Annotated in this window: 55 protein-coding genes and 1 pseudogene (2 of these 56 cut by a window edge); 5 read left to right on the forward strand and 51 right to left on the reverse strand. The window is 46.9% G+C overall.

Annotation, left to right across the window (positions count from 1 at the left end; translation table 11 throughout):
- The 6 genes and pseudogenes from AAAT93_RS13680 to AAAT93_RS13180 all read right to left on the reverse strand — a co-directional run.
- A pseudogene (locus tag AAAT93_RS13680) lies at positions 1-90 on the reverse strand (amino acid ABC transporter substrate-binding protein) (its annotated part extends 651 nt beyond the left edge of the window); the annotation flags it as partial.
- Between the two features lie 98 nt (positions 91-188).
- A complete protein-coding gene (locus tag AAAT93_RS13160) occupies positions 189-3638 on the reverse strand; it encodes an immune inhibitor A domain-containing protein (protein ID WP_227573184.1) in 3450 nt (1149 codons plus the stop codon).
- A gap of 135 nt (positions 3639-3773) precedes the next feature.
- Entirely contained in the window at positions 3774-5543 is a 1770-nt protein-coding gene (locus AAAT93_RS13165) for an InlB B-repeat-containing protein (protein ID WP_227573185.1), read from the reverse strand.
- 123 nt (positions 5544-5666) lie between these two features.
- On the reverse strand, positions 5667-6533 hold the full coding sequence (locus AAAT93_RS13170) for a response regulator transcription factor (RefSeq protein WP_227573186.1): 867 nt from the start codon (positions 6531-6533) through the stop codon (positions 5667-5669).
- Positions 6484-7194 carry a hypothetical protein gene (locus AAAT93_RS13175; RefSeq protein WP_227573187.1) on the reverse strand — a complete coding sequence of 237 codons (711 nt, stop codon included), beginning with the start codon at positions 7192-7194 and terminating at the stop codon, positions 6484-6486. The genes AAAT93_RS13170 and AAAT93_RS13175 overlap by 50 nt, the downstream gene beginning before the upstream one ends.
- 29 nt (positions 7195-7223) lie before the next feature.
- Positions 7224-8024: a YesL family protein gene (locus AAAT93_RS13180; protein ID WP_227573188.1), complete on the reverse strand. Its 801-nt coding sequence runs from the start codon at positions 8022-8024 to the stop codon at positions 7224-7226.
- Between the two features lie 274 nt (positions 8025-8298).
- Here AAAT93_RS13180 and AAAT93_RS13185 point away from each other — a divergent pair, with 274 nt between their 5' ends.
- Positions 8299-9558: a diaminopimelate decarboxylase gene (locus tag AAAT93_RS13185; RefSeq protein ID WP_195541616.1), complete on the forward strand. Its 1260-nt coding sequence runs from the start codon at positions 8299-8301 to the stop codon at positions 9556-9558.
- A gap of 102 nt (positions 9559-9660) precedes the next feature.
- Here the strand turns inward: AAAT93_RS13185 and AAAT93_RS13190 are convergent, their stop codons facing one another.
- From AAAT93_RS13190 to AAAT93_RS13335, 30 genes are all read right to left on the reverse strand, one after another.
- Positions 9661-10527, reverse strand: coding sequence for an MBL fold metallo-hydrolase (locus tag AAAT93_RS13190; protein WP_196021391.1), 867 nt, complete (start codon positions 10525-10527; stop codon positions 9661-9663).
- 3 nt (positions 10528-10530) lie between these two features.
- Complete coding sequence (locus tag AAAT93_RS13195; RefSeq protein WP_118545639.1) at positions 10531-11493, reverse strand: ABC transporter permease; 963 nt, start codon at positions 11491-11493, stop codon at positions 10531-10533.
- A complete protein-coding gene (locus tag AAAT93_RS13200) occupies positions 11477-12985 on the reverse strand; it encodes a sugar ABC transporter ATP-binding protein (protein WP_195541585.1) in 1509 nt (502 codons plus the stop codon). Before AAAT93_RS13200 ends, AAAT93_RS13195 begins: the two co-directional genes overlap by 17 nt.
- A 54-nt stretch (positions 12986-13039) precedes the next feature.
- Complete coding sequence (locus tag AAAT93_RS13205) at positions 13040-13999, reverse strand: sugar ABC transporter substrate-binding protein (RefSeq protein WP_227573189.1); 960 nt, start codon at positions 13997-13999, stop codon at positions 13040-13042.
- A gap of 169 nt (positions 14000-14168) precedes the next feature.
- Positions 14169-15068, reverse strand: coding sequence for an ABC transporter permease (locus AAAT93_RS13210; RefSeq protein ID WP_227573262.1), 900 nt, complete (start codon positions 15066-15068; stop codon positions 14169-14171).
- 5 nt (positions 15069-15073) lie between these two features.
- Positions 15074-16474 carry a hypothetical protein gene (locus AAAT93_RS13215; RefSeq protein WP_227573190.1) on the reverse strand — a complete coding sequence of 467 codons (1401 nt, stop codon included), beginning with the start codon at positions 16472-16474 and terminating at the stop codon, positions 15074-15076.
- Between the two features lie 36 nt (positions 16475-16510).
- Positions 16511-17407: a sensor histidine kinase gene (locus AAAT93_RS13220; protein WP_227573191.1), complete on the reverse strand. Its 897-nt coding sequence runs from the start codon at positions 17405-17407 to the stop codon at positions 16511-16513.
- A gap of 28 nt (positions 17408-17435) precedes the next feature.
- Positions 17436-19028, reverse strand: a complete 1593-nt coding sequence (locus AAAT93_RS13225; protein ID WP_021984741.1) for a response regulator transcription factor — start codon at positions 19026-19028, stop codon at positions 17436-17438.
- Positions 19029-19118: 90 nt separating this feature from the next.
- A complete protein-coding gene (locus AAAT93_RS13230; protein ID WP_227573192.1) occupies positions 19119-21665 on the reverse strand; it encodes a hypothetical protein in 2547 nt (848 codons plus the stop codon).
- A 2-nt stretch (positions 21666-21667) separates the two neighbouring features.
- Positions 21668-22021: a hypothetical protein gene (locus tag AAAT93_RS13235; RefSeq protein ID WP_227573193.1), complete on the reverse strand. Its 354-nt coding sequence runs from the start codon at positions 22019-22021 to the stop codon at positions 21668-21670.
- A gap of 115 nt (positions 22022-22136) precedes the next feature.
- Positions 22137-23219 carry a 6-phosphofructokinase gene (locus tag AAAT93_RS13240; RefSeq protein WP_227573194.1) on the reverse strand — a complete coding sequence of 361 codons (1083 nt, stop codon included), beginning with the start codon at positions 23217-23219 and terminating at the stop codon, positions 22137-22139.
- Between the two features lie 30 nt (positions 23220-23249).
- Positions 23250-23849 carry a recombination mediator RecR gene (gene recR / locus AAAT93_RS13245; protein ID WP_021984745.1) on the reverse strand — a complete coding sequence of 200 codons (600 nt, stop codon included), beginning with the start codon at positions 23847-23849 and terminating at the stop codon, positions 23250-23252.
- Positions 23849-24199, reverse strand: a complete 351-nt coding sequence (locus tag AAAT93_RS13250) for a YbaB/EbfC family nucleoid-associated protein (protein ID WP_021984746.1) — start codon at positions 24197-24199, stop codon at positions 23849-23851. The genes recR and AAAT93_RS13250 overlap by 1 nt, the downstream gene beginning before the upstream one ends.
- Positions 24200-24293: 94 nt before the next feature.
- Positions 24294-25943 (reverse strand): DNA polymerase III subunit gamma/tau, encoded by a 1650-nt coding sequence (gene dnaX / locus AAAT93_RS13255; protein WP_227573195.1) that lies wholly within the window; start codon positions 25941-25943, stop codon positions 24294-24296.
- Between the two features lie 15 nt (positions 25944-25958).
- Entirely contained in the window at positions 25959-26963 is a 1005-nt protein-coding gene (locus tag AAAT93_RS13260; RefSeq protein ID WP_021984748.1) for an SCP2 sterol-binding domain-containing protein, read from the reverse strand.
- A gap of 161 nt (positions 26964-27124) precedes the next feature.
- The gene (locus tag AAAT93_RS13265; protein WP_021984749.1) at positions 27125-27622 is read right to left on the reverse strand and encodes a helix-turn-helix domain-containing protein; all 498 of its coding nucleotides are present in this window, start codon (positions 27620-27622) and stop codon (positions 27125-27127) included.
- Between the two features lie 54 nt (positions 27623-27676).
- Positions 27677-28996 (reverse strand): DUF6382 domain-containing protein, encoded by a 1320-nt coding sequence (locus tag AAAT93_RS13270; protein ID WP_118374481.1) that lies wholly within the window; start codon positions 28994-28996, stop codon positions 27677-27679.
- On the reverse strand, positions 28974-29312 hold the full coding sequence (locus tag AAAT93_RS13275; RefSeq protein WP_118671290.1) for a hypothetical protein: 339 nt from the start codon (positions 29310-29312) through the stop codon (positions 28974-28976). The genes AAAT93_RS13270 and AAAT93_RS13275 overlap by 23 nt, the downstream gene beginning before the upstream one ends.
- 27 nt (positions 29313-29339) lie before the next feature.
- Positions 29340-30059 carry a TadE family protein gene (locus tag AAAT93_RS13280; RefSeq protein ID WP_227573196.1) on the reverse strand — a complete coding sequence of 240 codons (720 nt, stop codon included), beginning with the start codon at positions 30057-30059 and terminating at the stop codon, positions 29340-29342.
- Between the two features lie 152 nt (positions 30060-30211).
- Entirely contained in the window at positions 30212-31678 is a 1467-nt protein-coding gene (locus tag AAAT93_RS13285; protein WP_118671291.1) for a DUF5702 domain-containing protein, read from the reverse strand.
- 22 nt (positions 31679-31700) lie between these two features.
- The gene (locus tag AAAT93_RS13290) at positions 31701-31874 is read right to left on the reverse strand and encodes a Flp1 family type IVb pilin (protein ID WP_117780466.1); all 174 of its coding nucleotides are present in this window, start codon (positions 31872-31874) and stop codon (positions 31701-31703) included.
- A gap of 23 nt (positions 31875-31897) precedes the next feature.
- Positions 31898-33253: a type II secretion system F family protein gene (locus AAAT93_RS13295; RefSeq protein ID WP_118671292.1), complete on the reverse strand. Its 1356-nt coding sequence runs from the start codon at positions 33251-33253 to the stop codon at positions 31898-31900.
- A gap of 3 nt (positions 33254-33256) precedes the next feature.
- Positions 33257-34000, reverse strand: a complete 744-nt coding sequence (locus AAAT93_RS13300; RefSeq protein ID WP_227573197.1) for a type II secretion system F family protein — start codon at positions 33998-34000, stop codon at positions 33257-33259.
- Positions 33966-35219, reverse strand: coding sequence for a CpaF family protein (locus AAAT93_RS13305; RefSeq protein WP_227573198.1), 1254 nt, complete (start codon positions 35217-35219; stop codon positions 33966-33968). The genes AAAT93_RS13300 and AAAT93_RS13305 overlap by 35 nt, the downstream gene beginning before the upstream one ends.
- Before the next feature lie 4 nt (positions 35220-35223).
- The gene (locus AAAT93_RS13310; RefSeq protein WP_021984758.1) at positions 35224-36096 is read right to left on the reverse strand and encodes a hypothetical protein; all 873 of its coding nucleotides are present in this window, start codon (positions 36094-36096) and stop codon (positions 35224-35226) included.
- Entirely contained in the window at positions 36086-36598 is a 513-nt protein-coding gene (locus AAAT93_RS13315) for an A24 family peptidase (protein ID WP_117780461.1), read from the reverse strand. The genes AAAT93_RS13310 and AAAT93_RS13315 overlap by 11 nt, the downstream gene beginning before the upstream one ends.
- A gap of 298 nt (positions 36599-36896) precedes the next feature.
- A complete protein-coding gene (locus tag AAAT93_RS13320; RefSeq protein ID WP_227573199.1) occupies positions 36897-38072 on the reverse strand; it encodes a TIGR01212 family radical SAM protein in 1176 nt (391 codons plus the stop codon).
- Between the two features lie 5 nt (positions 38073-38077).
- Entirely contained in the window at positions 38078-38569 is a 492-nt protein-coding gene (locus AAAT93_RS13325) for a tRNA (cytidine(34)-2'-O)-methyltransferase (RefSeq protein ID WP_021984761.1), read from the reverse strand.
- Entirely contained in the window at positions 38563-39741 is a 1179-nt protein-coding gene (locus AAAT93_RS13330) for a pyridoxal phosphate-dependent aminotransferase (RefSeq protein ID WP_227573200.1), read from the reverse strand. Before AAAT93_RS13330 ends, AAAT93_RS13325 begins: the two co-directional genes overlap by 7 nt.
- The gene (locus AAAT93_RS13335) at positions 39738-40220 is read right to left on the reverse strand and encodes an Lrp/AsnC family transcriptional regulator (protein WP_117780459.1); all 483 of its coding nucleotides are present in this window, start codon (positions 40218-40220) and stop codon (positions 39738-39740) included. The genes AAAT93_RS13330 and AAAT93_RS13335 overlap by 4 nt, the downstream gene beginning before the upstream one ends.
- 213 nt (positions 40221-40433) lie before the next feature.
- On the opposite strand from AAAT93_RS13335, the gene AAAT93_RS13340 reads away from it, so the two are divergent.
- Complete coding sequence (locus tag AAAT93_RS13340; protein WP_021984765.1) at positions 40434-41057, forward strand: hypothetical protein; 624 nt, start codon at positions 40434-40436, stop codon at positions 41055-41057.
- 3 nt (positions 41058-41060) lie between these two features.
- On the opposite strand, the gene AAAT93_RS13345 is transcribed toward AAAT93_RS13340, so the two are convergent.
- The 9 genes from AAAT93_RS13345 to tmk all read right to left on the reverse strand — a co-directional run bounded on the left by AAAT93_RS13345 (position 41061) and on the right by tmk (position 50366).
- On the reverse strand, positions 41061-42368 hold the full coding sequence (locus tag AAAT93_RS13345) for an ATP-binding protein (RefSeq protein WP_118545667.1): 1308 nt from the start codon (positions 42366-42368) through the stop codon (positions 41061-41063).
- A 4-nt stretch (positions 42369-42372) separates the two neighbouring features.
- On the reverse strand, positions 42373-43611 hold the full coding sequence (locus AAAT93_RS13350; protein ID WP_117780456.1) for an AI-2E family transporter: 1239 nt from the start codon (positions 43609-43611) through the stop codon (positions 42373-42375).
- Between the two features lie 42 nt (positions 43612-43653).
- The gene (locus AAAT93_RS13355) at positions 43654-45639 is read right to left on the reverse strand and encodes a cellulase family glycosylhydrolase (protein ID WP_227573201.1); all 1986 of its coding nucleotides are present in this window, start codon (positions 45637-45639) and stop codon (positions 43654-43656) included.
- Between the two features lie 61 nt (positions 45640-45700).
- Entirely contained in the window at positions 45701-46537 is an 837-nt protein-coding gene (gene rsmI, locus AAAT93_RS13360) for a 16S rRNA (cytidine(1402)-2'-O)-methyltransferase (RefSeq protein WP_227573202.1), read from the reverse strand.
- Entirely contained in the window at positions 46538-47296 is a 759-nt protein-coding gene (locus AAAT93_RS13365; RefSeq protein WP_118374473.1) for a tRNA1(Val) (adenine(37)-N6)-methyltransferase, read from the reverse strand.
- Positions 47286-48230 carry a PSP1 domain-containing protein gene (locus tag AAAT93_RS13370; protein WP_021984771.1) on the reverse strand — a complete coding sequence of 315 codons (945 nt, stop codon included), beginning with the start codon at positions 48228-48230 and terminating at the stop codon, positions 47286-47288. The genes AAAT93_RS13365 and AAAT93_RS13370 overlap by 11 nt, the downstream gene beginning before the upstream one ends.
- The gene (holB, locus tag AAAT93_RS13375) at positions 48227-49228 is read right to left on the reverse strand and encodes a DNA polymerase III subunit delta' (RefSeq protein ID WP_118374472.1); all 1002 of its coding nucleotides are present in this window, start codon (positions 49226-49228) and stop codon (positions 48227-48229) included. The genes AAAT93_RS13370 and holB overlap by 4 nt, the downstream gene beginning before the upstream one ends.
- Positions 49229-49256: 28 nt before the next feature.
- Positions 49257-49703 (reverse strand): YaaR family protein, encoded by a 447-nt coding sequence (locus tag AAAT93_RS13380; protein WP_021984773.1) that lies wholly within the window; start codon positions 49701-49703, stop codon positions 49257-49259.
- A 33-nt stretch (positions 49704-49736) separates the two neighbouring features.
- Positions 49737-50366 carry a dTMP kinase gene (gene tmk / locus AAAT93_RS13385; RefSeq protein WP_021984774.1) on the reverse strand — a complete coding sequence of 210 codons (630 nt, stop codon included), beginning with the start codon at positions 50364-50366 and terminating at the stop codon, positions 49737-49739.
- Between the two features lie 143 nt (positions 50367-50509).
- Between tmk and AAAT93_RS13390 the strand changes: the two genes are divergently transcribed.
- Genes AAAT93_RS13390 through tkt form a run of 3 tightly spaced genes read left to right on the forward strand, consistent with a single transcriptional unit; the run spans position 50510 to position 53659 of the window.
- Entirely contained in the window at positions 50510-50728 is a 219-nt protein-coding gene (locus tag AAAT93_RS13390; protein WP_021984775.1) for a DUF1858 domain-containing protein, read from the forward strand.
- Between the two features lie 60 nt (positions 50729-50788).
- On the forward strand, positions 50789-51631 hold the full coding sequence (locus AAAT93_RS13395) for a Bax inhibitor-1 family protein (protein ID WP_227573203.1): 843 nt from the start codon (positions 50789-50791) through the stop codon (positions 51629-51631).
- Between the two features lie 36 nt (positions 51632-51667).
- A complete protein-coding gene (gene tkt / locus AAAT93_RS13400) occupies positions 51668-53659 on the forward strand; it encodes a transketolase (RefSeq protein WP_227573204.1) in 1992 nt (663 codons plus the stop codon).
- 108 nt (positions 53660-53767) lie between these two features.
- On the opposite strand, the gene AAAT93_RS13405 is transcribed toward tkt, so the two are convergent.
- The 6 genes from AAAT93_RS13405 to pyk form a co-directional block, all read right to left on the reverse strand.
- Complete coding sequence (locus AAAT93_RS13405) at positions 53768-54598, reverse strand: adaptor protein MecA (RefSeq protein WP_118374468.1); 831 nt, start codon at positions 54596-54598, stop codon at positions 53768-53770.
- Between the two features lie 432 nt (positions 54599-55030).
- A complete protein-coding gene (locus AAAT93_RS13410) occupies positions 55031-55201 on the reverse strand; it encodes a DUF362 domain-containing protein (RefSeq protein ID WP_021984779.1) in 171 nt (56 codons plus the stop codon).
- A 119-nt stretch (positions 55202-55320) separates the two neighbouring features.
- Positions 55321-56133, reverse strand: coding sequence for a glycosyltransferase family 2 protein (locus tag AAAT93_RS13415; protein WP_118374467.1), 813 nt, complete (start codon positions 56131-56133; stop codon positions 55321-55323).
- Positions 56117-56497: a DUF2304 domain-containing protein gene (locus AAAT93_RS13420; RefSeq protein ID WP_118374466.1), complete on the reverse strand. Its 381-nt coding sequence runs from the start codon at positions 56495-56497 to the stop codon at positions 56117-56119. The genes AAAT93_RS13415 and AAAT93_RS13420 overlap by 17 nt, the downstream gene beginning before the upstream one ends.
- A 7-nt stretch (positions 56498-56504) precedes the next feature.
- A complete protein-coding gene (locus AAAT93_RS13425; protein ID WP_117780447.1) occupies positions 56505-57206 on the reverse strand; it encodes a glycosyltransferase family 2 protein in 702 nt (233 codons plus the stop codon).
- Positions 57207-57216: 10 nt separating this feature from the next.
- A protein-coding gene (gene pyk, locus AAAT93_RS13430) for a pyruvate kinase (protein WP_021984783.1) crosses the window boundary here: on the reverse strand, positions 57217-57671 show its end. It continues 964 nt past the right edge of the window; the window shows 455 of its 1419 coding nt (coding positions 965-1419); the start codon falls outside the window, past its right edge — the gene reads right to left on this strand; its stop codon occupies positions 57217-57219.

The following is a 57671-nucleotide window of genomic DNA, read 5'->3' on the forward strand; positions in this document are numbered from 1 at the left end:
CTTGTAGCCATATGGCGGGAACTCCGCATCGAAGCCGACAATAAACGTATTGTCGTCCTCTCCGTCCGCCGCCCGTGCCGGTGTCTGCATCGATACAATCGGTCCAAGCAGCAGCGCCATCATCAAAATTGCGGTCACTAGCCGTTTCCATTTTGCGTTCATAATGTCTTCCTCTCCTGTTTTTCTATTTAATATGCAGAGATATAGGATCTTGCTGTACTGCCCGGAGCTGCCTGTCCCTTCGGTACAAGCCGGATCTCTATCCCTTCCAATCGTTTTGCATAGCCGGCGGTTCCTGCCGGTGCGCCGTTTTTCGCCCAGCCAAGCCAGCCGAAGCTCTGCGCATGCACACGATAGTATACATCATAATGCCGTTGCATATCTCCTGTCAATGCAATACAGATGGCTTCGAGTCTTTTTGCCTGCCCGGATGTGCCGCTCATCGTTCCATTTCTGCGCCATGCAGATGGATTGTTTGTCGGTTCCTGCCATCCGTAGCTCTGCACATGGGTTGTGTAGCAGATGCCGCCGGAATACGGTGCATTCGTCAGTTTGATCTCAATTCCTTCGAGTCGTTTTGCCTGTCCGGATGTGCCGCTCATCGCCCCGTTATATTTCCAGCCCTGCCAGCCATAGCTCTGCACATGGGTACGATATGTAACATTCGGGCTGTCCGCACCCGCGATCTGCGGATTCATGCTCTGTCCCGGCGCCGCGTAAAATGCATTCGCAAACTGCGATGCGATTCCCTGCATATTCCGGTTGAATCCCGCACCCTTCTTCACGACCACGATCTGAATGCCCTCCAGACGCTTCGCATAACCTGCGGTTCCTGCCGGTGCGCCATTTGCCGCCCAGCCAAGCCAGCCGTAGCTCTGCGCATGCACGCGGTAATAGACATCATATTTATCCTTGTCGGATCCGGTCAGTTGGATCTTGATTGCTTCCAGACGTTTTGCTTCCCCCTGCGTGCCGTTCATGTCACCGTTCGCAGACCAAGGCAGCCAGCCATAGCTCTGGCAATGCGTCGTGTACTGGATTCCTATACCGGAATTACCGGATACTTTGATTTCGATTCCCTCCAGTCTTTTCGCTTTTCCGGAAGTCCCGGACATCATGCCGTTCTGCCGCCAGGTGTTCTCCCATCCGAAGGTCTGGATGTGCGTGCGGTAAGACACCGTCACATCCGGCGTTACAACCGGCGTTGGGGTTGGCGTCGGCGTTGGTGCCTCCGTCGTGGTCGTAGCTGCCTCCGTCGTGGTCGTTGTCTCGCCACCTGTTCCCGGTTCTGGATTTGTTCCCGGATCTGGGTTTGTTCCCGGTTCTGGATTTGTTCCCGGATCCGGGGTTGGTTCCGGCGCCGGTGTGACTGTCACGCTCTTTTTCTTGATGACAAACGTCTTGTCTGCCCCACGCAGATACGAAACATACAACGTTCCATCCGCCGCACAGATCGTCTGCGATGTAGAATACGAATCGAGTGAGACTCCTTCCTGCGCAAATTGGTCATTTGCCACATCATACCGGTACAGATTGGTTGTCCCTGTATAGGCACCCGATGTGAGCACGAACAGTGTTCCCTGCCTGCACACCGGAACTACATCCGAGATTGTGCCATCTTTCATTTTTGAGCAATGCCATGCTTTTCCATCATACCGGTTGACAAGTATGCCTTCGCTGCATGTGGCAACATACAGGTTTTTCCCATCCGTTGCCATGCCATACGTGCTTCCTTTTGTCGCTGCATCACTCACTTCTTTGTGGTTTCCATTTGCATCCAGGCAAAATGTGTGAACCGCCATCGTCCCTGTATTCCGTATGGACGCATACATCGAAGAGCCTATCGAAATGAGCTTTGGTTGACCTGCAAAATGATTTGTCCCGGCGGTCGTGTAATAGCTTCCGAGATTGGTTGTCACGGACAAACTTCCGGCTTTGAAACATCTCGCATATGCGGTCGTATTGTTCTGCGTGTATACAAGATACACGCCATCTGCGCCAGCCTGCATATCAAAATCCGCAGCTCCAGCAATCGTCTGTTTCTCTGTCACGCGACTGCAGGATGCATCCAACTTTTCAATCTCTATCCCTGCTGCATCCGCATATGCAAAATAAAACGATCCATTGTAGGAACAGAGCTTTATTTCATTTCCATAGTTCTCGGAGATTTTCTGCTGATATAGTTTTTTCCACGTGTCCTGCTCACAGGAATATAGCGTAAGCGCTGCATCATCTTTCGTATACGTAAGCACGTACGGTTTCTGTCCGCAAAGCGTCATCGCTATCTGGTTCCATGCATTTTTGCTATTTCCGGCTACAGAGGCAAATCCACAATCCGTCCATTTCGCAGAGTCCGAAACCTTCGGGAAATCCACCTTTAAAGTAATCTGACTGCCCTTGGCACTGCCGACCTCACTGATCACGATTCCAGAATTCGTTCCATCTGAGAAAGTCAGTGCGCCATCGGAGAGACCTGCGGAAAGGTCGGATTTGCCGATGGTTGTCCGTCCTTCTTCTTTGGAAAGATATGCTTTATAGACGCTCTCTGCCATCTGGGAATATCCTGTCTGCCCCGGTTGCGGACGGAACACATACACACCGGTCTGTCCATACAGATTGCTTAAGCCTTCGACTGCCGGGTTGATCCGGTAGACAATCACGCCGGATCCTCCAATAAACCGGTCATAGCTGTCGAGACCCGTATCCTTCTTCCGGAATTCCACAACAAAAAGCTCCTGCTCATTGAGCGGTGATTTCAGAATATATGCCGGATGACCGTCCTGCTTATCCTGCGTGTCCAGTGTCAGCGTCTGCGATGTAGTAACCGTATCCAGCATAAGCCAGCCGCCCACTTTCATCCGCATATACGCAAGCGGATAAGACATTCCATAATCTGCGCCGCCCATGATATCCCAGTTCCCGACCGGATAGGTTCCATCACTTGTATAAAGATCCGGGAAGCCAAGTCCATGCAGGAATTCATGTGCGAGTACACCGGATTCCTGAGCCATCGTCGTATTGCCTGCACCTAAAAACTGTGGTGTATTGATCATGTTATAATGTCCGACTTCCTTCCCACCATATCGTAAGTTCTTATCTGTCGGATAAAATGCGTGATGCGCGACGAGTGAATTGCCGGATGTCTGGGATTCTTTCTCCGACTTCATAATGACAGTGAGATTGTCGATGTATCCATCTCCGTCATAGTCTAACACCTGCCCGGAAAGTGCCGGAATGTTCGCCAGGATTTCACTCACAATCGTCGTATCCATATTTCCACCTGCCTGCACAGAAGCTTCCGTAACCGAAAGTGCACAGGCAGAAAGTGTTGTGCCATCATCCTGTGGGAAATAATTTTTCACACGAAGTTTTCCATAGGAAACAGCAGACAGATAATTCGTGAAAGAACGGTTCTTTGCGCCATCATACAAACCTAGGATTTTCGCACGATTTGTCTGGAAATATGAAGCGCCTTCCGCATCTCCCTTAAAATATGCAAACACAACAACGTTCGCATAATCCTTTGCATCCGCTGCCCGCGCCATCGTCTGCGCGTTGTTCATCCCCCAGTTCGTAAGAAATAAAATCCCCGCCAGCAGGATTGCCAAGATGCGTCTCCCGTATCGTTTGTATGGCATATGTGTACCTCCCATTTTTTGTCATAGTTTCATTATATTGGAAAGTGTAAAAAATAACAATTAAAAAAGAAAAACCGCGTACAGATTTTTCTTCTCTGCACGCGGCACACACATTTTCCATTCAGAATGGAGGATTTATCTTCTTTTTCTTCGAATTACGACATACCCGGTCAGGCTTCCTGCCAGAACAAGCATCATCCCTGCAACCGGCATCGCATCTCCGGTCTTTGGCGAAGCTGTGTCATTTGTCTTTGCCGGTTTCGTATCCTTGGCTGCCGGCTTCGTAACATCTGTATCCGGCGCTGCCGGTGTCGTCGATGGTGTCGTTGTTGATGGTGTCGTCGATGGCTTGTCCACGCCTGCAGCCTTCGACTTCTTCACAATAATATAGGTTGAGAACTGATTTGTCTCGAAGGAAATCGTTCCCTGCTCGACCGTTGTCGAAAGCTCGGTCAGCTTGCCATTATGGTTACGCACAACCGTATAATCATAGTTTGCATCGTAATTATCCAGTGCGAGATTCAATGTGACCGGTTTCTCAAACTCTGTAATATTGTTTTCCCAGTTCGAACCATTTCCCTTACTGACAATCTGATCCAGCTTCAGATCGACTGCCTGTGCAGACTGCGCACCGGATACCAGCGCCTGTGCAGCCGTCGTGTCATAGCTCTCTGCATCCGATACCGTCAGTCTCAGATTGCCGCTTGCGGCTGCATTAGCACCATTGATAATGCTTGCAGCCTCAATCTGTTTGCTGTTTGAATTCACTGTATCCGATACCTTCGTGAAAAGCCCCTTCATATGAACCGGACTATTACCCATAACAAATGTAAACGTCGATGTCTGCGCATCATCCGGCTGCAAGGTCACGCCACCGTTCAACTGCAATCCTGCGACCTGATAGCCATAATCCGGAACAAGTTTAATTGTTACCTTCTTTCCCGCCGGAACCGCAATATTTCCGCCCTTAGCATCTCCCGGATTGCCTCCGAACAGAGTTGAAAAATCACTCACACCCTCAATCGCGGTTATCTGTGCCTTTCCATGTTCCAGATATGCGTCCGCACCGAAGGAATCGCTGTCATACGCCCAGGTTACTGTCAATGTCTCAGAATTCTTATCAATCTGGATGTGCGATTCACTTTCTCCTTTTTTTACTGCAAATGACCGTTCCCCGGAAGAGCCATTTGATGTGGTTCCCGGTGTAGTTATCGTATATGTTCCTGATGAACACATAACAGTAACTCGCGCATTCGAAACAGAATCCGCGAAACGATATGTTGACTGAGATTCCGGTGCCAAAGATACTTTCTGTTCTTTCATCAGGTTATCCATGGTTTGCGACCGAGAGTTTCCGGTATCATCAAGGTCCACATATATTTCGAAATTTTTATCCTGCGATTTCATATAATGATAGTAATCTGTATCATCTGCCCCTTTGAATGCATCGCCTTCTAAGATCAGGCAGATTGGCTGGTTACCAGCCGGTGGATTCGGATTACCCGGATTGTTACCACCACCCGGATTTGTGAAACAAGCTTCGAACTTCAATTCCGGCTGATTCGCGGAAGTTTCTACCGTATACACGTTATTGTTCAACGTTACTTGATTGCCATTCTCCACTAACTGTACAGTATATCCATCTCTCGGGAAAAGAGTAACTGTTACTGTAGTATTCTCTGGTACCGTTACATTATCCGCTGCCCCCGTCAAGCTTCCGTTTGATGTCGTAATCGTCATCGTTCCGCCATCATACGTGAACACACCATCCTGTACGCTGTTCCATGGCGTATGATTATCTCCTCTTACAATGCACTCTGCCGCATAGCTTCGCATCACCGGCAGATAGCTCACGATCAAAAGCAATGCCATCAGAAGCGGTAATAGTCTTTTCTTCCTGTTCATAGCTTTGTTCCTCCTCTTTCTTTTTGTTTTCATTTCAGCGAAAATGCCCATAAACTAAAATAACCATAGCAGATTTTCGCCTGCTATGGTAGTTGACATATGTCTCAAATGCACAAAAATACGCTATTTTTCAGGGTTCCACCCATAATAGAACTGAATCAGCCCCATACGTGCCTTCGTCGCGGTCTTCTCATTCATATTCGAGATGTGACGATAGATTGCTGCCCGGGAGATACCAAGTGTATGTGCAATATCCTGTACATTTTCACCCGAGGAAAGCAATGCCCGGAGCACTTCCCGCTCCCGTTCCGTCAAGCTGTATTGTTCGCCGAAGGCTGTGAATTTATCCGTCGTGGACAGATCGGTCTGCTTATCCTCCGGTTTTGCTGCCCCGCCTGTCTGCTTATTCTCCGCTTCCGCTGTCCCGCCTGTCTGTGGCATCAATGCGGATGCTGCAGCTTCCATGCTTCTAAGCTCCATCCCTATCAGAATGTTCTGGTACGAAAACGCCAACACGCTGATCAGAAAAAAGAGAATGACCGCAACAATCATCACTTCATACCGCACAGAAGCGAATCCACCTGCCAATGTCATGATCATCAGCGCGCAAACATTATTCACAGCCCGGCCCAATCCGGCCCAGAGCTTCGGTTTCGCACTATGATAGGAGATATCCATAAATCCAACTGTAAAATATACCGAGAAAAAGCCTGCAGACAGATAAAATACAAGCAGCCCCAGCAGGAACGGTCCGCCAAACCCAATCACGATCACGCAGATTGTAGACAAAAGCGTCACGCAATACATAATCATATGCATCCATCTCCGACCGCGTATATCATACAGAAAGCCAGCCGCAATTCCACTTAACGCAAGCAGCAGGCGCGGCCATTGTCCGATATCCACGCCGCCCGATGCATGCACCGCAGTAACCGCATTGTCAAGCGTTGTAAATACAATCGTCTGGAGAAAGACAATTCCGATCAGCATAATCCCAACGTAAACAGAATATTGTATGTCCTTCTGTCCGGCAAGCCTCCTGCGATTGTCCGGCGATGGGATATCCACCCTCCTGCTCCTGACACGGAAGACTTCCCTTCCTGTCCGGAGTGCAAAGCACAAACAACAGATACCCGGTCCCTGCACACAGTGCAACCGCCTGGGTGTGATTTTCATGAATCATATTATTATTCAGAAACTGGAGGAAGATTCCCCCTGCATACGCAAACCCAACACATCTCGCAAGCATTGCACGATCATAAACCGAGTATGCCATCCGGTAATGTACACCAGCCCCAACCACGCCCAGCAGGAAAAACAGTACTCCGCCCGCGATCATCATCTGCACATATCCCGCATGCAGGATAATACAGCCCATACACCCGGCTCCAATGCCGAACGCAAACAGTCCGGTTCCCCCGGTCACCCACGGACTCTTATCCGCGAAGAAACCGGAAATCCAGTTGTATAGCAGAAACCCGATTGCGCTTACGCCAAGCATCTGATTCTGCGCACGCACTACGCCTGATGCATCTGTCACGTACATCATACAATTATCAAACAGGTATTCCGTTCCCAGAAATGCGAAGAAAAATACCACAAGCATGATGATATTCACATATATAGTTTCTTTTTTCGCATTTGCCTTCATCGTTTCTATCCTTCCGGCTTCCCGGTGTTTTATTCCTCTGCACTTTCATCGTCGGCGTCAGTTTCTGTATCATTTGCAGGTGCATCATCCACCGTTTGTTCCGCATCGTTGTCCGTGTCCCCGGATTCCTCGTCCAAATCCTTATCAACCTCATGCAGCAATACGCTCTCATCATGTGCATGCAGATCTTCTTCCGGCAGGTATGGCTTGAAGCATCTGAGCATAATGTACGCCCACAGATATCCAACCGCACCGAATCCGATCAGCACATATACAATAATAGAAATAACAATGTCATAATAGAAGCACCATGCAATCACCAGATACGTAAGCAGCATCAGAAGTGTCATCGGGAAATTCTTGATACTTAGCAAAAATGCATTCCGAAGCTGCACCTTCCACGAATTATCGAACTTCGCCTGCAAAGCAAATGTATAGATAAACGTCATAACTGTCAGGGTAAGAAGCACGACACTCACGAACAAAAACGGCTTCGCGAGTGCATTTCCAGTTGCCTTCCACTGTGTCATCCAGAACCAGATATCTACCGACAGGATGAAAAATGCGACTAAAAAGAGCATCCACATACCGGTTGCCTGCTTGAAGTTCTGCTTGAAGCTCCGTGTATAGAACTTCCAGATATAACCATCATCACCGGAGATTCCTTTCATCGCTGTATAGTAAAGCGAAGTAAATGCTGTGCCGATCGTAATAATCGGGACGCACGAAAGCACAAAAAGAATGGATAAAAGCATCGCATCACCCACTCTGCTCAGCATCCTTATAAATATATTGTCGTAGTTCATTCCTGATTCGCCGTTATCTGCCATGTATCCAACACTCCTGTTTTCTTTTTATTTTATCCCGCCAACGAACTGCATCCTGTCCGCAGTCGTTTCCGGTATGTTCCTGCGTCGTATCCGCAATCATCTGCACCAAAACCGCACATAATAATTTATGATACCATCTTCGATATTTATTTTCAATTAGATATCAAGTTTTTTACGCCATTTTACTTGACAAAACGCAGTTTTACTTCTAGATTATAGAGAGCGTGAATAAAAAGGCTGATAAACAGAAACACCTACTACATATAGGAGGAATATCATGAAGACACCATTTGTAACGAAAGCACAGATCGAAGAGATCGTAAAGACATACCCGACTCCGTTCCATATCTACGACGAGAAGGGCATCCGTGAAAATGCAAGAAAATTAAAGCAGGCATTTGCATGGAACAAAGGTTATAAAGAATATTTCGCAGTCAAGGCAACTCCGAACCCAACCATCCTGAAGATCCTGAAGGAAGAGGGCTGCGGTACCGACTGTTCTTCTTATACAGAGCTTCTGATGTCAGAGAAAATGGGCATCACAGGTTCCGACATCATGTTCTCATCGAACGACACACCAGCTGAGGAATTCGTTCTCGCAAAGAAGCTCGGTGCAAACATCAACTTAGACGATTACACACATGTACAGTTCCTAAAGGATACATGCGGTGTTCCGGAGACAGTATTCTGCCGTTACAATCCGGGCGGAACCTTCTCGATCTCCACAACCATCATGGACAATCCCGGCGATGCCAAATACGGCATGACAAAAGAGCAGTTGTTCAAAGCTTATACAGAGCTGCGTGACGCAGGTGCAAAGAAGTTCGGCCTGCATTCCTTCCTTGCAAGTAACACGGTCACAAATGACTACTACCCGACCCTTGCAAAGATCCTGTTCGAGGTAGCTGTTGAGCTGAAGGAAAAGACCGGCATCAAGCTTTCCTACATCAACCTGTCCGGCGGTGTTGGTATCCCTTATACACCGGATAAGGAAGGCAATGATATCCTGAAGATTGGCGAAGGTGTACACAAGGTATTCGATGAGGTGCTTGTCCCTGCCGGACTTGGCGATATCAGCCTGTTCACAGAGCTTGGCCGTTTCATGCTTGCCCCTTATGGACACCTTGTTACAAAGGCAATCCACGAGAAGCATATCTACAAGGAGTACATCGGCGTGGATGCCTGTGCGGTAAACCTGATGCGTCCGGCTATGTATGGTGCTTACCATCACATCACGGTCCTTGGCAAGGAAAATGCACCTTGCGACCACACCTATGATGTGACCGGTTCCCTGTGTGAGAACAACGATAAGTTCGCGATCGACCGCAAGCTTCCGAAGATCGACATGGGCGATTATCTTGTAATCCATGACACAGGTGCTCACGGCTTCGCAATGGGTTATAACTACAACGGCAAACTCAAATCCGCAGAGCTTCTGCTGTGTGAGGACGGCAGCATAAAGCAGATCCGCCGTGCCGAGACACCGGAAGATTACTTCGCTACGCTGGATGGTTTCTGGGATGTAGAGGTGTAAGAGCATATAAATAAGAACGTGTAAGACGGAAACACCCCACCGGTCATAGATCGCACCGGTGGGGTATTTTATATTTAAAAAGGAAAGGGTTTTAAATTGTGATTACTTTACATTTTCTATTCCGTCCCCCTGATAGGCGACACGGAATCTGCCATACGACACATACGTCTTAGCCTTATGTTCCGGATCCAGAGGATCTGTCACGGATATGTAGGTTGCTGTCCCATCTAATATACTATCAAATGCATGGATCGCATCTTCTAAAATATCCGGATAGAGGGAATTGCCGAATCCTCTGAAATCATGATGGGAATTATACATCAAATCATATTTGTCCTTCATGGAACGCAGACGTTCAAGTCCTGCCTTCGCTTCCCGGATCCGTTCTTTTTCCCGTCCCGGCTCCGGAACCGCCAGATAATAGTTGCAGTTGCAGGCATCTCCAAGCAACAGTGTCTTCGTCTTGTCATCCAGAAATACCATCTCGCCAAATGTATGTCCCGGACAGTGATATGCCGTCACCGTCCTGTCTCCAAGTTCAAACACCTGCCCATCCGTAAGCGGAAGCTTCTCCGGTGTCTTCGGCCATGGCCGCACATCCTCATCCAGATTATAGTCGTAATGTTTATCCGCCCGGTCTGCAATGATCTTCGCATAGCTCTTACGGAAATCCACAGTCGGAAGTGTATTTCCGCTATCCCAGTCCATATCCGCCGGGTGAATATAGATCGAGTCGAAGAATCCGGCTCCGCCAATATGGTCGCCATGGTTATGGGTCGCCACAACATCATACGGTTTATCTGTGATTTTGTTCTCTATAACCCATCTGAGATCCCCGATTCCGGTTCCACAGTCTATCACCAGCGCCCGTGTGCTTCCAACAATCACAAACACACTCACACAGTCAAATTCATCAATCTCGTAAATTCCATCTGCAAACTCATAATACGGTAATTTTCTCGTCACCATGTCTCACGCCTTCTTTCTCTTCTGTCCGCCCTGGTAGCAGTCGATTGCAACTGCGAGAAGCAGGATCAGTCCTTTAATAACACTCTGGAAGTTGGAATTAACGCCCATCAGCACAAGTCCGTTATCGAGGATACCAAGGATGATAACACCGACAACCGTACCGCTGATTTTTCCTTCACCTCCGGCGATGCTGACACCACCTAAGCAGGCTGCCGTCATACAGTCAAATGCATAGGAGCTTCCTGCGCCCGGCTGCGATGCGTTTGTTCTGGCAACCATGATGATTGCTGCAATGCTCGCTGCAAATCCTGCAAAAGAATACACGAGTACCGTCAGTTTATTGACATTGATACCTGCAAGTCTGGCTGCTTCTTTGTTTCCGCCAAGTGCATAAATATTTCTGCCAAGGTATGTCTTGTTCATGACAATCCAGCCAAATACGATGAAGATCACAAACAGAATAACCGGAATCGGAACCGGTCCGACATATCCCTGTCCGACTGTCAAAAATGCTTTCGGCATACCGGTGATCGGATAGCCACCTGTGATCAGATATGCCACGCCCTGCAGCACAAGCATCATGGCAAGCGTTACAATGATTGGCGCGATATGCAGCTTGATGGCAACAACGCCGTTGATGGCACCAAATGCAACGCCAAGTGCAATGCCGATAATCACGGCAACCGGAATCGGCAGCCCGACATTTACCATACAATAGCCCATAACCATGCCGACGACCGCCATGATTCCTCCGACCGACAAATCCATACCTCCACCGATCATAACCATCGTAACGCCGATTACAACGATACCGAAAATAGATACCTGACGTAAAATATTGATCAGGTTTGCTACAGATAAAAAGTTCGGTGCAATAATCGAGAAGATAATAACGACTGCCACCAAAAATACATATATACCAAATTTCTTATAAAAAGTTATAAATTTATTACTTGTTTTTTCCATGTTCCTCGCCTCCTGATGCTAAATCCAGAATATAGTTCTGGTCGAATTCTGATTTCGCAAGCTCTCCGGTCTTCCTGCCCTCGTAGATGGTGATAATCCGGTCAGACATACCCAAAAGCTCCGGCATATCCGAGCTTACCATAATGATTGCCTTCCCTTCACCGGCTAGCTGATTCATCAGTTTGTAGATCTCCTGCTTGGCACCGACATCGATTCCCCGCGTCGGTTCATCAAAGATGATGATTTCACTGTTTGCCGCAAGTGTCTTTGCGATTACAACCTTCTGCTGATTACCGCCCGAGAGATTCTCCACCCTTTGCTCCAGAGATGGCGTCTTGATCTGGAATTTCTCCTCGTAATCCTCGGCAATCTGGTTTTCCAGCTTCTCATCAACGAATGGTCCTTTGGAGATGCCACGCAGGTTATTTACAACGACATTCCATTTGATGCTCATCCGGAGAAATGCGCCATGCGCCTTCCGGTCCTCCGGGATATATCCGATTCCGTGCCGGATTGCCTGTTGACATGTACGGATATTCGTTTCCTTGCCATTTACAAAAATCTTTCCGCTTTCAATCGGATCAGCACCATAGATTACCCGCATCAGCTCGGTACGGCCGGCGCCGACCAGTCCGGCAAATCCAAGGATTTCTCCCCGGTGCAGGGTAAACGAGATATCATGGTCTCCATTTCCTGTCAGATGCTCTACCCGCAATGCTTCCTCGCCGATCTGACTGGTACGAGACGGATACGATTCTTTGAGTTCACGGCCTGCCATCATCGTGATCAGCTTCTGCCTGTCGATGTCTTTTATATTTTCTGTACCGACATAGCAGCCATCCCGCATAACCGTTACGCGGTCCGCAAGCTCGAACAACTCTTCCAACCGGTGGGAGATGAAGATGATCGTCACACCTTTTGCTTTTAATTCCCGCACAATACGAAACAGCGTCTCTACTTCGCTGACCGTCAGTGGTGCGGTCGGCTCATCCATAATCAGGATCTTTACATTCCGGCTGACTGCCTTCGCAATTTCGACGAGCTGCTGATGCGCCGGTGACATCGTCTTTACCGGTCTGGATACATCGATATCTACCTGAAGGTCATCAAATATTTTCTTGGCACGCGCTTCGCGATCTTTGATGTCGCAGAACGCACCGGGCTTCGTCTTGTCTCCGAGAAATACATTTTCCGCTGCGCTTATGCCAGGCACCAGCGTAAATTCCTGATAGATGACCTCGATTCCCAGATCTTTTGCAAGCTTCGGTGTCATCTGGTTGTATTTTTTGCCTTCCAGCTCAATCGTTCCGGAATCCGGAACGATCGCTCCCGACAATACCTTGATCAGGGTTGATTTTCCTGCTCCGTTTTCACCGATCAGAGCATGGATCTCGCCTTCTTCTACATCGAACGATACATCATTGATTGCGATAACGCCGGGATATGTTTTTATGATATTTTTTACACTCAGTATGTTTTTCACAGAGTTCATCCCCTTTCTAAGAATGCCTCCGATGATTCACCAGAGGCATTCTTTTTGCAATCTTTATTTGTCTGCTTTATAGTAATCTGCGATATTTGCCTTTGTTACAGCGTGGATCGGAGTTTCGACTGCCTCATCGACTGTCTTGCCGTCAACCATCTGCTGGATATATTCCGCCATAACACTTCCGATCGGCTCGAAGTACATCGTACCGCGCATGCATGTTCCGTCATTGATACCCTTCAAAGCCTGATTTGTACCATCACAGGCGAATACGCCAAAGTTTTCGTTGTCCTTGCCTGCTGCCTTCACTGCCTCAACAGATTCTACCGCTGCCGCATCACCATAGCACACGATTCCGTTCAGGTTCGAATATTTCTGAAGCATCGTCTCTGTCGTGGTTGTTCCAGATCCTACAACATCCTTACCGATATCAACGACTTCCAAAATGTTCACATTCGGAGCTTTCTCCTTGATTGCATCCTGGATACCCTGTCCACGATCCTGCATATCCTGGTTCTGATAGGTTGTATATACTACGATGTTTCCTTCGCCGCCGAGCTGGCTGTTCAGCCAGTCTGCTGCCATATCACCGATCTGTGTTCCGATAGAATACTGGTCAGTTTTGAGCACGAGATCATGTACTGCTGTCTCAACACCACATTCAATAATCTTGACGCCCTTTTCCTGTGCTGCCTTGAGCGCATCGTCACAGGATGTATCGGATACCATCGCTACGATGTAATTACAATTTCCGGTTACCATGTTCTCGATAGCAGATACGGCTGCTGCCGAATCGTTATCGAAGCTCGCAGATACATAATCCCATCCACGATTGTCACATTCCTCGTGAAGCTTCTCATCGATTCCAATCATAAACTCCGTCTGGAGTGTCGGTGCCAGGAATCCTACCTTTACACCACTTCCGGATGTGCCGCCCTTTCCTGCAGAACATCCTGTCATCATTGCTACTGTCATAACTACTGCCAACAAAATACCAAACAATCTCTTTCGTTTTTTCATAGTCATTTCCTCCTCATTTTCTTTTTTTCTTCCGTCAGATACAGGGAAATGGCAGAAGCACGTCCGGCTTCCGGTGGGATCATTTCGATGTATCTATCTGATGGTTTTATTATATGGAGGATCTGCCCTTCCCACAATCGGACAAGTTTCGGATTTAGGGAGAGGATTTTCAGTTCTTTCTCTCCCTTGCGAAAATAACCACCGCAATTACAAGAATTGCGATTTCCCAGATATAAGAAAAATAGCTGTAAAGAGAAAGCCCCGCTGACAGATTCAGAAGAAGCACCATGGACAGACTGCCCAAAACAGTGCCGCGCAGGTTTCCTTTTCCTTTTAGAAAGTTTATTCCGCCAAGACACGCTGCCGCAATTACCGGATACAGGTATCTTCTGCCAATACCGGCACTGCCGCCATTGGTGATGAACAAAAAGATCAATGCCACCTGTGCAAATACAATACCACTGATTCCACAGATAATCATGCGGCAGATATCAAAACGGATTCCGCTGTTTTTGACCGAGGTTTCATTTTCTCCCAGCATCCGTACGTATTTCCCATAATATGTATGTGTAAGCATTAACTGCAGGAACACATAAATTACAACTGCAATACCGGAAAAAATCATCCAGAACATGCAGGAACCATAGTAATCCCTCGGGATCGGTGCCTGTATCGCATCTCCGAACACGGCAGCTATCCCCTGATAGATCTGCTGCAAAATGAAGGTCAGCAAAATAGGGTTTACACGGATTTTTCCGATCAGAAGTCCCTTTGCCATCCCGAACAGCATCTGTGCCAGTATCATAACCGTTAAGCTCACCCAGACCGGAAACCCTGCCCGCAGGCATAGTCCGCCCATGCACGTCGTCATTGCGATTTCCGCCATAAATGCGAAATCCAAAACACCGCTCAGCATCTCGAGCGAGAGTCCCATCGTCAACAGTACGATAATCACAAACTGATGCAGTACATAGTCTGCAGAAAGTCTGGGGAACAATACGATAGCAAGAACCAGGATCAAAACGATATTTCCGATTTCCATATGATATTTATCATAGAATGACCGCACAGTCTTCAAGCTATCACCTCCAGCCGGTCCGCAACATCCACACAGACTTTACTCTCGTTTTCGAGCAGAAGGACGCTGCTTCCTCTTCCCACGATCTCCCGCAATTCCCGTTTCAGCCATGCGACTTCCCGGACGTTTAGATTTTGCAGCATGTTTTTCAGGATCAGCACACGCGGATGAAACAGCTTATAACGATAGATTCCTATTTTCCAGGCTTCTGTCTCAGGGTTCAGCAGCTCGATGTCCCGCCTGTCCAATCCCAGGAAATTGTCTTCCAATATATACTTTTGCTGCTTCTGATAAAACCCGAATGCTGAACATATGCGCGGATATGTCGGGAGAAGAATGTTTTCCTCGTTGGTCAGATTCTCGCAGATTTCCGTATGGTTTCCATACTCCATAAGCGCAATCCGGTGCTTCATAAGCTCCTGTATGTTTTTGTAGGCGATGATCTCGCCATCTAACTCAAACCGCGACTGCATGGCATTGGAACGAAGGATGTCCGACCAGACACCATCCACCTGTCCGGGGGTACCGAGTGCCGCAAGGATTTCCCCTGCCCGCATCGAAATCTGCGGCTGCCAGCTGCCATCCCGGAACGTCTCCCACACGAAAAAATCCACCGGCTTTCGCTGTGGTTTCCCGCTGGCATCGCGTACTTCCGGTATGGTAGTATCTGCCGCCTCCAGACCGCGTTTTAATATCTCGTCAATCATCCATGTATCTTCGCTTTGACAGATCTTTTTGTAGATGGTATGATGCCGGAACAAAATCACTTCATCAAAGAAAGGGTCCGTGAAATCTGCCCGGTTATCGATTGATATAACCGTAATACCGTCCTGCTTCAACCGGTTCACAAACTGTCTCAGCTTCCGGCGTTCTTCTCCCGGAAAACACGACACAATCTCCCGCAAAACAAGAATACGCGCCCCCTGTGTGATGGCGCGTACCATCCCGATCAGAATACGGTCTCCGTTCTTCAGATGGCTGCTATGTTCATCTGCCGCATAAGGCAGATCGTATTTTTCAAGCAGTGCACGTCCCTGTATATGCAATGCCTTTTCATTCAACCGGATTTTACGCAGGCTGTTTCTTCGTAACAAAAAAAGATTCTCGCTGACATCGAGCGAATCCATGTACACCGTGTCTTTGGAGATCACAAAAATGCCGGCATCCTCAAAATCCCGTTTTCCTTCCGGCTTCCATGGTTGTCCATCCAAGTAAATCCGGCCTCTTGCGAGCGTTCCTTTCCCCTCGAAAAAGTCCGCCAGTATCTCCTTGCTGTTTTCCACGCCTGCAACTCCCATGCTGTACCCCCGGCAGATAATCAGGTTCAAATCTTCAATCTCATGCCTGCCCGGTCTGCTGATATTCACATGTTCCATCCGAATAATCTCATGTCTCATAATCCATGCCTGCTTTTTCTTTCCTGTTTTTCTAAATCACAGATCGTTTCTGTCTACTTTCTTAGGAAGCCAGATTTCTACATCTGTTCCGATTCCGGTCGTGCTGTAGAGGCGGAGACCATAGCGGTTTCCAAATGCGAGCTGGATCCGCTGGTTTACATTGCTCAATGCAATTCCGTTTCCACGCTTCTCGTTCCTGTCTGTTCCATGTGCATCCATCCCCGCTGTCTCTCCGTGCGTGCTTCCATCGTCGCCGCTCTCCCGGCGTTCCTCCGTCTGTTCCAGTGCCTGTCTCATGGAAACAAGGGTATCCCAGTCAATTCCTGTTCCGTTATCCGATATGACAACAACCAGTTCCTGATCTGTCGTATAAATCCGTATTATCACCTTTCCGTTTTCCGCCTTCGTCTCTAAGCCATGGAAGATTGCATTTTCCACAATCGGCTGCAGCGAAAGCTTGGGAATCAGATAATTCCCGACTTCTTCCCGGTCATCCTCCACATTGATTTCAAGGGCGAATTTATTTTCAAACCGGTAGCTCTGGATCAGGAAATAATTCTCAATATTCCGAAGCTCATCGCGGATTGTCACAATGTTTTCTTTGTTGCTGATGCTATACCGGAAAAAAGCCGCCAGTGCCTTCGCCATACGGGCAATGCTGTCACATTCATATAAAAGCGCCTCACTTCGTATACATTCCAGCGTGTTGTACAAAAAATGCGGATTGATCTGACTTTGCAAGGCGGCAATTTTCGCCTGCTTATTCTGCACCTTGACGGAATATTCCTCCCGCAGCTTCTGCTGCACACGCTGTTTCTCCCGATAGTCATCCTCCAGTTTTTTTATTTTCTTTGTTTGTATCCGATGCATCAAAAGGATTGTCCCTGCCCAGACAATCACCGCACCCACACATATCCAGATTATTTTTCCCATGTTGTGCCCTCGCGTTTCACTGCGTCTGTCAATAGTACAGCTTCCGGTATTCTGCCGGCTTCACACCGACAACCTTCATAAACTGCTGACTGAAATATTTGGCATCCTTATACCCGACACTTTCGCCGATTTCATACACCGGAATCTTCGTGTCCCGGAGCATCTGCTTTGCTTTCTCCATCCGGATTCCAAGCAGGTAGTTCGAGAAGTTCTCACCGGTTTCTTTCTTAAACAATTCTGAGAAATAATTCGTATTGAAGCCGATGGTTGCGGCTACATCCTCCAGCGTGATCTTCTCTGTAAAATGCTCTTTCATATAGGCGATTGCCTCCAATACCGGCTTGCGTTCGCGGTTTTCCCGTTCACTACGGCTCTCTTTGATCAATTGCTGCACCTGACGGATCACATAGTCTCTCAAATCCGCAACTGTCGACAGATTCTCCAACACCTCCTGCTGCACATCCACATCAAATGTATCTGCTATTTCCAGAATGTCATAAGTACTGCGGAGCAGCCACAATCCCATTGCATAAAATTCGCTTGCAAAAAGTGCCTTATCGCTTGCCAGCCGGAAGCATTTGTGAATCTGGTACTGACAGGCATCCGGTTGCATTGTCTCAACCGCTTTTGCGAATTCCTCATATTCATTCTGAAAGTCCTTTGGCGAAAATAGAGTGTGCGGCTCCTGGCAATATTCGATCCGTCTGCCGTTTCCCTTGAAGAGCCGGCTGGCAGCCGCCTCTTTGCTCATCTCAATCGCAGTACTGATCTGCTCGAAGCTCTCGACTTCACTACTCACCCCGACAGTAATCCTGTAATGCTGGAAGTTCTCCAGATAATCGCTCAGCTCATTGAAAAAATCCGTAATCCGGTTGTCGATATTCTCCTGCTCCGTCTGGAAATAATTTAACAGCACCTGCACGGAATGATTCGACTGCACGGCCGCAATCAGATCGATGGTGCATGCCGAAAACGCATCCTCTGCCTTCTGCATGATCTTGCGGAGAACAAACTGCATCTGCTGTGTATTCTCTGCGACATCAATATCCCGGTCAAGCTTGAAGGTTAATCCCCGGAAGCACTTGTTCTCAAGCTGAAGTCCAAACTCCGTATTCGCGGCATCAATATTTTCCTGCTTCTGGCTTAGTATCTGTCTGAGGAATTCTTTGTGGCGCAGATATTTACTATCCTCCAGTTTTTTCTCTATCTGATCTACCTGTTGCTGCTTATCCTCACGTTGTTCTTCTTCCGCGACAATCTTCTGCAGCTGCCTGTTCAGCTCATCCTCATCGATTGGCTTGAGCAGATAATCTTCCACGCCATATTTCAACGCTTTTTGCGCATAGTCAAAGTATTTATATCCACTGACAACTATAAAATGGCATTTCACGCCCTGCTCGGATGCCTTCTGGATCATTTCCAGTCCTGTCAACACCGGCATCCGGATATCCGTGATCACGATATCTGGCGATTCGGACAGGATCTTCTCATACGCTGTCTGCCCATCTGTCACAAGTCCAATACAGGTCAGTCCCAGCCGATCCCACTGTATCAATCGTTTCACAAGCTGTCCCACTTTTACCTCATCATCTGCAATTAATACCTTTCGCATTCTGTTCATGTTACTCACCTCTGTATGTACTATCTTGTACCAACTGCTTGTTATTCAAAAAGAGCCTGGTAGTTTTCCCCCCAGACTCTGTGTATTTCTTTACTGTACACTAAACGTATACATCGTGTTACTCTGTAAACTCAGTGAATTCTCAAATGCTTTCCGTGTCACCTTCACTTCTGCACCAAGCACCGGATCGTAATACCGAATATGTGTCGAATTGTAGCTGATGACAAGCACATACCGCCCATCATCGATGCAGGCTGCAAACGGAATATCCCGATCCAGGAAATACAGCGCCGTCGACAAACTGATACCGGAGATATTGATACCGACACCATTCGTGTAATCCTCAAATACCTTCTCAAAAGTACCACAGTTTATCGCATCTGTAAGCTCCAGTGTACCTCCCGCATACTGTGCACACATATACGCACAGGTAAGCAGCGACTGATTTGCATCCGGATTCGGTGTCTCCTTGATCTCATCTGCGACTGTATTATAGCTGTCCGCTGCCAGACAGCGATAGATCGTATTTCCGTTGCTGTCCACAACAAGTCCTGCCTCGTCATCGACCACCCGCGTGATTGCGCTTCCGGCAGTTTCGTACTCGCCGATGTAGCCCGCATTGTCAAACACATAATACGCACCGTCACGTGTCTTCGTCTGCACCTGCATATCCTTGTAAGCCTCTGCTCTTCCGTATTTTGTCTTCCGGTAGCTTGCAGTATCCGACAGATAGAAATTCGATGGGAATACAATATCTAAGATATTCCATGCATAGCTGTCATATGTCGTATCCGTCGTGATCATCTTATTATTTTCCTCTTTCTTGTAGGAAATATAATCCTGATCGATTTCTTCAAAGAACTGGTTCTGTTTGCGTGCACGCGTCAGATAAATGGTATCATCCCCAACCGATGCATTCATGATATACACCCCATCCTTCGTGTAATCTTTCTTCTGTTCACCATTATCGCTCATGATAAACAACTCATACAATGGCAGGATTGCCTGTCCATCGGAAGTCATAATTACGTCTGCACTATGCGCACAGCCATAGATCAGATCATTTTCCACAAATCCAAGTGCCAGCAGCAGATCACCAGTTGCACAGGTTTTCTCATACGTTTCACCTGTCTCAAAATTCTGTATCGTGATTGCTGTGACATTTTCATCCTCGGCAGCATTCGGATAAGCAACCAGCTTCCGGTTCGCAGACACAAGGTATTTGGCAGAAGGAATTCCCTCGACAATCGCAGTCTGCGTCATATCAGCAAGGGATACCTCATACAACGTTTCATCAAGCAGATAGTAGAATTTATTCGTCTGCGCGTTGTAATAGGTAAATCGTCCGGTCTCCTTCTTCATGATGTCATAGCTCTCATCACATTCCACGAAGAACAGCTCCTGTGTCGTCATGTCTTCCGCCGAATAATAATACAGCGACATACCGTTTTTGCCTTCATGTTCGCCACGATTCATATATCCGTACACAACAAAGTAGATATTTCCATCCGCATCCATATCCGCAATATTGATATCCAGATTCGTGTTGAGTGTCCGGGCATCCGAGAAGCTGTCCTGCGGATAGCTGAATATATTCGTAAGCGAGCTGTCATTGTACTTGTACATCCAGAGTTGTCCAAGACGCACAAACGCTAAAATCCCATAGTCCTCAGATGTCACATATTCTGCTGGCTCATTTGTCACGCCCATGCTGATACTATTCCGGTCCTTGCTAATGTAACCACTGTCAAAAAAGCTTTCCTGATACCGGTCGAAAGCAAGCAGCTTCACCGTCTCCGAACTCCGGTTATAGGTGACATTGTAGTATTCGTCGACCTGATAATAATGACTCTTCTTGTCATTCATGGATTCCACCACATAGGACATGTGAATCACAGCATATTCCTTGTCGATTTCCGTGATCGTCGGCGTCACGCCCGTCACAACCACAGGTGTCAGCCCGCCCCAAGTGATCTGCTCATAGGTTGCATTCAGATCGACATGTGCCAGACTTGACGTTGTTCCTGCCTTGTCCGTCTTCAGGTTATCAAATACAACATTGCCCTCGGACTCATTGACTTCCTTAATAAACGTCGTGTCATGGAAGTTTGTTGCAAAATCCACGATTGCCTTGGCATGCTGTTCCGCCAGATTTACCACACGGTTATAGTATCGCACCTCCGTACCATCTGCCGCCGTAATGATAAATACAAATACATACTCCCGGTTTTGCTGCATGTCCATCCGGAAATTCACATCATATTTCTTGCGTCCGTTCTCGACACTTCCAGAAACCGCGTCGCCACGTTCCACAAGGGAATCACCTGCAATACTTCGCAGCTCATAGGTAAATGTCTCGCCATATTTCGCCTCATTGTCCACAAGCACCGTCACACCATGATTACTGTTTAGTGGCACAATCCCATCCCGCATCAGGCTCGTCGACATCGTCTGCGTATATCCACAGGTCCGGTTAATAACCTTACCCTCGAATTCAAGATAGACATATGGAAGTGTCGGCTCGTCCAATTCGCTGGATACACGATCCAAGCCTCTGTTATTGAATTGATTTACCAGAAAGGCTGTGCCCACTGCAACCGCAATGAACACAAACGCCTTTATCAAAAACCGTTTCATAGTTAGAAATATTTTCTCCTTTTACGATATCTGCACCGACGAATATAAAATTCATGGCAGACCATAATCTCAATCATATGAAGCAATGTTTCGTCCGCATCCTTATAGCAGATCTTCTCATAAATCTTCTTCGCAATTGAAAACATCGCTACCTTGTCTGGATAAACTGCAAACATAGGACTTCCTTCATATTCCAGCCGGTCGCAGGCATCCTCCACCATAACCAGTATCAGCTTTGCCCGCATCGGATACATCGCACGCAAATATGCCCGGTCTTCCTCTAACTCCTGCTCATCCACAACCATGAGTTCCGGAGTGCGAAACTTATGCACATACATCTCATCGACTTCTTTCATGGAATCCTCTCACATAAAATGACATAAATAGACAATCAGTTTTTGGCTGATTGTCTATCTGTTTTTCTTATTTTATGCTTTGAAATCCTGTTTTGTGCGTCCGAATCCGTATCTCCTACTCATCACCAAAGGAAATACCAAGACGCTTTGCATACTTGACAACACTATCGTCCGGGGATACATATTTGAGCTTTCCTGCAGACTCTTCCATCGGAATTGCTGTCACTTCATTGTTACGCATAACAACAAGCTTGCCGAAATCTTTATTCTTGATCAGCTCGACTGCCTCTGCGCCAAACAGGCTGGAAATCACACGATCATATGAATCCGGGCTTCCGCCTCGCTGTGTATGTCCCGGAACTGTCACACGGATGTCCATACCGGAATATTCCTTGATCTTATCTGCAACTTCATAAGCGACAGATGGATATTTCGCAGCTGCGGCTGCTACGGCTGCCTTACGCTCCTTCTTTGGAAGTGCTGCGACTTCTTTCGAGATTGCACCCTCTGCAACAGCAAGAATCGAGAATCCCTTGCCCTGCTTGGTTCTTCTGTCAAGCGCCTCACATACCTTGGCGATATCATATGGAATTTCCGGAATCAGGATGATGTCTGCACCGGATGCGATACCCGCATGCAATGTAATCCAGCCTACCTTATGTCCCATAACTTCTACGATAAATACACGGTTGTGTGAGCATGCAGTTGTATGGATGCAGTCGATTGCCTGTGTTGCAACATCGACCGCACTCTGAAATCCGAATGTCATATCGGTGCCCCAGATATCATTGTCGATTGTCTTTGGAAGTCCAATCACATTCAGTCCTTCCTGAGACAGACGGTTTGCTGTCTTCTGGGAACCATTTCCACCGAGAACAACCAGTGCATCAAGCTTCAGTTTGTTGTAATTTTTCTTCATTTCCTCAACTTTGTTGAGTCCTTCCGGTGTCGGCTCATCGATCAGCTTGAACGGCTGACGGGAACTGCCAAGGATCGTGCCACCCTTTGTCAGAATTCCAGAGAAATCTGACGGCTTCATCTTTACATAATTGCCATAAATCAATCCCTTGTAGCCTTCTAAAAAACCATATACTTCCACGTCTTCAAACGTATTATACAGTCCCTTTGCCACACCACGCATCGTCGCATTTAAGGCCTGGCAGTCACCGCCACTTGTCAACATTCCGATTCTCTTCATACTGTAACCTCCTTAATTTATGTGTCTCCTCTACAACAAAGTTCTTCCTTCCAATGCCCGAAGTAACGTCACTTCATCAATACATTCCAGATCGCCGCCGACCGGAACGCCACTTGCAATTCTTGTGACCTTGATTCCAGATGGCTTGACCAGCTTGGATATATACATCGCAGTCGCTTCGCCCTCCACACTGGAATTTGTTGCAATAATCAACTCTTCTACATCTTCCTGCTCCAACCGCAGGATCAGTTCCTTCAACCGGATATCTCCGGTTCCAATTCCCATCGCCGGGTTGATCACACCATTTAATACATGGTAGACGCCCTGATACTGTCCCACACGCTCATATGCTGCCAGATCTCGTGGAGTCTCGACAACCATGATCAGCTTATGGTTCCGCTTCGGCGATGCACACACCGGACACAGCTCCTGATCAGTAATCGTATAACAGGATTTGCAGTACCGGATATTCTTCTTTGCATCTGTGATTGCTGCCGACAGGCTTTCCACCTGTTCTTCCGGCATATTGATAATATGGAACGCCAGCCGCTGTGCGGTCTTTCCACCGATGCCGGGAAGTCTTCCGAGTTCACCGATCAGCCGGTTTACTTTCTCTCCATAAATATCCATTAGAACGGCAAACCTCCGCCTAATCCACCGGTGATCTTACCCATGGAATTCTTCTGATCCTCATCCTGCATACGGATGGCTTCGTTCATAGCAGCCATGATCAGATCCTCGAGCATCTCGATATCGTCCTTGTCGACAACTTCCTCGTCGAGATGAACTTCTGTTACTTCCTTCTTGCCATTGATCTTTACCTTGACAACACCACCGCCGGCAGTTGCCTCATATTCTTTTTCTTCGAGTGCTTTGGTGGTCTCTTCCATCTGCTTCTGCATCTTCTGTGCCTGCTTCATCAGATTGTTCATATTTCCTGGCATCATGCCCATTCCACCATATCCACCTCTTTTTGCCATCTTTATATCCTCCTGATTTCTTATTCTTATATTCATACACGGTTTCCCATGCGTACTACCTTTTTATATGATTTGGACTCGCCAGATTAAAAGCTTACTCATGCATTTCGATGTCATCAAATACAATCCGGCTCAAATCCCAGTCCTTCTGCAGTTCGTGTACTTCTTCCCTGCCATCAATCTTGCGGAATGTCACACGTACCTTGCACTGTGCCATATTGGTCAGCTGCTCGCTCAGTTCATCGAGCTTGTCCTGATTCGCGAAATACGAAATCGCCAGATCGTTGTCTGGTGTATCCGCTACAACGAGTTCCAGCGCGCCAGATTCTCTTCCGGCAACCAGTGATGCCTGTCTGTAATAATGCTGCACCAGTCTCGGTCCGCGCTTGCCAATCGTCTTCCACGCTTTCGCAATCAGAAGCAGATCCTCGTATTCTGCCTGCGGATATTTGTCACGCAGATTCTGCTTGATGTGCTCGGATGAATCACCTGTTTGTGGTGCAACTGCCTGCTGCACTGTCCCTGCGCCTTCCGTTGCCGGCGGTGCAACTGCCATCACAACCGGATGTGCCTGCTGCTCTTTGAGCAGTTCCTTCGTCTCTGCAAGCTGCTGCTCCAGTGACTCGATTCGTGCCTGAATTCCTTCGATATCGTAACGCATCTCCGTCTTACAAAGCTTGATGATCGCGATTTCCAGCATCACACGCTTGGATGTCGTATATGCGATCTTCGCTGCGGCTTCCTGTAAAACATAGATTGCATGCATCATCCAGTCCTGTGTCATATCGCTTGTGAGTGCAACCATGCGCTGTTTTGTCTCCGCTGTCACATCGATCGTCATATCCGGGTCGATCGACAGCACCAGTATATTCCGGATAAATGCAGTAAATTCATTGACCAGCTGCAACAGATCCTTGCCCTGCCAGATTGCTTCATCTATGATCTTCAATGCACCAACCAGATCTTTTTCTTTCAGACATTCAAACAACTGAATGTAAACTTCCACATCCACGGCACCAATTGCCGCGAGTACTTTATCTAATGTCAGTTCCTCACCCAGATGGTAGGAAATACACTGTTCCAAAATACTTAAACCGTCTCGCATCGAACCATCTGCGGCACGTGCCACATATTCGACCGCTTCTCTTGTCGCTGAGATTCCTTCCCGGTCGAGAAGCTCCTGCAGACGATCTGCAATTATCTCCAACGGAATCCGGTGGAAATCATATCGCTGGCAACGCGACAGAATCGTCGCCGGGATCTTATGTGATTCCGTGGTTGCCAAAATAAAAATTACATACGATGGTGGTTCCTCCAGTGTCTTTAACAACGCATTGTACGCTGCGTCACGGAGCATATGCACCTCGTCGATGATATAGACCAGATACTTACCAGTTGACGGTGAGTAATTCACCGAATCCGTGATCTGTCTGATATTATCCACACCATTATTACTTGCGGCATCAACTTCGATTACATTCATCGCCGCACCTGCAGCAATCGCCTTGCAGCTGGCACATTCATTACACGGACTTCCGTTGATCGGATGCTCACAATTGACTGCCTTTGCCATCAGCTTCGCCGTCGTTGTTTTACCGGTACCTCTGGTTCCGCAGAACAGATACGCATGTCCCACGCGGTCATGCACAATCTGATTTCGGATCGTCGTCACAATATGTTCTTGTCCTTTGATCTCCTCGAACGCGTCCGGTCTCCACTTCCGGTACAATGCCATGTACGACATAAACTGCCTCCAACTCTATATATGGAAAATCTGATCCAGCATCCGAAGGGTCTTGAAGTTGCCCTTTGCCGTTATCTCGCCGGACATAAAGCCTTTCTGGAAGCTATTTTTGCCAGCCAAAATATTACGCAGCATCGTGCTTGATGCTTTCAGCTTCACATCGGCTTCCACATCCGCGCCATACTCACACTGTAAGACTTTCCCTACATGTATCACTAAATTCTTCCCCATATCCGGTACTATGATCACATAGCTTGCCGCAAATCCGGTCTCCGGATGGAAATTCTCATAAAATCCTTCGATAATATCGTCCTCGTAGACACTTGGTGGTTCTGGTGCCTCTTCCTCATCTCCAAGCATCTGCTTGAACATTGCAGCGAGTTCCTCAATATCCTCTTTCTGCTTCTTCACATAGCCATCATCTGCCACAAACTTGGAAAGCTGCTCACTCTCCTGTGGTGTCAGATTGATATTGTTCTGCTTGATCAGAGTGTTCTTTACCGCAGTGTTACTCGTCGGCAGTTTCCTTGTCTTCTTATTGATCAGGCGGTAAAAATCCTCTGCTTTTTTCTCAATCAGATTCAAATACTGGCTTTCCTGCTCCAGCACATCCGTCGAATCCACATACGTTGCGATTCCCGGCTCTGAAATGCCACCCAGCACATCCCATGCCTTTCGCAATGACAGCTCTGCATCCTGTTCTCCATACGCCGTTGCAACGACAACCGGCATCATATAGAGTGACGCGATCTTCTCCTTGTCACCATACAGCCAGCACATATCCAGAAACTGCTGCATATAGCCGCCAATGCCAAACCATTCCAGACTCGCTGCCAGAATCACGCCATCGCAATCCTTCAACGTATTCGGAAGTGTTGCAATCCCCGACTTATCTTCATACATATTATATCTTGTGACTTCTACCCGAAGCTCCTGCAGAACCTGAATGATTTTCTCCACTACAAAGAGTGTTGGATCCTCCAGCAATCCCCGGCCTCCGTAATACACATTTACCTTCACCGTAACACCTCATGTATTCACTGCCATTTTTTCTTTCGCATGCTACAAAAACGCACACTATTACTATACCAAAAACAGGGGGTAAATACAATAATTGCGAGGAAAAAATCCAAGCAAACAAAAAACAGCACTAACTGGAATTAATGCTGTTTATAACTGTTTCAGTTTTTCTTCACAATTTTCAACTCATATCCCAATGAATCTAAAATACAACAGAACATTTTTAATGATGGAGAATTCTCTTTTTTCTCAATCCTCGAAATCACCTGTTGTCTATTTCCAATCGTTCTTGCCAACTGTGTCTGTGATATCCCCTTTTGTTTCCTCAATTCAATCATCTCTGCAATCAGTCGATATTCATCCTCGCTCTTTTTCCACGTATTATAAAATTCCTCGGAATTATTTTTCTTCTCCTGTATTATTTCTTGAATATTAATTTCTGCAAATGCCATATTACTTCCTCCTACACAATTTTTCCTCCGGAAATAAACCTCATACACTTTTTTATCCCATCGTTTCGATAATACTTTTTCAAATTCACCTTTTTCCATATATGCCAATACTGCCAATCCATCTACCTGTTCTTCTATTGTCAACGCATTTATATACTCCATAATTAAATCTTTCCCAGAGCTTGATAAATATGTATGTATTTTCATATCTTCTCCTTATTTTACAATCAATAAGTTGTATTTGTCAATATATCAATGTTCTTACGCAACAAAAAACTCCTCATTTGCCAGTCCAACCACATCGCCCTTTTCCAGCTTCTGTTCTGTCATCGCCGGGATACGCTTCGTATTGATATACGTTCCATTGGTAGAGTTCTGATCCTCGATATACAGTCCATCCGGACGGCAGAACAACCGGACATGCACACGACTGATTTGTGTCGTGGCAACACGATAATCGGACGCCTTATCCCTGCCTATGGTAAACGACGCCTTATCCATCGGAATACGGAACGATTCCAGAGCGCCATTCGTCAGTGGTACCAGCTTCATATCTGGAATTCGACTATCTTGTACAGATTTTTCCGACAGTCCCATCGGAACATCCACGCTGTGCACAGCCTGTTCCGCCTGTCTGCTGTATCCCTGTACAGGCGCATCCTCCAATGTTTCATCTCCCTGCACCTGCCTGCCATATTCCTGCATCGCTGACTCAGATTCCTGTCCATCTTCCTTGTCGCGCGCTGTCATGATTGCAAGAATAATCAGCGTTAAAAGCCAGACAATTCCAAAGATTGCAGTTCCCGTCGTCCCATCAAAAAACAGATATTTAATAATCAGTGCCAGCGCGGCGCCTCCTGCCAACGCATACAGCAAAAAGCGTTTTGAAAATATTGCATCTATGTCCGCACGCGCTACTTTTTGTTCAAGCGTCACTGCTTCTTCCGCAAATTCATTTTCTTCGCTGCTGTTTGGTTTCTGCATGGACGTTTTCTCACCCTGCTTCCGACATCTTCCATCTGTATCCGTTCCAGCATTCAACAATGCGAGAAAATCTGTCATATCACTCCATTCATCCGTCAACACCCGGTGACATTCATACAAAAACAGTTCTCCCGCACGATCTTCATGGGAAAACCGCGGCATCAGATATTCCAGAAATGCGGTAAGCTGTTCCTTCAATGGCTTTTGATAGCCTGGCACACAGAGCATCCGAATCTCGTTTTTCTCCTTTTGCATGAACAAATACTCCACGCGGATAACCAGATCCGATGCATCGAGCAAATATGCTTCCAATGCGTCCGCCTGCTGCATGATCTGATTCAAAACTTTCTTTAACTGTGTCCCATTCATTGTCTTTTGCTGCAAATATGCCTGTAAACCATAGCAATCCTTCGTATTGTGCGACAGCCATACCTCCGCATCCGTACAGATCATGGAAGAAGGAAGTATGTAAGGCAGTTCATTTTCCACAAGCATCCGGACCTGATACATCCTTCCGTGTTCTTCGAGTTCCTGCATCGTTCCAACCTTCGCATCCATATAATGATAGATTCCTTTATTCCCAAACAATATTTCCATACACCTGCCACCTTCTCAGCCGATTACTGCATACATCCACTTCTGTGATACATACATGCCCTTCTTTTTCATACCGATAATTTCCATCCGAGATAACAGCCTGCCCTGCATCACGCGTCTCGGCATTTTTCATTTCTTCCAGCTGTTCACGCAATCCAGCCCCTTCCTGATAAGTATAAATTACACTGTATCCCTCCTGTTGTACCAGACCATCCCTAACGGTATCCAAAAACAGGAATATTACCATGACCACTATGCCAAATATAATCGGCATGATCAGACTCATCTCTACCACAGAGCTTCCTTTGTTTCCCATCTCTTCACCCTCCTTGTTTCTCTTCTTTTAATTTCCTGCACCGCAACGGGAACATGCCGCAAGCCCGGTTACCTCGCTTTTCTTCTTCCGGTACACCGTCCGTTTCAACCCGCTGCACGTCAGACTGCTATGGTAACGGTCTCCCTCATTTGTCACATAAACCTGTCTTCCCTGCACATCCTTCCCGCAAAACGCACACATATCATATCCATTATGTTTTGCCTGTTCCAACGTACTTGCCTGAATCTGCAAGGTTAGATAACTGCATCTGCGTGTCATGTGATACACTGCCTGATTGTCCGTCACATATACATATGCATCCTCCGCACGTACCGCATCCGTCTCTGTATCTTCCCTCGCAACCCCTGTATATGCCCGTTTTCGGATTGTAAACGATCGTGTGCCCAGATGTTCCATCGCGTAACTTACCCGGAGCACAATATATTCCTCGCCAATCTCACTTCCGAGAAACTGTACACCAGAGACTCCATGCTTTACATACCGTTCCACTGTTTCTTTTTCATCTGCATACTTTGGAAACCGCAAATATGCAACCGCCGTATCTGCTGCCCCAAGATATGCAATTTCTGCCATATACTCTGCTGTTTCTGCCGCTGCCTCGTAGACCTGTGCCTCTGCAAGCACACTCTGAGCCATCCAAAACAACGATACCATCGCCAGCAGGAACACCGACATCACAAGCGTTGCTTCCAGTGATGCACTTCCCTGATTTCTTATTTTACCCATAACACACCTCTTTCCTATTGCTTTCCGAGAACTCCTCAGGATAGACAAGAAAGTTTTCAATTATTGCTTTGGCCAGCACCCGGAGAGGTTTTTTATAGTTTCAACCGTCCTGAGAAATCCCCGGAAAACAATACGAAAGAGTCTTTCATCTTTTAATACGCTGCGCTTTGGTGATATTGAAACCGATGTCCACCAAAGGTACTTTCAAAGTCTGCTTCCAGTCCAACTGCGGCATGCAATATCCGAAATTCCTTCTCCTCCTGCATCGTATTGATCTGCATCAGATCCAGCATCCGCGCCGTCGCACCGTCGATATTCATCGCCTGTAAAATTGACAGATACGCCTGATAATCCAGTCCGTTTTCTGCATCCTCCGTCTCCTTCGACAAGCTTTCACTGATATGCTCAATATCCGTGATCCAATTATCCGCATTTTTCATAAAAGGAGCCTTTTTTCCATCGAACAAAATCCTCACATCTGCTATTGACTCAATATATGCCCAGCAGCCCGCCAAAAAATATTTGAGGGCCGGAATCAGATATGGCGCAGCTCCCGCAATACTTGTTGCCAGTTCCGTCAATGTCTGCATCTTATCCGGTTGCCGGATCAATCCGATATAATTGATCGGATAGCGGATTCCAATCATCCGATGCGCCACCGATTTTAAATTCTCATAGTCTGAAGACTTTCCTGCAATCAGATACTCCTGTTCATAAGCAAGCACTGCTGTATCATTTTTCTCTTCCCTGTACGAATTAAACACCTGACCGATGTAGGCAAGCTGTAATCCCGTGTCCGTCAATGAATCCTGCCACGAACCAAGCGCCGTCAATCCCTCCAGCAAAGGAACCATACTGTCAAAATCCCGATCCACTTCTTTGTAATCAGAGAAAAATCCTATCAATCGCAGACTTGGTGCATCCACCAGCGATATGGTTGCATCAGAAACTGTCTTGTCCCCCGGTAACACCAGATTCAAAATAATACTGCTGGATAACTTCTTTGTATAATCACGCGGATCATCCACCTCTGGCTGTATCGTTGGATTTTCTGCATCCATATTTTCTGAACCCAACGCACCTGCATCCGATGTATCATCTACATCAGCTACATCCATTCCATCTGTTTTCACTTCCGCCGTCTCCATATCCTCTTTCACTTCCTCTGGCAATGTTCCATCCTGTCCGCCTGTTTTTTCTTTCATCTGATCCACGCCCATCTGCACACCTTTTTCCGCTGCCGCGTAAACCATATATTCCTGCATCTGTTTTTTAAGCGGCGCATATGACTGATCTGTGAGCATTGTCATATCCGTGATTGATGCCCGCACATCCGTGTACTCCGCGCCAAGTTTTTCCGTATATGCCTGTTCCAGCCATTCCTCCAGATAAGCCTCGCCCTTTCCGCCCGCAGTCTTATCAAAAAGGAGAATATGATAATGCTCAAATATGTAGCTGTTGTAGCAGGCTTTGATATCCGACATGGAAAGGCGGGTTGCAATCACATTTTTTGATTTAGCAGCACTCAATATCACCACCTGTATTACAAGTGTGATCAATACAAGCATTACAGCTGTTATCATACTGATGAATACAACGATTCTTCCTTTGTTGTTCATATTCTCCTCCTGTCTTTGTTTTCTACGAATATACTTTCTTCGCATCCCTGTTAATGGTTGTCCAGATTGTCTCGACCAATGCAGAAATCTGTTCTTTGAAAATGAGAACCATCGCAACCAATACGACGATGATCAATATAACCTCGACGACTCCCATTCCGTCCTCCTCCTGCATAAACCGTTTCCATGCACCCATACGTTTCACATCCCTTCTATCCTCTACAATCCGGCCCAAGCCGGATATACGATCATTACCATAACAAGAACCAACAGCAGGATCATGGGAAATAACAGCTTTGTTGATGCCTCCTCTCCTTTTTTCTTTGCAAGCTCCCGGCGTTTTTCCAACGCCTGCTGCATCTCCTGCTCCATCAGATTTCTAAGATCCTTTGTTCCCATACGAATATACTGACTGATGTGTTGTAGCAGTTGGTAATATTCCGGCAGTTCCAGCCGCCGGCCAAGCTGCTCATACACCCAGCTCTCCTCACTTCCAGTGTCAAGCTGATGCATCGCATATTCCAGCTCTCTTCTTAACAACCAATCTTTTTCCATTTCTGATAGAATCTGCCGGATTCCTGTCTGCACCGTCATTCCCGATCCAAGCAGCAGCCACAGGCGATTTACAAAAGACGGATATTGTTCCATTAGCACATTGTTTCTTTTTTTCCGTTCTTCTTTCCATTTTGCATACAGCCAGACCGGCAAAGCCGCCGCCAGCACAATGCCAAATATCACCCATGTCATTGCCTGTCCATGTTCTTGTTTCTGTAACGAAATGCCTACTTCCCCGAGCTGCTCTGGCAAAACCAGTGCCTCATCGGTTCTTGTCTCCTGTTCCAACTGAAAAAGTGCGTCTTCTACCCGTTCTATCGCATCTTTCCTACGCATATCCTTCACCACAGATACCGGAAAGCTATGTTCTATCGTATATGTCCGATACGATACCTCTACCGTCAGCAGCACGATCACCGTCTCTGTCACTTCCTCCAAGTCTACCTTTCCATAAGAGGAAAGCACTGCGGGATTGTCTGATCTCCACGCATAGGTAAATACCCCTGTTGCATCCTCCCCTGGTAAATTCAGAGAACGGCTTACATGCTCCAGATCCGGATTGTCACCTAATATTTCCGATTCCAACTCCGTAATCCGCTGTTGTGCCTGCTGATAGAATTCTTCCTCCGTGTATTCTCTTGGTTCAATTTCCATCGTATATGTATATTCTTTGTCATCGACCGACAGCCGGATATCTTCCGTTTTCACTTTGCCATCATAATTTGTCCGTTTCACGACTTGTGTGTCCAATCTTTCTGACTGCTGCATGCTTTTAAACAGTAGTCCCTCCGCGATACAAGTACTTGCAAACAGGATTGCAATGGTTGTCCAGACCAGCTGCTTTACACGCGTTCGAACAAGCGTCTGCGCCTCCCGCCGCGTCAACACCCGCAATGCCTGCACTTCCTCCCGGATATGTTTCAGCCCTTTGATATCTCCATCTTTGTATTTACTGAAATGGATTCTCGATAAGATTGCCAAACAGGCAAGTGCTGCCTGTATTCCTATGCATAACTCCATTTTTTACACCTCGATTCTTATTATTTTTTCAATCCACCACGCGCACAAACCAATGCCCGCCAACGAGACGCCCATCCAAAGTCTCCCGGTCGCAGTAGTGTAAAGCACCTGCATATAAGACGCATTTGTCATACGCAGAAACAACACAATTCCAAATGGAACAAACAGCATAATGCGTCCTTCTAATTTCTTCGCAGCCAGCACCGTCTGAATCTCCAGTTCCACCAGCTCAGACTCCTGCATTTGTCGCACCATCTGGCGAATCAGATACGGGATATTGCCGCCATAGCGTTTTGCAGCCTCAATCATAGCTGCCAGTTCCCGGATTTCATCCACGCCGCTTCGATCTGCAAGTGCCATCAGGAGCTGTTCGATCCGCTTATGACAGGCAATACCATTCGTCAAAATCTGTAGTTCCGCTTCCATCAACGGGAACTCCCCCGCGCTCGTCCGGTATGTCTGTACAAACGCATTTTCCAACGAATACCCGGCACTGATACTTCCTGACACCAGCGTCATCACTTCCCGGAATTCTGTTTTCAGCTGCCGCGTCCGCTTTTGCAGACAGCCCTGACGGAGCCGTTTTTGCACCACGGGGATACATATGGGAATCAACAGACATCCCCACCACGCATCAAAAAATAAATATCCTGCACTACCTCCAACCGCACAGCTTAGCAGAATCACGATCATCCAAAACCTGATATCCGCTCTATACACCCGGTAATCCACAAACCACCTCCTCAAAAATCTCCATCATCCCTGCACTCTGCATCTTCTCCAGATGCAGCAGGTCATTTACCTTCCGAAGCACGCCCTGCACCTTTCCGTTTCGCACGCCCGTCTCCTGAAACTCAAACAATGTGTTTAATCTGATTTCTCCATGTTCCATACCTTTTACCTCACATATCTCTACTACCTTGCGGGTTTTGTCCCGCAGCCGGCTCACATGAATGACAATATCCACCGCTGATGCAATCTGCCTGCGCACGGCAGGAAGCGGAATCTCCATTCCCATCAGCACCATCGTTTCCAATCGTGCCAGCATGTCCTCCGCCGAATTTGCATGTCCGGTCGACAGCGACCCATCATGTCCGGTTCCCATTGCAGAAAGCATATCGATTGCCGCCGCGTCCCGCACCTCACCCACAATGATCCGATCTGGGCGGAGCCGGAGACTCGCCTTAATCAAATCCCGAATTGTGATCTCGTTTTCGCCCTCCAGATTCGCCGTGCGTGCCTCCAGCCGAACCAGATTTTCCACACCGCGGATCTGTAATTCTGCCGAATCCTCAATCGTCACGATCCGCGCATCCTTTGGCACAAAATCACTGAGTGCATTCAGCATTGTCGTCTTGCCGGAACCGGTACCGCCGGAGATAAATATGTTGTACCCCGCCTGCACCAATATCCGCAGCACCGATGCAACGCCTGCATCCACACTTCCCATCGCAATCAATGCTTTCATATCAATCCGTTGTTTCGGAAACCGCCGGATCGTGATCACCGGTCCACCAAGCGACACCGGTCTTGTCACGATACATACACGCGAGCCATCCATCAGCCGCGCATCTACGATTGGAGACGCCGCATTGATCCGCCGGTTACAATCCCCGACAATATGCTGAATCACTGTCTCCAGTCGTTCCTCCGACGAAAATCCCTTCTCATAGCGCCGGATCACACCATCCCGCTCTACAAAAATATCCGACTGTCCATTGACCATGATCTCCGTTACCGTCTCATCTTCCAGAAGCTCCGTCAGCACATCCAGCCGCCGAAGGCTGTTAAACAACTCCACCCGCAGACCGACCTTTTCCTTCAAAGGGACATATTGATCCTTTGTCTCTTCGAGGATGCACCGGTCGATCATCCGCGCAATCTCTGCATCCTCCACATCCCTTGTCAGATCCAGTTCTGCCGCCACACGCATTTTCAGTCGTTCCCGCAAAGATTGTAGTTCCATTCCATTACCTCACATACATGTCTGCTATCTGATCCACATCCTGTCCTTCTAACTGGACATATTGCAGATTCTCTGTTTTTTCATATTCCTGACGCAACATTTGCTCGAATACCTTCTGTTTTTTCTGAGAAACTGTATCTCGAAGCGTCGGTATCAAGATCCGGTCAAATGCGCCAAATACTGCATAACTTGCCAATGCCATACCTCCAATATCAAACACTACACCCGCATACTGTCCGCGTCTTTGAATCGCTTCCCGGAACCATCGAAGATCCTCAATCTCGATCTGCCGGATATCCCGGAAACATTCCGGTGGCGGCAGACTCGCAACCGCATTTGCCTGCAAATACTCCAGACATTCCTCATTTCTGCTTTTCATGCAATAGAGCATCCAGCTTCCAATCCCTTTTTCATCTAAGCATTCCGAAATGCCTTCCCAATTCACATATAGGCTGTTCCCAATCCGCTCACACAGTTTTTTGGCAAACGTCGTTTTTCCGCATCGCCCCAGCGGGGAATACACGGCATAAAACATGCCTGTTTCTGTCACACAGGGCTGATTCGCTCCAATCATCTGAAGCATCGTTTCAACCAGATGTTCCACACTCTGGTACCGAAAAAAATACTGCGTCCGCCCGATATATTCGCGGTTTATCGTGAGCACCAGAACCGGGCAGTCCTCCGCGTCCTTCCAGTCCGCATAGCAGTCTCCAACCAGTATCAGCTCCGGTTTCTCCCGCTCCCGAAAAGCGGCATACACCGCAGGATTCGAAAATACATAAAGCTGGATCGGGATTGTTGCCCGCAAATTCAGATATTCCATTAACGCCCTTTGATATGCTGGATCAGAATCCAGCAGACACACCTTATATGCCAATCGACACACCCCCTGTCACATACGCAATATAGCCAAGCAGAATTGGTACCGACATGTGCATCCGCACACCCTCCGTCCGTTCTGCTTCTGACAAAAACGGCATTTTTCTTCGTTTCGCCAGTATAACCGCCAGCTTTCCAACTGCCAGTCCACCTGCAAATATGCAGGTATATAGAAGCACATTCCACACTTCTTTTCCCATAAATGCGCCGATCGCGCAAAACAACTTTACGTCCCCGGCACCCAATACCCGAATCCAGAACAGCCCATACAGGGTTGCAAACCCAATCAGCATGCCTTGTCCACCTGCCAAAAGTCCTTCCACGCCATGTGCATACCCCTGCAGCAGGAAACCGCAGCCAATCATACATAGGCAAAACCGGTTCGGAATTTTATACGTTCTAAGGTCCACTACGACCGCACCCAATAACCATATACCAAGTATAATGTTCCAGATTGCGCACCTCCTTTTCTGTGCAAAAACACGGTTCCAATCATGCAGTTTTCCAAATTATTCGTTCACATAGCTTATAAAATTCCTAAAAAAGGCAGAGCTTAACACACGCATAGTTATTCACAAACTCTGCAAATTCTTTGTTGGGTAATTCCATTGAAATTCGTAAAACAAATAATTGGAAAACGTTATGATTGTTACTTTTTCGACTGTGACCGAACTACGCCAGAACAACGATTCTCGACCACGAGCTGACTATACCACGGCTGGATAGATTTTGTAAAGCGTAAGTTTGGAACATTTGCGGGAGCCCGCATAAATACTAGAAAAAATGGGCAAAATTTTTTTATTTTGCCCATGTACCCTGTTCTCTTTTTTCGATTTTCATCTTCTGGTGAAGGGTGTTTAACACCTGTCGTTTGTTCCCCGACCAGAGCGGCGCGACTAAAATATTTTTCGGTCCATCGCCAGTGACACGATGAATCACAATATCCTCCGGAATCACTTCCAGACATTTGATAACAAGCTCAATATATTCATCCTGTGACAGCACTTCAAAGCTGCCTGCCTCATAATCCCCGCACAGATCCGTGCCTCGCAGCACATGCAGCAGCTGCAGCTTGATTCCAAAAGGTTTTGCCTGCTGTCCACACACATACCGCACCGTCGCAAGCATATCATCTTCCGTCTCGCCCGGCAGCCCTAAGATCACATGCGTGATATATGGGATATGGTTGTCTGCAAGTGCCTGAATCGCTGTTTCATAAGTAGAGAGCAGATATCCCCGGCGGATATATTCTGCTGTTGCTTCATGCATCGTCTGCAGTCCAAGTTCAATCCAGATGAATTTGCCACTCTCGGCATACTCCTTTTGCAATCTTCCGAGTATCGAAATAACTGTCTCTGCATTTCCGGACTGGTTCTCCACTGCAGCCATCTCCGCTTTTTTTACAGCTACCGATACTCCCGGAATCCCCAGACAATCCGGTCTTGTCGCAATACTGATTCCAACGACCGACTCCTCTTCTAATGCTTCCCGCCAGATGCGTTCCAAGTATGCCGGATCTCCATAGGTGTTCGTGTATGCCTGAAAATAAATGACGAACTTCTCTCCGACCTTCTTATGGAACTTCGCCATGCCACGTTCCATCTGCCGTTTGATATCAAGCGTTTTCCGCTCCACATCGACGCAGCTTCCCCGGCGCTCATATTCCTTATGATAAACCTCTGTCGATGCCCCGCGCGAATCCCGTTTCGACCGATGCTCGTACACACGGCCATTCGCCGAAGCACCAACCACGCTCTGTCCATCCTGCCTGCCACCACCTGCGATTGGCACTGCGAAATCGCCGCTTCCGCCGGCACTACAAAAAATACACCCACGTTCGCCAAGTGTACCATCACGGTTCGGGCAGGTAAGCCCTGCGTCGACCGCAATCTTGTACACCTTCTGTCCATAGGTGTATTTCATATATGCATCCAATGAATAATACGGCTTATCCAGCCATTTTTCCTGTCTCATAATCTCTACCACTGATAATGATGCAACTGCCCTTCTGTCTCTAATCCCGGGAAATCCAACTGTCTTAACGCCTCGTACAGCACGATACCAACCGAGTTCGATAAGTTCAGGGAACGTTCGCCCGGCATCATCGGGATGCGCACACAGGTTTCCTTATTCTGAAGCAGAATCTCCTCTGGAATCCCTCTGCTCTCGGCACCAAACATAATAAAGCAGTCATCCTCATATTTCACATCGGTGTACTTCTGCTTTGATTTTGTCGTTGCCATATAAACCTTCGCGCCCGGATTCTTCGCCAGAAAATCGTTGTAATCGTCATAGCGTGTCACATCCAGACGATCCCAGTAATCCAGTCCCGCGCGCTTCACCATCTTGTCATTTAATAAAAATCCAAGTGGCTCGATCAGATGCAGACGCACCCCCGTTGCCACGCAGGTACGTCCGATATTTCCTGTATTTGCCGGCATTTCCGGCTCATGTAATACGATGTTTAACATGTCTTTTGCTCTCTTAATCGTCCAATAAATCTCTCTAATCTTCCCATCGCCTCTTTGAGCTGCTCGATTGAGTATGCATACGAGATACGCAGGAATCCTTCGCCGCAGTCACCAAATGCCGTACCCGGCACAACTGCAAGTTCCTCTTCACGAAGCAGTCTCGTTGCGAATTCGTCACTCGTGATGCCAAACTCCTTGATGCATGGGAACACATAAAATGCGCCATGCGGCTCAAAGCACGGAAGTCCGACCTCCTCGAATTTCTTCAGCAGGAATCGGCGTCTCTGGTCATACGACTTGCACATCTTCTCGATATCTGCATCGCCATTCTTGATTGCCTCGATAGCTGCGTACTGACTGGTCGTTGGTGCACACATAATTGCAAACTGATGGATCTTCGTCATCTGATGTGCGATTACCTCCGGTGCAAGCGCATAGCCAAGTCTCCATCCGGTCATCGCATATGCTTTGGAGAAACCATTGATGACAATCGTCCGATCCTTCATACCCGGCAGAGATGAAATCGAGCAATGCTTCTGACCGCCATATGTAAGCTCGGAATAAATCTCATCGGAGATCACATAAATATCCTTCTCCTGGCAGATCTTCGCGATTGGCTCCAAATCCTCCTTCGTCATGACTGCACCGGTCGGATTGCTTGGGAATGCAAGGATCAGAATCTTCGTCTTATCCGTGATCGCTGCAAGCAGCTCCTCCGGTGTCAGACGGAACTGATTCTCATTTTTCAACTCGATTGTAACCGGCACAGCACCGATCAACTGTACACAAGGTACATACGATACATAGCAAGGCTCCGGGATAATAACCTCATCGCCCGGATCAAGCATGGCACGGAGTGCCACATCGATACCCTCACTGCCACCGACGGTCAGCAGTGCTTCGGTCTTATAATCATACAATACGTTATATTTTCTCTGATACCATTTACAGATTTCCTGACGTAGTTCAATCAATCCGGAATTCGATGTATAAAATGTCCGTCCTTTTTCCAGCGAACGGATACCCTCTGATCGAACATGCCATGGTGTATCAAAATCCGGCTCACCAACACCAAGTGAGATTGCATGTGGCATCTCACTTACAATGTCAAAGAACTTCCGGATTCCAGATGGCTTAATCTGTTCTATCGTTTTTGACAATGGATTTCTCACGGTGCGATTACCAACCTTTCGTCCTGACTTGGTGTCTGGAAAATAACACCATGGTCTTTATATTTTTTCAGTACAAAATTCGTGGATGTTGCAATGACATCCTCGATGATTGCCAGCTTCTCGGATACAAAATGAGAGATTTCCCGCAATGTCTTTCCCTGAATAACAACCATAAAGTCATACGCACCTGCGATCAGGTAGACGGAATGTACTTCATCGAAATTTCTGACACGATCCGCGATCTGGTCAAATCCCGCTTCTCTCTGTGGTGTAACCTTGACCTCGATCATGGCTGTTACCATCTCCTCGCCAACCTTATCCCAGTCGATCATAGTATGGTATCCACAGATGATGCTCTCGTCTTCCATTGCCTTGATATCCGCTTCCACCGCGGCTTCATCCGCGCCGATCATCGCGGCGATATCCTTCACTGTCAGTCTGCTGTCGGTTTCGAGCAGCTTCAAAATTTCATTTCTCATCACATCTACCTCCTAATATTTAGTCGCAACCTTGAATTTACATCCCGTCCATGATACATTGATGAAAAGATGCATTTAGATTGCAGAAACAAGCAATCCAACGACCATGGCAAATACCAGTACGCCGCAGATGATTGCTGCGATTCTCTTTGTCTTCTTTTTGTTACTGAAATCAAATAACATGAATTTTTACCTCCCGAAAGGATTATTTTTATGCATTATATTACGATTATCATTTGTTGTTCTTTTCTAGCTTTATGCTTTGTTGTCTCGCGAAATGTCTCCCGGTTTAAGAAAACACACGGGCAGAGCCGCGAGAGTCTTCTCGAACGCGAATCTGAAGCAAATTCCGTACGGAAGGCGGATATCTCCACCCTTCCCTATATCGAAATCCCTCTGGATACGCTTCCAGTTGACGCACTCTCCGCATGTGGTCATTTCAGGCTTGCGGACGAACTGCATGCACTGGCGGGCAAAAAAATCTTAAATCTCTCTATGTATACGAATACGGATTTGAAGATGATGTATGGTCCTGCCAACTTAGATACGTTGTCTGCCTGCGATGACGCCTACGCCGATCTGATCCTGCTTCTGAACAAGATCGGCAAAACATTACTCGAAGCAAATGACGCTTCCAGCGCCGAGCAGTTTCTATCTTATGCAGTCTCTATCGGCTCTGACATTACCGCCAGCTACACGATGCTTGCAACCATCTATGCGGACCGACACGACAAAAATCAACTCAATGAACTGATCCAAAAAGCTGAAACCATCACCTCTCTGTCCGGCAGGACGATCCAAATTAAGCTTCATTCTATCAAATCCGGACTAAAATAGCAATCATGCTTTTCCTAACAGATAATTCATGAACTGCTGGGCAGTACGTCCGGACACACCGCCATGGGAAAGCTCCCACTTGTTTGCCTCTGCTAAAAGCTCCTGCTCGGTAAGCCCGATCTCCGGATGCTTCTTCGCAAGTCCCAGTACGATATCATTAAATTCATTTCTTGACGGACGCGAATAACTGATCGTCACACCAAACCGGTTGACCAAAGAAAGCTTCTCCTGCATCGTATCGGAACGGTGCATGCCGTTATCGGTCTCCACATCATCCCGGTCATTCCACGTTTCCTTGATCAGATGTCTACGGTTTGAGGTCGCATAGATCAGCACATTATCCGGTTTTGTCTCAAGTCCGCCCTCGATTACCGCTTTCAGATATTTATACTCTATCTCAAATTCCTCGAACGACAGATCATCCATATAAATGATAAACTTATAATTCCGGTTCTTCACATGCGAGATCACAGCAGATAAGTCCTTAAACTGATGCTTGTAAATCTCAATCATACGCAGTCCCTGCTCATAATACTGGTTAATGATTGCCTTGATACTTGTGGATTTACCGGTACCACTGTCGCCAAACAACAGACAGTTATTCGCTTTCTTTCCAAGCACAAACGCCTCTGTATTATCTACAAGCTTTTTCTTCTGAATCTCATAACCAATCAGATCATCCAGCATTACCTTATCTGTATTCGTGATTGGGATAAATTCCAGTTCCTTACCCTCATCATGGCGGATACGAAATGCCTTGTTCAGACCAAACATGCCAACACCATACTGCTTGTAAAAAGCGGTCATGATAGCAAAGATCTCATCGACACTTTCCGCCTCGCTGACACGGTCGCTGATATCACGCACCTTCTCACTGACATTCTGGTTATACATCTGTTCCTTCTTCGGCAGTGACTTGTAATTCGTGATTGTTGTGAAACAGTCAATGCCAAGATCCTTCTCGATCGGTGCAAAATCAAAATGGAACAACCGCTTGAAGATTGCATAATCATTTTTTGCAAATGCATTGACTGAGCCATCTCCTGCGCCAACCTTCTCGCAGGTAAGCGTAAATGAATTCTCATTTGTGATCAGCAAAAACGCCAGATAATCCTGCCACAGATTCCGGTTGAAGCCATAGCTTGTTGCCACATCCAGAATCCGCTTGATCTGCTGGTAAATCCGTGTGACCAATTCCTCCTTGGTACTCGTCTTCTTCTCCCATGCCTCAAAAATATCCGCCATGCAATATAAGATACTGTCTTGCCCTAAATCACGATATAAAACGAGTCCCGGTACTTCTTTGTACATGTTGTTACATCTCCTTGTTTTGTTTTTTACTGTCCGTTTTTTCGACTTTTGATTTCATTGCAAACAGCCGCCTGCCTGCCGATTCAAGTGGGACTACATCGTCCGGCACCTGTTTGTCATCAACATTAATCTCCCGTTTTTTTATTCTCCGGTACACGATTGACCGGAAATATGCATAAAGCACAGACACAAGCGGAATGAAGATAAACATTCCGACCACACCCATCAGGTCTCCGCCGGCAATCACAGCCAGAAGCACCCAGATCGCGGGCAGATTAATGTCTCCGCCGACAAGCTTCGGATAGATAAAATAATTCTCTATAAACTGTAAAATAAAGAACAATAACACAAACCACAGCACCTGCTTCGGGTCAACAACCAGAAGCAGAAAGCATCCGATAAAAAGTCCGATAAATGCACCAAACACCGGTATCAATGCCGTAAATGCAATCAGAACGCCAATCGTAAGCGGATATTGTATGCCCGCGATTGCCATCGCAATCATGAACATGATTCCGAGGATGATACCCTCCCGGAACTGTCCGGTAAAAAACTTGGAGAATGTCGTACTTGCTATCTTACCGAACACCATCAGCTCATCTGCCGTCTTTTCCTTGAACAACGCATAGATGACAAGCTTCGTCTGCCTGCCGAGCTTCTCTTTCTGTGCCAGAATATATGCGGAAAAAATAATCCCGATAAATATATTTATGACGGTTCCAATGATAGATGAGAAGATAGAAACCGTCGCCGACATGATCTCTCCGCCGTTATCATTGAAGAACGAGAATATCTGGTCAAAATCCGGTTCAATGCCAGCAATCTTCTCCGATATTGCCGGAACATTCTTCGTATATGCAAGTGCAAGCTCCTTCGCCCGGTTTACAAATCCGGGCAGAAGCTCTTTCACCTTTCCAACCGTATCCGCAACCTCCGGTACAACTACAAACAGCACAAGCGCTATAAAAAGCAGTGCCGCGATATACGTAAGCACCATGCTGATCGGGCGCCGGAACCGGTACAGGCGGTTTTTTTCATTCTTGAAGATTCCCTGTTCGATTCCGCGCATCGGAATATTCAACACAAACGCAATCCCGCATCCAATCAAAAATGGAAGCAGCACAGAAAAAACCATACCGAAAAATCCACTTATAATATGCAGATGATTGACTACAAATATCAGAAGTACCGTAAAAGTAATAATCGCAAGTATCAATTGTACCAGATGTTTTTTGTCTTTCATTCTAATCTGCTGTATCAGTCATACAGCAAGCCTCCTTCTATTCTACCGGTTGATGCAGGCTCTCGCTGTCTTTCCCGGTGCCGCAGCTCCCTTCGGTACGAGCACAATCTGGATTCCCTCCAGACGTTTCGCCAGACCGCTTGTACCACTCATCTGACCATTCTTTGCCCAATCCAACCAACCGTATGACTGCACATGTACACGATAGTAAATATCATACTGCTGTGCTGCCTGTCCAGTCAGTTCAATCTGAATTGCCTCGAGACGCTTGCCAAGCCCGCTCGTTCCACTCGTTGTTCCATTGGATACCCAATTCTGCCAGCCAAATGTCTGTACGTGTGTCTTGTAACGGACACCACCGTTTATATTTCTTCCAAGGCGAATCTGGATTGCCTCCAGACGCTTTGCCTTTCCACTTGTTCCACTCATCGTGCCATCAGCGCGCCAGTTATTCTCCCAGCCAAACGTCTGCACATGCGTTTTGTAATTGATGCTACCCGGATACGCGGATACAAACGTCTTCGACGTTGCAACGCCCGGATTTGCACCCTTTGGTACGATCACGATATTGATTGCCTCCAGACGTTTTGCCAGACCTTCGGTTCCTGCCATCTCTCCATTCTTGGACCAATCTAACCAACCATACGTCTGCGCATGCACACGATAATATACATCGTATTTATCCTTGTTGGCACCGGTCAATTCAATGCAGATGGCTTCCAGACGTTTTGCCTCTCCCGTCGTTCCACTCATCACACCATTTTCTTTCCAGTCCTGCCAGCCATAGCTTTGCACATGCGTCTTATAACGGATACCCAGATTACTGTCCCCGGATACGCGGATTGTGATACCCTCCAGACGCTTTGCACTTCCGACAGTTCCTGCCATTTTACCATTGGATACTTCATTTTCCCAACCAAATGTCTGCACATGTGTCTTGTAAGATACCGTGATGTTCGGTGCCAGATTCTTTACCTCCGGATTGTTCTCTGCCGTATTTTCCATCCGGCTTCTATAATGATTCCGGATAAACTGTCCAGCCTTCGTCAGATCATCAACGGTCCAGCCGCTTGTCTTTCCACAACTGCTCTTGATCAGGGCAGAACTTTCATTCTTATTACACAAACTCCAGACGCAATAGCTGACGTTGCGGTCATCACACCGCTTCATCCACTCTGCCGCCTTGTTCAGATCGACATTTCCATTTCCACTCGCCTCGGACAGTCCAAACTCGGATACAAATACCGGAAGTCCCTTGTCGATCGCAGTACCGATCTTCGCCGTCAGCCACTGATTATGGCTGGACTCAGAAGCATAGAAATGAAATGCATACATTAAATTGCTGTAGCCACGGATTGGATCATCCGCCGGCTCATACGTATGTCCCTGATTTCCAAGCTGTGACCATGTCGGTGTTCCTACGATAATGATTGCGTCCTTGTCATATGCACGGATTGTCTGAATAACTTCTGTCGCATAGCTCTTGATATCAGACCAAGGACAGTTGCTCGGCTCGTTGCAGATCTCATAGATGACATTGTCGTAATTTTTATACTTCTGTGCCATCTCCTTGAAGAAGCTCCTCGCCTCGCTCGTATAATTCTTCGGATTCACGTTTAACAGATGCCAGTCAATAATCGCATACATGCCAAGCTCTGTTGCATACTGCACGCCATCTGTTACTTTTTTCTTCATACCGTTCCGGTCGCTGTAATAACCGCCCTCATCGACATACATCGCAAGACGGATCGCATTTGCGCCCCAGTCATCGCGCAGCGTCTGATAGGCTGCCTTGTTATTGTACTGACCAAACCACTGCAGTCCATGTGTACTCACACCATGAATTTGGAATGGCTGTCCATTCTTATCTACCAGCTGTGTACCCTTGACTGCCAGCTTTCCATGTGTCGAAACTGCTGTTGCCGCAGCCGCCTCTGCCTCCTTCGCCGGCGTAAGCACTGTTACCACACTGAGCACCAGTACGACTGTCATCAACCATGCGAGAATCCTTCTCTTCGTTTGTTTCATTGCATTTCCTCCCTTTTCCCTTCTCTTTGTAACCCTCATTTATCTTCATCCGTCGTCCGGATTATATACTTGCCGCATACACATCCCGCTTGGAAATGCCACGATCTTTCGCGACCAGCTTCATCGCTTCTTTTTTGTCGATTCCCTGATCGAGATACATCTGCAGATGTTCCTCAATGCTCATCGCTTCCCATTTTTGCTGTGCTTCCTTCTCGATTGCTTCCCGCGACAAGCCTTCGATCACCAAAATGCATTCGCCCTTCGGCTCTTCCTGCGCGTAGAAATCGCTCGCTTCCTGCAACGTCGTTTTCCAGAATGTCTCATGCTTCTTCGTGATTTCCCGGCAGACCGTAACCGAACGGTTTCCAAGCACGCCAAGCAGCTCCTGCAATGTCTTCTTCAAACGATGTGGTGCTTCATAGACCACCATCGTACGCGTCTCCCGCGCCAGCTCCGCAAGTACCGCCTGCCGTTCTTTTTTATCCATCGGCAAAAACGCTTCAAATGCAAATCGTCTGGTTGCCTGCCCGGACGCGATCAGTGCATTGACCGCCGCACACGCCCCCGGCACCGGAACCACTTTGATTCCTGCCTCATAGCACTGCTTCGTGATTTCCTCTCCCGGATCGGAAATTCCCGGCGTTCCGGCATCCGTAATCACTGCAATATTCATGCCTTCCAGAAGCTTGCCTACAAGCACCTGTGCTTTTTCATATTTATTATGTTCATGATAGCTAGTCATCGGTGTCTTGATGTCGAAATGATTGAGCAGCTTGATACTGTTTCTCGTGTCCTCCGCCGCGATCAGATCTACCTCTCCAAGCAGCCGCACCGCCCGGTAGGTCATATCCTCCAGATTGCCGATTGGCGTTGCAATCAAATACAATGTTCCCGCCATTTATCTGTCTCCATATCGTGTCAGCAGATCCTCGGTGTACGAACCGTCCCTGTTATATACAACAAGTGCCGGCTCTACCTTGAGCATCGTCCGACCGCCTTTATTTCCTTCAATCAAAACCATATTCGGTTCCTTGTCTGCATACGGCTGCACCATACACATACGCTTCGGTTCGATCCGGTACTCTGACATCAGACGTATGATCTCTGCCAGTCGGAATGGTTTATGTACCATCGCAAATGTACCGCCCTCACAAAGCAGATACGCCGCTGCCTTTATCACGTCCAAAAGCTCCATCAATATCTCATGCCGCGCAATGTTCTTTGGGGAATTCTCATTTTCCAGCCCATGATTCCCCTTGATATAGGGCGGATTACTTGTAACCGCAGAAAAACTTCCCGGTTTGAAAAGCTCCCGCACCTGCCGCATATCGCCTTCCACAACAGAGATCTCTGTCTCCAATCCATTCATCTGCACACTACGCCTCGCCATATCCGCGCTGTACGCCTGCACCTCAAGTCCGGTAAAATGTCTGCCCTTGCCGCGCGCCTGCATCAGCATCGGGATCACGCCTGTCCCGGTCCCAAGATCGATCACGGAACCATTCGGCGCACCTGTCGCAAAATCTGCAAGCAGCACTGCATCCATGCCAAAGCAGAATACGTCCTTGTTCTGAATGATATCGTAGCCACGGCATTGCAGATCATCGATCCGCTCACCCGGTTTCAGCCACTTCTCTTTCTCATCCTTAGTCCTCATCGAGCTTTGACTTTCCTTCCTTGCGCTCCAGATTCTCCAGTTCCTTCAACTCTTTGTCGGACGAGCCATCATTGCCGCCCTTCTTACCATGGCCGCCACCTTTTTGACCGCCTTTTTTCTTCGGTCTGAAACGAAGCTCATCGACCTTGTACTCTTCTATTTCAAATGTATCATCTTCCTGTGCCACCTTCAGTTTTACCTTCTGGCGCAGGACACTAACTGCCGTTACCTCGCCGGTTTTGCCATCAAATGTCTTCACGACATCTCCAACATTTGGAAGTTTTTTATTCAAATATTCATAAGTCTCCTGCTCATGAGCCAGACAACACATCAGTCTGCCACACACACCGGAAATCTTCCCCGGATTCAACGACAGATTCTGCTCTTTTGCCATCTTGATGGAAACTGGTCCAAACTCCGACAGATGTGCATTACAGCAAAGCCGTCTGCCACAGATGCCAATGCCGCCGAGAATCTTTGTCTCATCCCGCACACCTACCTGACGCAGCTCAATACGTGTCTTGAATACCGCTGCCAGATCTTTGACCAGCTCACGAAAATCCACTCTGCCATCCGCCGTGAAATAAAACAATACCTTGCTGTTATCAAATGAATACTCCGCTCCGATCAGCTTCATTTCCAGACCGCGCTTTTCGATCTTCTCCTTGCAGATGACCATTGCTTTTTTATTTTTCTCTAAATTCTCCGCATGCTTCTTCTCATCCGCCTCGGTTGCGATCCGGATGATCGGCTTTAACTCGCCCTGCAGCTTCGTCTCATCCACTTCCCTGCGTCCGAGCACAACCTTTCCAAACTCTACGCCATGCTGTGTCTCCACAATGACATATCTGCCCGGATCAATCTTATAATTGAGCGGATTGAAAAAATATATCTTTCCATTCTCACGGAAACGAACTCCGATTACTTCTTTCATTCTTCAGCCGATGCCTCCTCTTTTAAAGTCAGAAGCAACAGTTCGATTGTCACTTCAAAATTCGCATTGGCAAGCAGTCGCTGCTCTGCCTTTGCGATCGCATCAATCTTGTCCTCGATGCTCTTAAATGTTAGCTTTCCAGCCTGTTTCTTCAAGGTAGAAAACTCGTTTTTAAACAGGATTTTATCGACATTTCCGGTTACCTTCAGCATCATGGCATCCCGGTACCACATCATCATCAAATCCATGTAATCATTCATAGACATCTTAAACTGCTCGATATCCTTGACCGCTTTTCCAAGCGTCTCCACATCCATCTCGTCGATATGCGCCAGCACGCCAACAACCGAATCCACGATCGCCGCATACTCGTCATTGCCTGCGAGCTTGATTGCCTTTCCAAGATTACCCTGTGCAAAATCGAGACAGAAATATGCCTTTTCCTTTGTCAGTCCCATTACATTCGTCAGATATGCCAGCACATCGCGCTCACGGATTGGCTTCGTCTGCAGCTTCAGGCAACGGGATTTCACTGTTTCCAACAGCTTATCAAGATTTGTCGTAAGCAACAGGATCACCGCATACGCCGGTGGCTCCTCAATCGTCTTCAACATGGCATTTTGTGCCTGTACATTCAAAAGCTCCGCATCCGGGATAATGTAAATCTTATACTTTCCTTTATACGGTTTGATGTCAATTGTATTTATGAGCTGGTCACGAACCTCATCCACTGAAATCAGATTCGGCTTCTCATGCGTTACCGTGATGATATCCGGATAGTTTCCGGTTGAAACCTGTAAGCAGGACTGACAGGTTCCACAGGCTTCTGTACCGCCTGCCTCACACTCCAGTGTCTCCGCAAATGCATAGGCAAGCGCTTTTTTTCCGCTGCCGGCATCTCCGCTTATAATATACGCATGCGCAACATTTCCCGTTTCAATGCTGCTCTTAAAATGTGCAATTATATCCTCGTGGCCCACTATTCCTTTAAATCCCATAGCGTTCCCTCACTTTCTTTTTATTCGTTTATGTTGATATATCGATCAGCAATCCGCGGATATCATCGATCTTGCCGAGGATCGCGAGATGATCTTTCTCTTCCTTCATCAGTTCCTGTGCCAGATCGTCAAGGTTTTTATCCACCTGCCGGATGATACCGTACACCCGGTGTCTGCCGCGGCGATCTAAGAAATTTTCTCTTGAAAATTCATGTGCATTTGCCGCAACCTCATTCATAAATTCTTTGATAGAGGTGCGGTATTTCTTCATATCCTTGATATCCATGTGCTTGGCAATCTTCTCGCCCTGCTCCTCGATATCCTTCATCAGTCCGGTCAGTTTTTCCTTCAGATCGGCTTTATCTATGTTGCGGATGAGAGTAAACTTGAACTCTTCGTCCGTCGCCTTCTGGCTCTTGGGGGCTTCCATCTGCGTCAATTGCTGTAATTGACTGATCTTCACATTGTTGTCCACGTACTCTCCTCCTTTCGGTATCTTTGTTGCAGCTTACCTCGCGGCAAGCAGTTTTTCAACTTTGTCCACGATTGCCGCATGTATCGTGTCGATGTCCTGTGTCGCGTCAATCGTCACGATTCGCTCCGGGGCAAGTGCCGCCAGATCACGGTAGCCCTGCGCCACCTTCTCATGAAAAGCGGTGGATTGTGCCTCCATCCGGTCTAACTCTGCGCGGGATTTTGCACGGGCAAGTCCAACTTCCGCCGGTAGATCCAGATGAATCGTCAGATCCGGCCAGATTCCCTGCATTGCGAATCCATTTAGCTCATAAATCTTCTCGACGCCAAGTCCGCGTGCCATCCCCTGATAGACGGCAGAGGAATCCACAAAACGGTCACTAATCACCGCTTTTCCTGCGTCCAGCGCCGGTTTGATCACCTGCGCCACAAGCTGTGCACGTGCCGCTGCATAAAGCAATGCCTCCGTATGGTCATCCATCTCCGCATATTCCCGGTTCAGAAGAATCCCGCGAACTGCTTCACTGATCACCGTTCCACCCGGCTCTCTCGTCACAACAACTTCGTCATAGCCGTGCTGCATCAAATGCTCTTTCAATTTCAAAATCTGCGTTGTCTTGCCGGAACCATCCGGTCCCTCCATCGTCAGAAAAATTCCCTTCATTTGTCCTACCTTTTCCTTCGCATAGCTATTTATACTATACCATTATTAGAAGGATTTTACCATAGATTTTTTCTTTATTATATGTTATACTTAGTTGTGTTTTGCGAAAAGAGCGAAACAGAAGAATAAGGAGGTCTTATATTATGGCAAAACAGATTGATAAATCTATGTTAATTCACGAGATTATCGAGGTTGATCCAGGCAATGCCGCTATCCTTATGGCAGCCGGCATGCACTGTGTCGGATGTCCTTCCGCAGCTATGGAAAGCCTTGAAGAAGCATGCATGGTTCATGGCATGAATTGTGATGAAGTCATCGCTGACATCAACGCATACCTTGCTAAGAAAGAGGCAAATGCATAAATAACATGCGCGGCAAGTGGGAAACCGCCTGCCGCAGCATATTTTAAAGGAGGTAATCTTATGTCCTACAACAATGATTATAACAACGGCTATAACAATGGTTATAATAATGGCTCCAACAACGGTTATAATAATTACAATAACCGGTACAATTATCAGGACAACAACCAGTATAACTATCAATACAATAACCAGTATCAGTACAACAATGCAGGATATGATTACAACAATGGCTACAATGCCGGCTATGGCTCATCCGCAAAGATCATTTCCAGCGAGATGTACAATCTGATCATCGGCGGTGTACTGCTGTACGGCTTCATTATCAATGCGATCATGACTGCCGTCTTCGGCGATTCCATCGTCAGCTTTGTATTAACGAATCCGATTGCTTTTTATATCGGTTACTTCATTCTCGCCATCGCTGGTACATTTATGGTTCGTAAATCCGACAATCCGGTTGTCAGCTTCATCGGATACAATCTGATGGTTGTTCCAATCGGTATGGTTATTGCCGTATCCGTAACCTTGTATAGTGCGATCGGATACAACATGATAGTCGCAACCGCATTCGGTATTACAGCTGCCGTAACACTTGTGATGATGATTATTTCTTCCATCTACCCGAATTTCTTTTTAAGCATGGGAAGAACACTTGGTATCACGTTGCTTATCACCGTTGTGGTTGAAGCAATCATGCTGATCGCAGGTGCAAGCCTTGGTATCATCGACTATGTCGTTGTCGCAATCTTCTGCCTGTATGTCGGCTACGACTGGGCAAAGGCGAACGCAATTGAAAAGACCGTAGATAACGCGATTGATTCCGCTTCTGAGTTGTATTTGGATATTGTAAACCTGTTCCTGCGTATCATGAAGATCTTAGCACGTGCGAACAGAAATTAATCATACAAGAAACTTATTTAGAGGAGAGCATTGAACATGAGTAGTGCAATTGACACAAAATCCGTAAATTCCATTCGTGTGCTTGCCGCAGACGCCATCCAGAAGGCAAACTCCGGTCATCCGGGACTTCCACTTGGTTCTGCTCCTATGGCATATGAGCTGTGGGCAAACCACATGAACCACAATCCGAAAGATCCAAAATGGGAAAACCGCGACCGTTTCATTCTGTCCGGTGGACATGGCTCCGCCCTGTTATATTCCCTGCTTCACTTCTTCGGTTACGGTATCACAATTGATGATATGAAAAACTTCCGTCAGCTTGGTTCCAAGACACCGGGACATCCGGAATATGGTCACACGGTTGGCGTAGAAGCCACCACTGGTCCACTTGGCGCCGGTATGGCAATGGCAGTTGGTATGGCAATGGCAGAAAAGCATCTTGCCGCAACTTTCAACAAAGAAAACTTCCCAGTTGTTGACCACTATACTTATGTACTTGGTGGCGATGGCTGTATGATGGAAGGTATCAGCTACGAAGCATTCTCACTCGCAGGCACACTTGGTCTGGAGAAGCTGATCGTATTATATGATTCCAACAATATTTCAATCGAAGGTGACACGAACATCGCATTCCGCGAGAATGTAAGACAGCGTTTCGAGTCCTTCGGTTTCCACACACAGCTTGTTGAGGACGGAAATGACTTAGATGCCATCGGCAAGGCAATTGAAGCAGCCAAGGCAGAAAAAGGCAGACCTTCCATGATTGAGATCAAGACGAAGATCGGTGCAGGCTGTCCTGCCAAGGAAGGCAAGGCAAGTGCACACGGCGAGCCACTCGGTGTTGAAAACGTTGCAGCCCTTCGTGCAAACCTTGGTATCGCAGACAACGGACCTTTCGTATTAGATCAGGATGTCTACGATCATTTCGCCAAGCTTGCTGAGGAGAAGGCAACGGTCGAGGATGCATGGAATGCATTATTCGCAGACTACTGCAAGACATATCCGGAGATGAAAGAGCTGTGGGACAACTACCACAACACCGACAACGCAAAATGTCTCTATGACTTGGACGAGTTCTGGAATTCTTTCGACAAGCCGGAAGCAACCAGAAATGTATCCGGAAAGCTTTTGAATATTATCAACAATGTTGTTCCTAATATGTTTGGTGGTGCAGCAGACCTTGCTCCATCAACCAAGACAAACATGAAGGATGCCGGGGACTTCTCCAAGGAGAATCCGCTTGGCAAGAACATTCACTTTGGTATCCGTGAAATCGCAATGGCAGCCATCGGAAATGGTATTGCCCTGCACGGAGGTTTACGTCCATTCGTCTCTACATTCTTCGTATTCAGCGATTATGTAAAGCCAATGGCAAGACTTTCCGCTCTGATGGGTGTTCCTCTTACTTATGTACTGACACACGACAGTATCGGCGTCGGTGAAGATGGTCCAACTCACGAGCCAATTGAGCAGCTCGCTATGCTCCGCGCTATGCCGAACTTCTATGTATACCGTCCAGCAGATGCAACGGAATGTGCAGCCGCATGGTACTTCGCAACAAATAAGAAGGATGCGCCTACTGCGCTGGTTCTCTCCAGACAGAATCTGCCACAGTTAGATGGCAGCAGCCAGGAAGCATTAAAGGGCGGTTACATCTTAGAGGATTCTACGAAGGATACACCAGATGCCATCATCATCGCAACCGGTTCGGAAGTTTCCCTTGCTGTCGAGGCAAAGAAAGAGCTTGCAGCCGAGAATATTGATGTCCGCGTTGTCAGCATGCCATGTATGGATCTGTTTGAGGATCAGCCAGATGAGTACAAGGATGCAATACTTCCAAAGAACGTCACAGCCAGAGTTGGTGTCGAAGCACTCTCCGAGTTTGGATGGGGCAAATACATCGGTATCAACGGCGAGTTCGTCGGAATGAAGTCCTTCGGTGCTTCTGCGCCAGGCAATCAGCTCTTTGAGCACTTCGGCATCACAAAGGATGCAGTTGTTGCAGCTGTGAAGAAAACTTTGAACTAACCTATTATAAATTCCATACATCATGCAGATAGAAATATCTGCATAATACACAAAAAAGATCATCGACGTCAACAATAACGTCGATGATCTTTTTTATTTCACTGTTCTTTACAGCTTCGCAAGTGTCTGCAATGCATTCGCATCAATAATCAGTTTATAATGCTCACGCATGTGACTTGGTGTAGCATACGTTGCACGTACCCGGTTACTATATTCACCCAACAGGTTACAGGTCTTCACAAACTCATTGTCTGTGTTTTTATCCTTCGTCATATACAGATAAAAACGACTGTCTCGCGGATTCTTATACAAAGAATTCTCGCTGTCATAGATACCCTTTACAAGTTTTGCAGACAAGATAACCTGATCCAGATTCTTAAATGCATAGATACGGAAGATTTCCGGCTGTTCCACCGCCTGCGGAATCTCTGTTCTGCGATCCGATGCAGATGGATTCGTCTGTGCCGGCTTTACGCCCTTACCACTCATCAGACCACTTAAGTCTTCCGCCAATCCGCCGATTGCCTTCAGCAGTCCATTCACCGGATTGTCCTCGACAATGGATTCGCCATCGGCTTCATCTGCCAATCCAAGACCACCATCCGAATCTTCATCCTCCTCATCGTCCTCATAGGAATCATCCACATCCGATGGACGTGTAAATCTGGAGAATCTTGTATCCAGTTCCTCCGGATCATCTACTTTTGTAATAACCAGAATCAAACACTCTGGCGATACAGGTATTGCTTCTATCATAAGCGGAACATTATCCACTTCAAATCCTAATTCACTGGATGCCTGTTGCATCAGTTCCCGGAACAGTTCTTTGGCTTTGTCTGTTCCATATGCTAATTCCGTTAAATGAAGTTCCTTATCTGCCAAGTCTGACTTATAAAGTGTGCAACGTATCTGATTCTCGCTTAATCGTTCTAGCTTCATACTCGTCAACTCCTTCGCAAGTGTTTACAAAAACATTATTTTTTGTATTACTTAGTTTATCACAAAACTCCCACATGTAAAGCGATTTCTCAATATTTTCACAAAATATTACTGGAAATTCGATTCCAGAGACTTGCTTTTTTCCCAATAATATAGTATGGTAAATCTTGCATAGTTATTTACAATTCTTATTTCTTTACAGGTATTTCCTGTAGCTTTATTCCAATTATATTTACAGATGTGTCATATCATACGAAGGAATATAAAACTATCACAGAAGCTTCTTATATCTATACGGATATGATATGCGCGCAGCGAAGGAAGGTGATATCGGTCACATAAAATAATTTCCATATTGTGATATCAAGACATAAGAAAAAGAGCCTTGATTGACAATCAAGACTCTTTTTCTATATGTAATCATTTGACCGATTACTCCTCAGAGATAACACCCGTTGGGCAAGTTCCTGCACATGCTCCACATGAGATACATGCAGAAGCGTCGATTTCGTACTTGCCATCGCCTTCTGAGATTGCGCCTACAGGACAAGCGCCTGCACATGCTCCACACATAACGCATCCATCGTTGATCTGAAATGCCATGGTAATATCCTCCTTACTCTTCATTCAGTATTGATAATATCATTCTTTATTGATAATTATTATCACTGTTGACATTGTACCCCTTTTTGTCCCAGATAGCAAGTAATTTTTACAATTTCCTATAACTGGTTACTATCCTGTCCCTTTTGATAGAAATGCATCAGCAATTTCGCCATCCATTCCGGCCAGAATTTCCGATACATAGCATAATCTTCTGGACTTCGTCCATTGTTTTCTCCAATCACATGCGAGGTCTCTGATTCCTCATGTACACGATGCCCCATAATCGGCTTCTTCACATAGCAGAAAGCTCCTGGCAGCTTAGAATATCTTTCCCACGCTTCCCAATCCAAATCTGCCTTACAGCCAACTGTAAATGGTTCTTCTGGCAACCTTGCCTTCACATACGTAACGGACGGACAACATATTCCACATCCAAACGACAGAGATCGTCGACGCAGGAATATACTATTCCACGTTTTCCTTGTTGTAAATGGAAGCAACAACAGCTTCTTAATCGTCAACAACCGGTTCTTATACACCGGTTTTCCATCCCGGATCTCATAATATGCCGAATGTGCAAGAATCGGATCGTTTGCACGATTCAATGCGTCTAACATCTCTTCCAGATAATTTGGATTATAAATATCATCCTGATGTGCAATCGTTACTAATTTTGTATGTGCCTGCCGATACGCAAAATTCCAATCCGTTGCAATCCCGGATGGGGCATCATTTTCATATAAAGAAATATGATATTGTTCTGCCAAACCACGAATATACGCATTTCCTGTTGATGTTGCAATCAGAATGTGGCTTTTCACTGTCTGGTTCTCCAAGGACCGGATACAGTTTTTCAGATATTTACTTTCTTTGTATGCACAGATCACAAATGTATGATCCCTTGCCGTAAAATTATTTTTCTGTTTCATGCTCCATCTGCTCCATCTTCTTTTCCAATTCGCGCACGCGTTTTTCCAGAATTGCCTGTGTCTGCACTAATGTCCGGATTCGCTCTGATTGTCCGGACGCAATCGACGTCAATGACAGCCCAATCAGAATCAGGAAGCAAACCCCAATAAAGAATACTGCATTTGCTTCAGAATACACACCCATCAACTGTGTAAAGAACCGAATGACCTGTGGAAATATCGCGCAAATCAGCAAAATCACACCGGACAGGAACCAGATCAATGAATATTTTAAACTCATCCGTCCCTTCCGCATTAATACCAGTATAATCGCGAGGTATAACAGCACGCCGATCAACAAAATTATACGAAATATAGTTGTCATTATCTGTTTACCTCCATTTTTTTCCTGCAATCCGGTAAATCACAATTGCCAGAGTTACCTTTATCATATAATATACTGACTTCCACGGGCTAATCGAAGACACACCTGCGGTTCGTTCATTCATGATTACGGGAACCTCCTTTACCTTAAATCCACTTGCATTCACTGCAATGATTGACTCCGGTTCCGGATAATCCTGTGCATAATTATGAGCAAAAAACGTAATGACTCCCCTGGACGCTGCGCGAAATCCACTTGTCGCATCTGTTACCCGGACATGTCCGCACAACCGGAGAACTGTATTCAGAATATTGATACCTGCGCGGCGCATACCCGATGTCTGAAATCCTTCTTTATTGATAAAACGTGATCCAATAACCAGATCCGCCTCTCCTTTTTCAATCAGGGCAATCAAATCAGGAATATATTCCGCATTGTGCTGTCCATCTCCATCCATCTGAATTGCAATATCATATCCATTTTCTGCTGCATACCGATATCCAGTCTGCATACCTCCGCCAATCCCCAGATTGATCGGAAGATTCAGATATGTATATCCATGCTCCTCACAGATTTTTGCTGTATCATCGCCAGAACAATCATTTACAACTACGTAATCCACGTCCGGGCATGCTGCTTTTAAGCTTTCTACCGTATGCACAATATTCGGTGCCTCATTGTAGGCTGGAATTATCACCAGTGTTTTCATAAACCCTCTCTTACTCTACGACCTGAACCTTCAACATATTTGTATTTCCGGAAATACCAAGTGGTACACCTGCGCCGATAACAACCTTATCGCCCGGCTGTAACAAGCCCTGCTTCTTACCTGCTGCCACTGCATGATCAAACAGTGTGAATACCTCATTCTGCTCTTCGAGATGTACCGGAGTTACGCCCCATGACATATTGAGCTGACGATATGCCTTGTCACTTGTCGTACCGGCAATGATGTTGCAGCTTGGTCTGTACTTCGAAATATTTCTTGCAGATACACCAGACTTTGTCACGATGATAACCGCTGCCGCATTTAAGTCAATGGCTGTTGTACAAGCTGCATGGCAGACCGCATCTGTCACGTTCTGGTTTGCTGCACGCTCATAGTGGAAGAAATTCTTCTTATAATCAATGGCTGCCTCTGCACGCTCTGCAATCTTTGCCATCATCTCAACTG

This window comes from Coprococcus hominis (ex Arizal et al. 2022) (assembly GCF_040094675.1).
GTDB classification, from domain to species: domain Bacteria; phylum Bacillota; class Clostridia; order Lachnospirales; family Lachnospiraceae; genus Coprococcus_C; species Coprococcus_C hominis.

Excerpts from the sequence above, each read along its gene's own strand:
- AAAT93_RS13200 (WP_195541585.1), bottom strand. The coding sequence starts at position 12,985 with ATGAACTCTGTGAAAAACATACTGAGTGTAAAAAATATCATAAAAACA.
- AAAT93_RS13250 (WP_021984746.1), bottom strand. The coding sequence starts at position 24,199 with ATGGCAAAAAGAGGTGGATATGGTGGAATGGGCATGATGCCAGGAAAT.
- AAAT93_RS13270 (WP_118374481.1), bottom strand. The coding sequence starts at position 28,996 with ATGGAAATATTGTTTGGGAATAAAGGAATCTATCATTATATGGATGCG.
- AAAT93_RS13335 (WP_117780459.1), bottom strand. The coding sequence starts at position 40,220 with ATGAGAAATGAAATTTTGAAGCTGCTCGAAACCGACAGCAGACTGACA.
- AAAT93_RS13410 (WP_021984779.1), bottom strand. The coding sequence starts at position 55,201 with ATGGCATTTCAGATCAACGATGGATGCGTTATGTGTGGAGCATGTGCA.
- AAAT93_RS13405 (WP_118374468.1), bottom strand. The coding sequence starts at position 54,598 with ATGAAGCTAGAACGATTAAGCGAGAATCAGATACGTTGCACACTTTAT.
- AAAT93_RS13240 (WP_227573194.1), bottom strand. The coding sequence starts at position 23,219 with ATGAAGAGAATCGGAATGTTGACAAGTGGCGGTGACTGCCAGGCCTTA.
- AAAT93_RS13420 (WP_118374466.1), bottom strand. The coding sequence starts at position 56,497 with ATGACAACTATATTTCGTATAATTTTGTTGATCGGCGTGCTGTTATAC.
- AAAT93_RS13320 (WP_227573199.1), bottom strand. The coding sequence starts at position 38,072 with ATGAGACAGGAAAAATGGCTGGATAAGCCGTATTATTCATTGGATGCA.
- AAAT93_RS13165 (WP_227573185.1), bottom strand. The coding sequence starts at position 5,543 with ATGAACAGGAAGAAAAGACTATTACCGCTTCTGATGGCATTGCTTTTG.
- AAAT93_RS13370 (WP_021984771.1), bottom strand. The coding sequence starts at position 48,230 with ATGAAAGAAGTAATCGGAGTTCGTTTCCGTGAGAATGGAAAGATATAT.
- tkt (WP_227573204.1), top strand. The coding sequence starts at position 51,668 with ATGAGTAGTGCAATTGACACAAAATCCGTAAATTCCATTCGTGTGCTT.
- AAAT93_RS13350 (WP_117780456.1), bottom strand. The coding sequence starts at position 43,611 with ATGAAAGACAAAAAACATCTGGTACAATTGATACTTGCGATTATTACT.
- AAAT93_RS13225 (WP_021984741.1), bottom strand. The coding sequence starts at position 19,028 with ATGAACAGAATGCGAAAGGTATTAATTGCAGATGATGAGGTAAAAGTG.
- rsmI (WP_227573202.1), bottom strand. The coding sequence starts at position 46,537 with ATGGCGGGAACATTGTATTTGATTGCAACGCCAATCGGCAATCTGGAG.
- AAAT93_RS13425 (WP_117780447.1), bottom strand. The coding sequence starts at position 57,206 with ATGAAAACACTGGTGATAATTCCAGCCTACAATGAGGCACCGAATATT.
- AAAT93_RS13345 (WP_118545667.1), bottom strand. The coding sequence starts at position 42,368 with ATGTACAAAGAAGTACCGGGACTCGTTTTATATCGTGATTTAGGGCAA.
- AAAT93_RS13190 (WP_196021391.1), bottom strand. The coding sequence starts at position 10,527 with ATGGTGACGAGAAAATTACCGTATTATGAGTTTGCAGATGGAATTTAC.
- AAAT93_RS13325 (WP_021984761.1), bottom strand. The coding sequence starts at position 38,569 with ATGTTAAACATCGTATTACATGAGCCGGAAATGCCGGCAAATACAGGA.
- AAAT93_RS13305 (WP_227573198.1), bottom strand. The coding sequence starts at position 35,219 with ATGGAACTACAATCTTTGCGGGAACGACTGAAAATGCGTGTGGCGGCA.
- AAAT93_RS13285 (WP_118671291.1), bottom strand. The coding sequence starts at position 31,678 with ATGAACAACAAAGGAAGAATCGTTGTATTCATCAGTATGATAACAGCT.
- AAAT93_RS13355 (WP_227573201.1), bottom strand. The coding sequence starts at position 45,639 with ATGAAACAAACGAAGAGAAGGATTCTCGCATGGTTGATGACAGTCGTA.
- AAAT93_RS13215 (WP_227573190.1), bottom strand. The coding sequence starts at position 16,474 with ATGAGACATGAGATTATTCGGATGGAACATGTGAATATCAGCAGACCG.
- tmk (WP_021984774.1), bottom strand. The coding sequence starts at position 50,366 with ATGAAGGGAATTTTTCTGACGATGGAGGGACCGGATGGTTCCGGCAAG.
- AAAT93_RS13195 (WP_118545639.1), bottom strand. The coding sequence starts at position 11,493 with ATGGAAAAAACAAGTAATAAATTTATAACTTTTTATAAGAAATTTGGT.
- recR (WP_021984745.1), bottom strand. The coding sequence starts at position 23,849 with ATGGATATTTATGGAGAGAAAGTAAACCGGCTGATCGGTGAACTCGGA.
- AAAT93_RS13395 (WP_227573203.1), top strand. The coding sequence starts at position 50,789 with ATGTCCTACAACAATGATTATAACAACGGCTATAACAATGGTTATAAT.
- holB (WP_118374472.1), bottom strand. The coding sequence starts at position 49,228 with ATGGGATTTAAAGGAATAGTGGGCCACGAGGATATAATTGCACATTTT.
- AAAT93_RS13230 (WP_227573192.1), bottom strand. The coding sequence starts at position 21,665 with ATGAAACGGTTTTTGATAAAGGCGTTTGTGTTCATTGCGGTTGCAGTG.
- AAAT93_RS13265 (WP_021984749.1), bottom strand. The coding sequence starts at position 27,622 with ATGAAAATACATACATATTTATCAAGCTCTGGGAAAGATTTAATTATG.
- AAAT93_RS13170 (WP_227573186.1), bottom strand. The coding sequence starts at position 6,533 with ATGCTGATCGGAATTGTCTTTCTCCAGACGATTGTATTTACAACGCTT.
- AAAT93_RS13180 (WP_227573188.1), bottom strand. The coding sequence starts at position 8,024 with ATGGCAGATAACGGCGAATCAGGAATGAACTACGACAATATATTTATA.
- AAAT93_RS13365 (WP_118374473.1), bottom strand. The coding sequence starts at position 47,296 with ATGAGGACTAAGGATGAGAAAGAGAAGTGGCTGAAACCGGGTGAGCGG.
- AAAT93_RS13280 (WP_227573196.1), bottom strand. The coding sequence starts at position 30,059 with ATGGGTAAAATAAGAAATCAGGGAAGTGCATCACTGGAAGCAACGCTT.
- AAAT93_RS13290 (WP_117780466.1), bottom strand. The coding sequence starts at position 31,874 with ATGGGTGCATGGAAACGGTTTATGCAGGAGGAGGACGGAATGGGAGTC.
- AAAT93_RS13275 (WP_118671290.1), bottom strand. The coding sequence starts at position 29,312 with ATGGGAAACAAAGGAAGCTCTGTGGTAGAGATGAGTCTGATCATGCCG.
- AAAT93_RS13160 (WP_227573184.1), bottom strand. The coding sequence starts at position 3,638 with ATGCCATACAAACGATACGGGAGACGCATCTTGGCAATCCTGCTGGCG.
- AAAT93_RS13340 (WP_021984765.1), top strand. The coding sequence starts at position 40,434 with ATGCATTATATTACGATTATCATTTGTTGTTCTTTTCTAGCTTTATGC.
- AAAT93_RS13205 (WP_227573189.1), bottom strand. The coding sequence starts at position 13,999 with ATGAAAAAACGAAAGAGATTGTTTGGTATTTTGTTGGCAGTAGTTATG.
- AAAT93_RS13220 (WP_227573191.1), bottom strand. The coding sequence starts at position 17,407 with ATGGGAAAAATAATCTGGATATGTGTGGGTGCGGTGATTGTCTGGGCA.
- AAAT93_RS13295 (WP_118671292.1), bottom strand. The coding sequence starts at position 33,253 with ATGGAGTTATGCATAGGAATACAGGCAGCACTTGCCTGTTTGGCAATC.
- dnaX (WP_227573195.1), bottom strand. The coding sequence starts at position 25,943 with ATGTCGTACATGGCATTGTACCGGAAGTGGAGACCGGACGCGTTCGAG.
- AAAT93_RS13390 (WP_021984775.1), top strand. The coding sequence starts at position 50,510 with ATGGCAAAACAGATTGATAAATCTATGTTAATTCACGAGATTATCGAG.
- AAAT93_RS13175 (WP_227573187.1), bottom strand. The coding sequence starts at position 7,194 with ATGAAGGCAAATGCGAAAAAAGAAACTATATATGTGAATATCATCATG.
- AAAT93_RS13235 (WP_227573193.1), bottom strand. The coding sequence starts at position 22,021 with ATGAAAGAAGTCGATGAGATGTATGTGCATAAGTTTCGCACTCCGGAA.
- AAAT93_RS13415 (WP_118374467.1), bottom strand. The coding sequence starts at position 56,133 with ATGAAACAGAAAAATAATTTTACGGCAAGGGATCATACATTTGTGATC.